40 protein-coding genes (1 of these 40 running past the window's edge) are annotated in these 43,824 nt (G+C 59.8%); 16 read left to right on the forward strand and 24 right to left on the reverse strand.

Features of this window, described 5'->3' with window-relative positions:
- The 3 genes in view from creC to J7E41_RS27315 are tightly spaced (at most 59 nt apart) and all read right to left on the reverse strand, a layout consistent with a single transcriptional unit that may run on beyond the window.
- Positions 1 to 260, reverse strand: the 5' portion of a protein-coding gene (creC, locus tag J7E41_RS27305; protein ID WP_214997345.1) for a two-component system sensor histidine kinase CreC. 1,180 nt of this gene lie to the left of the window's left edge; the window shows 260 of its 1,440 coding nt (coding positions 1-260); it begins with the start codon at positions 258 to 260; the stop codon falls past the left edge of the window.
- Complete coding sequence (gene creB / locus J7E41_RS27310; protein WP_214997346.1) at positions 260 to 928, reverse strand: two-component system response regulator CreB; 669 nt, start codon at positions 926 to 928, stop codon at positions 260 to 262. The genes creC and creB overlap by 1 nt, the downstream gene beginning before the upstream one ends.
- Positions 929 to 987: 59 nt before the next feature.
- A complete protein-coding gene (locus J7E41_RS27315) occupies positions 988 to 1,488 on the reverse strand; it encodes an ATP-dependent zinc protease family protein (RefSeq protein ID WP_214997347.1) in 501 nt (166 codons plus the stop codon).
- Between the two features lie 171 nt (positions 1,489 to 1,659).
- Between J7E41_RS27315 and J7E41_RS27320 the strand changes: the two genes are divergently transcribed.
- A complete protein-coding gene (locus tag J7E41_RS27320; protein WP_214997348.1) occupies positions 1,660 to 2,559 on the forward strand; it encodes an acyltransferase in 900 nt (299 codons plus the stop codon).
- Here J7E41_RS27320 and J7E41_RS27325 read toward each other — a convergent pair.
- The gene (locus J7E41_RS27325) at positions 2,556 to 3,125 is read right to left on the reverse strand and encodes a DUF2780 domain-containing protein (RefSeq protein ID WP_214997382.1); all 570 of its coding nucleotides are present in this window, start codon (positions 3,123 to 3,125) and stop codon (positions 2,556 to 2,558) included. The genes J7E41_RS27320 and J7E41_RS27325 overlap by 4 nt on opposite strands.
- Before the next feature lie 313 nt (positions 3,126 to 3,438).
- On the opposite strand from J7E41_RS27325, the gene J7E41_RS27330 reads away from it, so the two are divergent.
- Positions 3,439 to 3,897 (forward strand): anti-sigma factor domain-containing protein, encoded by a 459-nt coding sequence (locus J7E41_RS27330; protein WP_214997349.1) that lies wholly within the window; start codon positions 3,439 to 3,441, stop codon positions 3,895 to 3,897.
- Between the two features lie 61 nt (positions 3,898 to 3,958).
- On the opposite strand, the gene fdhA is transcribed toward J7E41_RS27330, so the two are convergent.
- From fdhA to J7E41_RS27370, 8 genes are all read right to left on the reverse strand, one after another.
- A complete protein-coding gene (gene fdhA, locus J7E41_RS27335; protein WP_214997350.1) occupies positions 3,959 to 5,158 on the reverse strand; it encodes a formaldehyde dehydrogenase, glutathione-independent in 1,200 nt (399 codons plus the stop codon).
- A gap of 110 nt (positions 5,159 to 5,268) precedes the next feature.
- The gene (purU, locus tag J7E41_RS27340) at positions 5,269 to 6,126 is read right to left on the reverse strand and encodes a formyltetrahydrofolate deformylase (protein WP_214997351.1); all 858 of its coding nucleotides are present in this window, start codon (positions 6,124 to 6,126) and stop codon (positions 5,269 to 5,271) included.
- A gap of 139 nt (positions 6,127 to 6,265) precedes the next feature.
- Positions 6,266 to 6,898, reverse strand: a complete 633-nt coding sequence (locus J7E41_RS27345) for a sarcosine oxidase subunit gamma (RefSeq protein WP_214997352.1) — start codon at positions 6,896 to 6,898, stop codon at positions 6,266 to 6,268.
- 131 nt (positions 6,899 to 7,029) lie between these two features.
- The gene (locus tag J7E41_RS27350; protein WP_214997353.1) at positions 7,030 to 10,047 is read right to left on the reverse strand and encodes a sarcosine oxidase subunit alpha; all 3,018 of its coding nucleotides are present in this window, start codon (positions 10,045 to 10,047) and stop codon (positions 7,030 to 7,032) included.
- Positions 10,044 to 10,346: a sarcosine oxidase subunit delta gene (locus J7E41_RS27355; protein ID WP_076017832.1), complete on the reverse strand. Its 303-nt coding sequence runs from the start codon at positions 10,344 to 10,346 to the stop codon at positions 10,044 to 10,046. Before J7E41_RS27355 ends, J7E41_RS27350 begins: the two co-directional genes overlap by 4 nt.
- Positions 10,347 to 10,361: 15 nt before the next feature.
- The gene (locus J7E41_RS27360) at positions 10,362 to 11,612 is read right to left on the reverse strand and encodes a sarcosine oxidase subunit beta family protein (RefSeq protein WP_169356730.1); all 1,251 of its coding nucleotides are present in this window, start codon (positions 11,610 to 11,612) and stop codon (positions 10,362 to 10,364) included.
- 22 nt (positions 11,613 to 11,634) lie between these two features.
- Positions 11,635 to 12,888: a serine hydroxymethyltransferase gene (gene glyA, locus J7E41_RS27365; protein WP_214997354.1), complete on the reverse strand. Its 1,254-nt coding sequence runs from the start codon at positions 12,886 to 12,888 to the stop codon at positions 11,635 to 11,637.
- Between the two features lie 257 nt (positions 12,889 to 13,145).
- Positions 13,146 to 13,874, reverse strand: a complete 729-nt coding sequence (locus J7E41_RS27370; protein WP_214997355.1) for a TraX family protein — start codon at positions 13,872 to 13,874, stop codon at positions 13,146 to 13,148.
- 90 nt (positions 13,875 to 13,964) lie between these two features.
- Here J7E41_RS27370 and J7E41_RS27375 point away from each other — a divergent pair, with 90 nt between their 5' ends.
- On the forward strand, positions 13,965 to 15,005 hold the full coding sequence (locus J7E41_RS27375; RefSeq protein WP_214997356.1) for a low specificity L-threonine aldolase: 1,041 nt from the start codon (positions 13,965 to 13,967) through the stop codon (positions 15,003 to 15,005).
- 55 nt (positions 15,006 to 15,060) lie between these two features.
- Here the strand turns inward: J7E41_RS27375 and J7E41_RS27380 are convergent, their stop codons facing one another.
- On the reverse strand, positions 15,061 to 16,878 hold the full coding sequence (locus J7E41_RS27380; RefSeq protein ID WP_214997357.1) for a flavin monoamine oxidase family protein: 1,818 nt from the start codon (positions 16,876 to 16,878) through the stop codon (positions 15,061 to 15,063).
- 264 nt (positions 16,879 to 17,142) lie between these two features.
- Here J7E41_RS27380 and J7E41_RS27385 point away from each other — a divergent pair, with 264 nt between their 5' ends.
- From J7E41_RS27385 to J7E41_RS27395, 3 genes are all read left to right on the forward strand, one after another.
- Positions 17,143 to 18,588: a purine-cytosine permease family protein gene (locus tag J7E41_RS27385; protein ID WP_214997358.1), complete on the forward strand. Its 1,446-nt coding sequence runs from the start codon at positions 17,143 to 17,145 to the stop codon at positions 18,586 to 18,588.
- Positions 18,585 to 19,400, forward strand: coding sequence for a nitrilase-related carbon-nitrogen hydrolase (locus J7E41_RS27390; RefSeq protein ID WP_214997359.1), 816 nt, complete (start codon positions 18,585 to 18,587; stop codon positions 19,398 to 19,400). The genes J7E41_RS27385 and J7E41_RS27390 overlap by 4 nt, the downstream gene beginning before the upstream one ends.
- A gap of 186 nt (positions 19,401 to 19,586) precedes the next feature.
- Complete coding sequence (locus J7E41_RS27395) at positions 19,587 to 19,787, forward strand: hypothetical protein (protein WP_214997360.1); 201 nt, start codon at positions 19,587 to 19,589, stop codon at positions 19,785 to 19,787.
- 74 nt (positions 19,788 to 19,861) lie between these two features.
- Here the strand turns inward: J7E41_RS27395 and gbcB are convergent, their stop codons facing one another.
- On the reverse strand, positions 19,862 to 20,962 hold the full coding sequence (gbcB, locus tag J7E41_RS27400) for a glycine-betaine demethylase subunit GbcB (RefSeq protein ID WP_214997361.1): 1,101 nt from the start codon (positions 20,960 to 20,962) through the stop codon (positions 19,862 to 19,864).
- 284 nt (positions 20,963 to 21,246) lie between these two features.
- Here gbcB and gbcA point away from each other — a divergent pair, with 284 nt between their 5' ends.
- Positions 21,247 to 22,542, forward strand: a complete 1,296-nt coding sequence (gbcA, locus tag J7E41_RS27405; RefSeq protein WP_214997362.1) for a glycine-betaine demethylase subunit GbcA — start codon at positions 21,247 to 21,249, stop codon at positions 22,540 to 22,542.
- Positions 22,543 to 23,298: 756 nt separating this feature from the next.
- Here the strand turns inward: gbcA and J7E41_RS27410 are convergent.
- The 7 genes from J7E41_RS27410 to J7E41_RS27440 all read right to left on the reverse strand — a co-directional run bounded on the left by J7E41_RS27410 (position 23,299) and on the right by J7E41_RS27440 (position 31,832).
- Positions 23,299 to 23,865 carry a GNAT family N-acetyltransferase gene (locus J7E41_RS27410; RefSeq protein WP_214997363.1) on the reverse strand — a complete coding sequence of 189 codons (567 nt, stop codon included), beginning with the start codon at positions 23,863 to 23,865 and terminating at the stop codon, positions 23,299 to 23,301.
- A gap of 98 nt (positions 23,866 to 23,963) precedes the next feature.
- A complete protein-coding gene (etfB, locus tag J7E41_RS27415) occupies positions 23,964 to 24,734 on the reverse strand; it encodes an electron transfer flavoprotein subunit beta (protein ID WP_214997364.1) in 771 nt (256 codons plus the stop codon).
- 15 nt (positions 24,735 to 24,749) lie between these two features.
- On the reverse strand, positions 24,750 to 25,970 hold the full coding sequence (gene etfA / locus J7E41_RS27420; protein WP_214997365.1) for an electron transfer flavoprotein subunit alpha: 1,221 nt from the start codon (positions 25,968 to 25,970) through the stop codon (positions 24,750 to 24,752).
- A complete protein-coding gene (gene dgcB, locus J7E41_RS27425) occupies positions 25,970 to 27,925 on the reverse strand; it encodes a dimethylglycine demethylation protein DgcB (protein WP_214997366.1) in 1,956 nt (651 codons plus the stop codon). Before dgcB ends, etfA begins: the two co-directional genes overlap by 1 nt.
- A 158-nt stretch (positions 27,926 to 28,083) precedes the next feature.
- Positions 28,084 to 30,144: a dimethylglycine demethylation protein DgcA gene (dgcA, locus tag J7E41_RS27430; protein WP_214997367.1), complete on the reverse strand. Its 2,061-nt coding sequence runs from the start codon at positions 30,142 to 30,144 to the stop codon at positions 28,084 to 28,086.
- A 15-nt stretch (positions 30,145 to 30,159) separates the two neighbouring features.
- Positions 30,160 to 30,690, reverse strand: coding sequence for a DUF5943 domain-containing protein (locus J7E41_RS27435; protein ID WP_214997368.1), 531 nt, complete (start codon positions 30,688 to 30,690; stop codon positions 30,160 to 30,162).
- Between the two features lie 164 nt (positions 30,691 to 30,854).
- The gene (locus J7E41_RS27440) at positions 30,855 to 31,832 is read right to left on the reverse strand and encodes a dipeptidase (RefSeq protein WP_014340593.1); all 978 of its coding nucleotides are present in this window, start codon (positions 31,830 to 31,832) and stop codon (positions 30,855 to 30,857) included.
- A 220-nt stretch (positions 31,833 to 32,052) separates the two neighbouring features.
- Here J7E41_RS27440 and J7E41_RS27445 point away from each other — a divergent pair, with 220 nt between their 5' ends.
- From J7E41_RS27445 to J7E41_RS27455, 3 genes are all read left to right on the forward strand, one after another.
- Positions 32,053 to 32,454: a lysozyme inhibitor LprI family protein gene (locus tag J7E41_RS27445; RefSeq protein WP_214997369.1), complete on the forward strand. Its 402-nt coding sequence runs from the start codon at positions 32,053 to 32,055 to the stop codon at positions 32,452 to 32,454.
- A gap of 106 nt (positions 32,455 to 32,560) precedes the next feature.
- Positions 32,561 to 33,718 carry an MFS transporter gene (locus J7E41_RS27450; RefSeq protein ID WP_214997370.1) on the forward strand — a complete coding sequence of 386 codons (1,158 nt, stop codon included), beginning with the start codon at positions 32,561 to 32,563 and terminating at the stop codon, positions 33,716 to 33,718.
- Positions 33,719 to 33,757: 39 nt separating this feature from the next.
- Positions 33,758 to 34,174: a DUF3010 family protein gene (locus tag J7E41_RS27455; RefSeq protein WP_214997371.1), complete on the forward strand. Its 417-nt coding sequence runs from the start codon at positions 33,758 to 33,760 to the stop codon at positions 34,172 to 34,174.
- 152 nt (positions 34,175 to 34,326) lie between these two features.
- On the opposite strand, the gene J7E41_RS27460 is transcribed toward J7E41_RS27455, so the two are convergent.
- Complete coding sequence (locus tag J7E41_RS27460) at positions 34,327 to 35,505, reverse strand: AAA family ATPase (protein WP_214997372.1); 1,179 nt, start codon at positions 35,503 to 35,505, stop codon at positions 34,327 to 34,329.
- 68 nt (positions 35,506 to 35,573) lie between these two features.
- Entirely contained in the window at positions 35,574 to 36,518 is a 945-nt protein-coding gene (locus tag J7E41_RS27465) for a GlxA family transcriptional regulator (protein WP_214997373.1), read from the reverse strand.
- A gap of 193 nt (positions 36,519 to 36,711) precedes the next feature.
- Here J7E41_RS27465 and J7E41_RS27470 point away from each other — a divergent pair, with 193 nt between their 5' ends.
- From J7E41_RS27470 to J7E41_RS27495, 6 genes are all read left to right on the forward strand, one after another.
- On the forward strand, positions 36,712 to 37,656 hold the full coding sequence (locus J7E41_RS27470) for a choline ABC transporter substrate-binding protein (RefSeq protein ID WP_214997374.1): 945 nt from the start codon (positions 36,712 to 36,714) through the stop codon (positions 37,654 to 37,656).
- Positions 37,657 to 37,734: 78 nt separating this feature from the next.
- Positions 37,735 to 38,622, forward strand: a complete 888-nt coding sequence (locus J7E41_RS27475) for a 3-keto-5-aminohexanoate cleavage protein (RefSeq protein ID WP_214997375.1) — start codon at positions 37,735 to 37,737, stop codon at positions 38,620 to 38,622.
- Between the two features lie 105 nt (positions 38,623 to 38,727).
- Positions 38,728 to 39,693: an L-carnitine dehydrogenase gene (locus J7E41_RS27480; protein WP_214997376.1), complete on the forward strand. Its 966-nt coding sequence runs from the start codon at positions 38,728 to 38,730 to the stop codon at positions 39,691 to 39,693.
- 159 nt (positions 39,694 to 39,852) lie between these two features.
- Positions 39,853 to 40,329: a thioesterase family protein gene (locus J7E41_RS27485; RefSeq protein ID WP_214997377.1), complete on the forward strand. Its 477-nt coding sequence runs from the start codon at positions 39,853 to 39,855 to the stop codon at positions 40,327 to 40,329.
- Between the two features lie 9 nt (positions 40,330 to 40,338).
- Positions 40,339 to 41,499 (forward strand): gamma-butyrobetaine dioxygenase, encoded by a 1,161-nt coding sequence (locus J7E41_RS27490; RefSeq protein WP_214997378.1) that lies wholly within the window; start codon positions 40,339 to 40,341, stop codon positions 41,497 to 41,499.
- A gap of 307 nt (positions 41,500 to 41,806) precedes the next feature.
- Positions 41,807 to 42,070, forward strand: a complete 264-nt coding sequence (locus J7E41_RS27495; RefSeq protein WP_214997379.1) for a hypothetical protein — start codon at positions 41,807 to 41,809, stop codon at positions 42,068 to 42,070.
- Positions 42,071 to 42,180: 110 nt separating this feature from the next.
- Here J7E41_RS27495 and J7E41_RS27500 read toward each other — a convergent pair whose 3' ends face one another.
- Entirely contained in the window at positions 42,181 to 43,284 is a 1,104-nt protein-coding gene (locus J7E41_RS27500; RefSeq protein WP_214997380.1) for a GlxA family transcriptional regulator, read from the reverse strand.
- Between the last annotated feature and the right edge of the window lie 540 nt (positions 43,285 to 43,824).

Raw genomic sequence — 43,824 nt, forward strand, 5'->3', positions numbered from 1 at the left:
GGCAAGCCCCAGATCGTAGCGCCGGGCTGACGACTGCCATAGGCCTTGAGCAGCTCCGGCCAGTGACTCTGGCCGAGGGTGCCATCCTTGACGTCTTTGCGCAGGACTTCAGCCAGCAGGTTGGCGGTGTCCACCAGGGTTTCTTCGGTGGATTGGCGCACGCCGGGACGGATTTCCTTCATCACTGTGTTGAGCACGAAGTAACCGGTCAGGCCGATAAACAGCGCGTAGACCAGGAAAAACCGAATCCCCAGGCGCATCAGCTGTGACCCGGACTGAAGCTGTAGCCCAGGCCGCGATGGGTCTGGATCGGCTCGGCATCAGGCGCCACACTGCGTAACTTGCTGCGCAGGCTTTTGATATGACTGTCGATATTGCGCTCATAACCGGCATCGGCGGCAACGCCCACGGCATCCAGCAGTTGCTCGCGACTAAAGACGCGCTCGGGCTGCTCCAACAGGCAATTCAGCAGACGGAACTCGTGGCGGGTCAGGCTCAATGGCTGCCCCCGGTAGCTGATCTGCACCCGCTCCAGGTCTACCTGGAACACGGCGGGCGCAGCACCCGGCGTAACCCGTTTGAGGATCGCCCGCACTCGCGCTGCGACTTCCCGAGGGCTGAAAGGCTTGACCACGTAGTCGTCGGCGCCAATCTCCAGGCCCACCACCCGATCAATCTCAGCGTCTCGGGCACTGAGGAAGATCACCGGCACCTCGCTGAAACGGCGTAGTTGCTTGCAGGTCTCAAAACCGCTGATGTCCGGCAGGCCGATATCGAGGATGATCAGGTCCGCCGGCGTCTGGCGCTGATACTCAAGCGCAGCCGCACCGAGGCTCAGCCAGGTGGTGGTGAAGCCTTCGCCTTGCAGGGCAAAAATCAACGTATCGGCTATCGCCGCTTCGTCTTCGACAATCAGGATATGAGGCATGGCGTCCGAGCACTGGAGAGCAAAGCTGAGACGGTGCCCCAAGCCTGCACGGGCGTCAATCAGCAGTCAGGTTTGTCGGCGGTGTAACGGCGGGCAGGGTTCACCGCCGCACCGAACTCGCGCAGGGCCTTGGCGCCGATCAGCAGCGGGTAGTTGAAGCTGCTGCGGTCGGTCAGGTTGACCTCGACGGTGCGCTTGACGTTGCCCAGGCACATTTCCAGGTCAATCACCGGGCGCTTGGCGACGGTGGCTTCGTCCTTATCTTCGTCTTCGTCGGCGCGGCTCTTGATCTTGCTGACCCGTGCGACTTTATGTTCGTAGACCTTGTTGCTGGTGTCCTTGCCGCTCACGCGAAAACGCACCCAGTCCTCACCGTCACGGGTGAAGGTCTCGATATCCTGGGCCGACAGCGAGGCGGTCAGTGCGCCGGTGTCCATTTTGGCCTTGAAGGTTTCACCGATTTCCGGCAGTTGGATGTATTCGTAGCGCCCGTACAGGGTCGGCTCGGCGGCCATGACTGGGAGAGCGACGAGGGCTAGCAAGGCAAGGATGGATTTCACGTAGGTGGTTTCCTTGAAATAGGTAGGCAAATTCTAGACCGCAAAAACAGGCCTTAGTTAGATGCCCAGCATACCCAGCACTTTGTGAAACATTCATTCGCTTATTTGCGATTTGGCCTCTAGGCAGAAGCTGCTTATCATGTTGCGCCCAAAGATTACCAAGAGTTATTTATGCGCCGCCTGCTCACCGGCTGTTTCGTCACCTTGCTGTTATTGCTTAACACCCTGGTCCTGTTCGGGCCGCTGATGGTGTTTGCCCTGCTCAAGCTGGTAGCTCCCGGTCGCCTTCGCGACCATGCATCAACGGCAGTGATGTGGATCGCTGAAACCTGGGCCGAGATCGACAAGCTGATCTTCACGTTATGTACCCCCACTCACTGGGATATTCGCGGCGGTGACGACCTGCGGGGCGACACCTCCTATCTGGTGATCAGCAACCACCAGTCGTGGGTCGATATCCCGGCGCTGATCCAGACCCTCAACCGCCGTACGCCGTTCTTCAAGTTTTTCCTGAAAAAGGAGCTGATCTGGGTGCCGTTCCTGGGCCTGGCCTGGTGGGCGCTGGATTACCCGTTCATGAAGCGCTACAGCAAGGCATTCCTGGCCAAGCATCCGGAGCTGGCGGGCCAGGACCTGAAGATCACCAAAGAAGCCTGCGAGCTGTTCAAGCGCCAGCCGGTGACGGTGGTCAATTACCTGGAAGGCACGCGTTTCAGCGAGGCCAAGCGCCAGCAGCAGGCCTCACCCTTCACGCACCTGCTCAAACCCAAGGCCGGTGGCGTAGCGTTTGTGCTGGCCGCCATGGGCGAACAGCTGGACGCGATCCTCGACGTGACCGTGGTTTATCCATCACAAAAGCAGCAGGAGAAAATTCCAGGATTCTGGGATTTGATCAGCGGCGCGGTGCCGAAAGTGATCATTGATATCCGCACCCGCGCGCTGGATCCAGCGTTGTGGCAGGGGGATTACGCGAACGATCCAGCGTTTCGCCAGACCGTCCAGAACTGGGTCAACCAGCTCTGGATGGAGAAGGATGCACGTATCCAGGCGTTACGCGCAGAAGGCCGTTAACCGCCGGCGCCCCAGAGGCTGCCCAGCTTGCCCAATACCGAGCTGTTGGCACCCTGGCCGCCCAGATACTCCAGGATCACCGGAGCAAACTTGCCGACCATGCTGTCGTCCATGCCCAGCGCGCTGAAGGCGGTGTTCAGGTCGCTGGTGTCCTTCACGTTACCCAACACGCCGTCCAGGCCCGACGTCTTGCTGCCACCGCTTTGGCCGAGCATGCCGCTCAAGGCGCCCAGGCTGCCCAGTGAGTTGCTGCCGGACAGTTTGTCCAGGCCCGGCACGCTCTTGGTCAGTTGCGAGTAATCACCACCGCCCAGTTTATTCTTGGCCAGGCCCAGCATCGCGCCGGTCCCGCCGACAGCCTGCTCTGGCGTCACATTCAATTGCGAAGTCAGGGCACCCAGCAAACCCGCCGTTTGTGACGTGGGCGCAGCAGCAGCCGCCTTGTCGCCACCTTGAGCAGCAGAAACGGCCTTGGATACGTCGTCGAGGCTAAAACCTGCCGCAAACACCGGGCTGGCCGCCACGGTCAACAGGCAAGACAGGGCAAAACCGCGTGAAATCTTCATCGAGACAACCTCTTGATTCATGAACCCACCGGTCTACACCGGGTGGGACAAAGCAGCCGTTGGACTGGGGTTTGCCAAGGATTGTTCCCACAGCCAGATTAGTTCAGGAACCAGTATTCACTGCTGACGGCATCGCAGGCGACGGACTGCCCGGTCGAGTCAGGAACCCATTGCCTATCTGAAGGTCAATGGCAGTACTGCAAAACTCGACCAGCTTACGAGCAAAGAGCCACTAACGGCCTTCGGCAGCGGCCTCATCTGCTTTCTTTCCCCCGCCCGCGCGCCGAACTCAACCCCTGTCAGGAATAGCCTAATGACTGCGACCGACTCCCATGTGATTGACCACAAACCTTCATTCTGGAACCGCCCTCGCCTGTTCGTCGGTGCCTGCCTCGTTGTCGCCGCCGGTATTGGTGGCGCGATCTACACCCAAGATAACGTCAAGTCTGCCGCGACCCTGGTCAGCACCACGCAGCAACCGGCCGCCCAGATCATGGCTCACAAGGATTATCTGGAAGTAAAACCGATTGCTTCGACCGCGCCGGAACCTGATCGCAGCCTGGAGCTGTGGGCCATTCCCGCCGACGGTACGCCTGTCTCGCTGGGCCTGCTGCCGGAAGACGGCAAAGGCATCATTGGCCTGAACCCACGCCAGCAGGAAACCATCAGCAAGCCGGTTGAGCTGCTGGTGAGTTCCGAAACCAAGGGTGGATCGGTGAGCAAACAACCAACCGGGCCTACGGTGTATCAAGGCGCGTTGGCGATTCGCTAAGCCTGCGGCCTGTAGACGTAAAAAGGGCGACCCTTGGGTCGCCCTTTTGTTTGCCTGACGTTTACGCCGCGCTGAACAACTTGTGCGGATCAATCACAAACTTCTTCGGCACACCTGCATCGAACTCGCCGTAACCACGCGGTGCATCATCCAGGCTGATGACCTCCACACCCACGATGTCGGCAATCTTGATGCGATCCCACATGATTGCCTGCATCAGTTGGCGGTTGTACTTCATCACCGGCGTTTGCCCGGTGTGGAAACTGTGGGACTTGGCCCAACCCAAGCCAAAGCGAATGCTCAGGCTGCCCATCTTCGCGGCGGCGTCGACAGCACCTGGATCTTCGGTGACGTACAGGCCGGGAATACCGATTTTGCCGGCCACCCGCACCACGCCCATCAGCGAGTTGAGCACCGTAGCCGGAGCTTCGTGCTTGACGCCGTCGTGGCCATGGCCGCGGGCTTCGAAGCCCACCGCGTCCACTGCGCAATCGACTTCCGGCTCGCCCAGCAGTGCGGCGATTTGCTCGTGCAGCGGCGTGTCCTTGGACAGGTCGGCAATTTCGAAACCCTGAGCCTTGGCGTGAGCCAGGCGGATCGGGTTCACGTCGCCGATGATCACCACCGCCGCGCCCAACAAGCGGGCGGAAGCCGCCGCCGCCAGGCCGACAGGACCGGCACCCGCCACATAGACGGTGCTGCCTGGGCCAACACCGGCGGTTACAGCACCGTGGTAGCCAGTCGGCAGGATGTCGGACAGGCACGTCAAGTCACGGATTTTCTCCATGGCGCGGTCGCGGTCCGGCAGTTTCAGCAGGTTGAAATCGGCGTAAGGCACCAGCGCGTATTCGGCTTGGCCGCCGGTCCAGTCGCCCATGTCGACGTAGCCATAAGCACCGCCCGGACGCGCCGGGTTGACGCTCAGGCAGACGCCGGTATGCATTTCCTTGCAGGAGCGGCAACGGCCGCACGCGACGTTGAACGGCACGGAGACCAGATCACCGATTTTCAGGTTCTCGACGTCACTGCCTTTCTCGATCACTTCGCCGGTGATCTCATGACCCAGCACCAGGCCGGTCTGGGCAGTGGTGCGACCGCGCACCATGTGTTGGTCGGAGCCGCAGATGTTGGTGGAGACCACGCGCAGGATGACGCCGTGCTCAATCTTCCTGCCACGGGGGTCCTGCATTTTTGGATAGTCGATTTTCTGTACTTCGACCTGGCCGTTGCCGAGATACACGACACCACGATTACCAGACATGCTTTCACCTCGCTGTTGTTTTTATGGAACCACGCTGCCCAGGCAGGCAGCGCGTTAAATGCTCGGGTACAGATGCTGTTTCTTGTGCGACTTGCTCGCGAAGGCGTCCATCAGAGCACCACAGTGCGATTGGCGTTCAAAAACACCCGCCGCTCAATGTGATACCCAACCGCCCGGGCCAACGTCAGCCCTTCGATATCCCGCCCCTTGGCGATCAAATCTTCCGGGTAGTGACTGTGGTCCACCACCTCCACGCCCTGGGCGATGATCGGGCCTTCGTCCAGGTCGTTATTGATGTAATGCGCGGTAGCGCCTACCAGTTTCACGCCCTTGTTATAGGCCTGGTGATAAGGCTTGGCGCCCTTGAAACCCGGCAGCAAGGAGTGATGGATATTAATGGCCTTACCGTCGAGCTTGCGGCACAGCTCCGGCGAGAGTACTTGCATGTAGCGCGCAAGGATCACCAGTTCGGCGCCGGATTCTTCGATCACCTGCCACACCTGGCGCTCCTGGGACGGTTTGTCATTGGGGTCCAGGGGGAAGTGGTAGTAGGGAATCTGGTGCCAGTCGGCCAGTGACTTGAGGTCGGGGTGATTGGAGACCACGGCGACCACATCCATCGACAGTTGGCCGATGCGTTGGCGGTAGAGCAAATCGTTGAGGCAGTGATCGGCCTTGGAGACCATGATCACTACTTTTGGCCGGTAATTCGGCGCGGTCAGCTCGAAGATCATGCCGAAGGCTTCACCACGAGTGGCCAGGCCATCGCGGAAGGCTTGTTCGTCGAAACCGTCGGGCTGGCGAAACTCCACACGAATGAAGAAGCGGCCCGAGAGCCGGTCATCAAATGAGTGGTGTTCGGTGACGTAGCAGCCCTGCTCGAACAGATAGCGGGTCACCGCGTCCACCGTGCCGAGCACGCTGGGGCAGTCGGCGGTCAAAATCCATGTATCGGGTGCGCGGCTCATACTCGAATCACTCCTGTCATAGGTAACATCTGTAGCCGCTGGCGAAGCCTGCGATAAGGTCCGAAGGACCTTCAGAGAATTCAAGATCCTGACGGCCCCTTCGGGACCGATCGCAGGCTGCGCCAGCGGCTACAGGGTGTTATGCCTGAACGCTCAAGCCATATTCCGCCGCCGCATCCTGCAACCACAGCCACCAGTAATCCGAGAAGCTGCGACGAATCACCAGCTCCCACGTGTCTTCAGCGGTATGGCGAATCACCAACTGCGATTTGGCGAACACCGTGCCAATCGCCTTGCCCACCGGAAAGTTGTCCGGGTGCACGTCGTAGCTGGTGGACTTCATCAGTACATCCCGTACATTCGGGCCGCTGAGTTCGAGAATCTGCTGGCCGCCGCTGACGTTGACGATCTGGATATGCAGATCACCCAAGGCGTCGCGCAGGTTCTTCTCGGCAGCGAACTCCTCACCGCTCGGCACCACCAGCAGCCATTCATCCGGGCCAAGCCATTGCAGGCTGGTTTCACCCTTGACGATCACCGCAAGGGCGCCAGGCAATTCGATACCCAGGGCCTTGTGTACACCTGCGGCGAAGGCCGCGTCATGGCCATCGCCACGAATGGTCAGGTGGCCGAGGAGTTTCTTTTCACGCACGGTCACGCCGGCATTTTTACGACCCTTGCCCACAAGGCTGGCGAGGTCGGCATGGTGCAGCGACGACTCGGCCTTGGCCCCGGTGGTCGGGCGTTGTTGGTAAACATTGGCTGCTGTCATAAAGCACCTGTGTTGAATTCTGTTAGCTCGCGGTGACTGTTCTGGCGCCTTCGCGAGCAAGCCCGCTCCCACATTTGGAATGCATTCCCCTGTGGGAGCGGGCTTGCTCGCGAAGGCCACGACTCGGTCTGTCAGATATTTTGACGATCGCCTTTAGGATCAAAGAACACCGAAGAAACAATCTCCGCCTCGATCACGCTGCCATCCGCCAATGGCGCAAACACCCGTTCGCCGATGCGCTTCAAGCCGCCCTTGACCACGCCCATGGCAAACGAATAGCCGAGGGAGTTGTGGGCATAACTTGAAGTGACGTGACCGACCATCTTCATCGGGATCGTCTGCTTCGGATCGAACACCAGTTGCGCGCCTTCCGGCAGCCATACGTTCGGGTCGATCGGCTTCAAGCCCACCAGTTGCTTGCGGTCTTCACGCACGCAATCTTCGCGATTCATCCCGCGCCAGCCGATCCACGAGAATGGTTTGGTACGGCCTACGCACCAGCCCATGTTCAGGTCGTCCGGGGTCATTGAACCGTCGGTATCTTGCCCAACGATGATGAAGCCCTTCTCTGCCCGCAGTACGTGCATGGTCTCGGTGCCGTACGGGGTCAGGTTGTATTGCTTGCCGGCCTCGGCGATCTGTTCCAGCACGCCCATGGCGTAGTCGGCCTGCACGTTGACTTCGTACGACAGCTCACCGGTAAACGAGATCCGGAACACTCGCGCCGGCACACCGCCAACCAAACCTTCTTTCCAGGTCATGAACGGGAAGCCGTCCTTGTCCAGGTCGATGTCGGTGACCTCACTCAGCAGCTTGCGACTATTGGGGCCAGACAACGTCATGGTCGCCCAGTGGTCGGTGACCGAGGTGAAGTACACCTTGAGGTCCGGCCATTCGGTCTGCTGGTAGATTTCCAGCCACTGCAACACACGCGCTGCGCCGCCGGTGGTAGTGGTCATCAGGAAGTGGTTATCAGCGAGGCAGGCGGTGACGCCGTCGTCGAAGACCATCCCGTCTTCCTTACACATCAGGCCGTAGCGGGCCTTGCCCACGTCGAGCTTGGTCCAGGCGTTGCTGTAGATGCGGTTGAGGAACTCGCGTGCATCCGGGCCTTGAATGTCGATCTTGCCCAGGGTCGACGCATCCAGCAGGCCGACGCTGTCGCGCACGGCCAGGCATTCGCGTTTCACCGCAGCGTGCAGGTCTTCACCATTACGTGGGAAGTACCACGGGCGTTTCCACTGACCGACGTCTTCAAACTCGGCGCCGTTTTTCACGTGCCAGGCGTGCAGTGCGGTGTAGCGCACCGGTTCAAAAATGTGCCCACAGTGCCGACCCGCAACTGCACCGAACGTCACCGGCGTGTAGTTGGGACGGAACATGGTGGTGCCCATTTGCGGGATGGTCACGTTCAGCGAACGGGCGGCAATGGCCAGGCCGTTGACGTTGCCGAGCTTGCCCTGGTCAGTGCCGAAGCCCAGTGCGGTGTAGCGTTTGACGTGCTCTACCGACTCGAAACCTTCGCGAGTAGCCAGTTCAATGGCGGCGGCGGTGACGTCGTTTTGCAGGTCGACAAATTGCTTCGGCGCCCGCGCAGTGGCTTTTTCATGCGGCACCTGGAACAGCGCCAGGGTCGGTTCTTCCAGACGGCTCAGGGCTTTAGGCAACACGCCTTCTACCGGGGCAAAACCGGCTTCGCTGGCCGCACGTACGCCGCCTTCAAAACCATCCGCCAGGGAATCACCGAGGCCATAGACGCCATTGATACCGCCGACACACACGCGCTTCTGCGGTGCTTCGCCCGGCACAAAACCGAGGATATCTTCACGCCAGGTCGGCTTGCCACCCAAGTGCGAGGCCAGGTGAACCACCGGGCTGTAGCCGCCGGAGCTGGCCACCAGGTCGCAGTCCAGCCATTCGCCGGGGCTGGTGACTTTGTGAGCCTTGACGTCAATCGCCGCCACACGGGCGCCGGTCACGTGCTTGCTGCCACGGGCTTCGATCACGGCGCTGCCGGTGAGGATGCGAATACCTTTGGCACGCGCTTCTTCAACCAATGCGCCGCGTGGGTTGTGGCGAGCATCAGCCACAGCCACTACTTGCAGGCCCGCGTCGTACCAGTCCAGCGCCACACGGTAAGCGTGATCGTTGTTGGTCGACAGCACCAGTTTCTTGCCAGGCGCTACGCCGTAACGGCGCACGTAAGTCGAGACTGCACCCGCAAGCATGTTGCCCGGTACATCGTTGTTGCCGTAGACCAGCGGGCGCTCGCAAGCACCGGTCGCCAGTACCACACGTTTGGCGCGGACACGATGGATGCGCTGGCGCACCTGGCCAATCGGCGCACGGTCACCGAGGTGATCGGTGAGGCGCTCGTGAATGGTCAGGAAGTTATGGTCGTGGTAGCCGTTGACCGTGGCGCGGGGCAGCAGCAGCACGTCCGGCAGGGATTTCAGTTCGGAAATCACACTGGCGACCCACTCGGATGCCGGCTTGCCGTCGAGGCTTTCGCGCGAATCGAGCAGTGTGCCGCCGAATTCTTCCTGCTCATCGGCGAGGATCACGCGGGCACCGCTGCGAGCAGCAGCCAAGGCAGCGGACAGACCGGCAGGGCCAGCACCGACAATGAGCACGTCGCAGTGACGGTTCATGTAGTCGTAGGTGTCCGGATCGTTCTCGGTCGGTGAGCGACCCAGGCCTGCGGCCTTGCGGATGTACTTCTCGTAGGTCATCCAGAACGATTGCGGGTACATGAAGGTTTTGTAGTAGAAACCCGGTGGCATCAGCTTGCCGCCGACCTTACCGAGAATGCCCATCATGTCGTTGTTCACGCTCGGCCAACCGTTGGTGCTGGTGGCGACCAAACCCTGGTACAGCGCCTGTTGCGTGGCGCGCACGTTGGGGATTTGCGTGGCTTCGGTGGCGCCGATCTGCAGCACCGCGTTGGGCTCTTCAGCGCCGGCAGCAAAGATGCCGCGTGGACGCGAGTACTTGAAGCTTCGACCGATGACGTCGACGCCGTTGGCCAGCAGGGCTGCGGCCAATGTGTCGCCTTCAAAGCCTTTGTAGCTCTGGCCGTTGAAGGTGAAGCTCAAGACTTTGTTGCGGTCGATCCGGCCACCGTTGGACAGGCGATTGATCTGGCTCATACCTTCTCTCCAGAAGCCTTGGCGGTGAATTGCGGCTTGCTGCCAATCTTGTAGGTTTCAAGAATTTCGTAGGTGACGGTGTCGCGGGTCGCGTTGAAATACTGGCGGCAACCGGCGGCGTGAATCCACAGTTCGTGGTGCAGGCCGCGGGGGTTATCGCGGAAGAACATGTAGTCGCCCCACTGCTCGTCGGTGCAGGTATTCGGGTCCAGCGGGCGCGGAATATGCGCTTGGCCGGACGCGTGAAATTCCTCTTCGGAGCGCAGTTCGCCACAGTGAGGACAGAAGATATGCAGCATAGGGAATTTCTCCTGTTAGTGGGCGACGGCCGCAGCGCCGTGTTCGTCGATCAGCGCACCGTTGTGGAAACGGTCGATGGAGAAAGGTGCTGCCAACGGGTGCATTTCACCCTTGGCGAGGCTAGCGGCAAACACGTTGCCTGAGCCTGGAGTAGCCTTGAAACCACCGGTGCCCCAACCGCAGTTGAAGAACATGTTCGGTACCGGCGTCTTGGAGATGATCGGGCAAGCGTCCGGCGTGGTGTCGACGATGCCGCCCCACTGACGGTTCATGCGCACGCGGGACAACACCGGGAACATCTCGACGATGGCCTGAATGGTGTGTTCGATCACCGGGTACGAGCCGCGCTGGCCGTAGCCGTTGTAGCCGTCAATACCGGCACCGATCACCAGGTCGCCCTTGTCGGACTGGCTGATGTAACCGTGCACGGCGTTGGACATGATCACGCTGTCGATGATCGGCTTGATCGGCTCCGACACCAGCGCTTGCAGCGGGTGGGATTCGATCGGCAGGCGGAAGCCCGCAAGGCCAGCCATATGCCCGGAGTTACCGGCAGTCACCACACCGACGCGCTTGGCGCCGATAAAACCCTTGTTGGTTTCGACACCGATGCACACGCCGTTTTCCTTGCGGAAGCCGATCACTTCGGTCTGCTGGATCAAGTCCACGCCCAGTGCGTCAGCGGCGCGGGCAAAGCCCCAGGCCACGGCATCGTGACGGGCCACGCCGCCACGTCGCTGAACGGTAGCGCCCAGCACCGGGTAACGGGTGTTCTTCGAGCAATCCAGGTACGGGATTTCGTCGGCAACTTGTTTGGCATCGAGCAGTTCGCCGTCCACACCGTTGAGGCGGTTGGCGCTGACACGACGCTCGGAATCACGGATGTCCTGCAGGGTGTGGCACAGGTTGTAGACGCCACGCTGGGAGAACATCACGTTGTAGTTCAGGTCCTGGGACAGGCCTTCCCAGAGTTTCATCGCGTGTTCGTACAGGTGCGCCGACTCGTCCCACAGGTAGTTGGACCGCACGATGGTGGTGTTGCGCGCGGTGTTACCGCCGCCCAGCCAACCTTTCTCGACCACGGCCACGTTGGTGATGCCGTGCTCTTTGGCCAGGTAGTAAGCGGTCGCCAGACCATGCCCGCCGCCACCGACGATGACCACGTCGTAGACCTTTTTCGGGGTCGGCGTGCGCCACATTTTCTGCCAGTTTTCGTGATGGCTGAGTGAGTGCTTGAAGAGGCCGAAGCCCGAGTAGCGTTGCATAGTCATTACTCCAAAACCGCGCTCAGCGATAAACCGGGAAATCAGCGCACAGGGCAGACACGTGCTTGGCTACGTTAGCCTCGACGTCGGCGTCGCCGAGGTTGTCGAGGATGTCGCAGATCCAGCCGGCCAACTCCAGGCATTGGGGCACCTTGAAACCGCGCGTGGTCACCGCCGGGGTGCCGATGCGCAGGCCCGAGGTCACGAACGGCGACTGTGGATCATTGGGCACAGCGTTCTTGTTGACAGTGATGTGGGCACGACCGAGGGCGGCGTCCGCCTCTTTGCCGGTGAGCCCCTGACGGATCAGGCTGACCAGGAACAGGTGGTTGTCGGTACCGCCGGACACTACATCGTAGCCGCGTTTGATAAACACGCCGGCCATGGCCTGGGCGTTGTCGATCACTTGTTGTTGATAGGTCTTGAAGCCCGGCTCCAACGCTTCTTTGAAGCACACGGCCTTGCCGGCGATGACATGCATCAGCGGGCCGCCCTGGCCGCCGGGGAATACGGCCGCGTTGAATTTCTTTTCCAGCGCTTCGTTGGCCTTGGCGAGGATCAGACCGCCACGCGGACCGCGCAGGGTCTTGTGGGTGGTGGTGGTGACCACGTCGGCGTACGGCAGCGGGTTCGGGTACAGGCCGGCAGCGACCAGGCCCGCGACGTGGGCCATGTCGACGAACAGGTAGGCGCCGACTTTGTCAGCGATCTGGCGGAAGCGCGGGAAGTCCAGGGTCTTCGAATAAGCGGAGAACCCGGCGATGATCATTTTCGGCTGGTGCTCAACGGCCAGGCGCTCGACTTCGTCGTAGTTGATCAGCCCGGTGTCGGTGTCGATGCCGTACTGCACGGCGTTGTAGAGCTTGCCGGAGAAGCTGACCTTGGCGCCGTGAGTCAGGTGACCGCCGTGGGCCAGGCTCATGCCCAGCACGGTGTCGCCGGCTTGCAGCAGCGCCAGGAACACCGCGGCGTTGGCCTGGCTGCCGGAGTGCGGCTGCACGTTGGCGTAGTCGGCGCCGAACAACTGCTTGGCGCGTTCGATGGCCAGGGCCTCAACTTTGTCGACGTGCTCGCAGCCACCGTAGTAGCGCTTGCCCGGATAACCTTCGGCGTATTTGTTGGTCAGGCCGCTGCCCTGGGCTTGCATGACACGCTTGCTGGTGTAGTTCTCTGACGCGATCAGCTCGATATGATCTTCCTGACGCTGCTCCTCGGCATTCATGGCCGCCAGCAGTGCATCGTCATAACCCTGGATCTGGTCTTGCTTGCTGAACATCGCGTCTCTCCCAGCGGCGGCGGTGCGCCAATCGTATTGTTGGGGCCGCCGCACGACGGAGGGGCCCTTTGATGCGATGGTAGGGCTGGTGCAGACAGGTCAAATGCCTACGGACGCCACGCAAAGGTGCGTTTACGACATTGCTGGAACAACGCAGAACAAATGTGGGAGCGGGCTTGCTCGCGAAGGCGGTGGATCAGTAAATACATGTGCCGGCAGAACCACCGCTTTCGCGAGCAAGCCCGCTCCCACAGGGGTTAGGCGATGATCTTGCGAACGAGTAACAGCAGTATGAAATGCGCGGGATAGAGGGCGTATGCCCAGCGCCGCATGGCTGGCGGCGACACATGCCTGGCATGTCGCAACAAGACCAATCCCGCCAATGGCGCAATCAGGCATGTCGCCAATCCCGAGAGGGCAACGACGTTGCCGTTATCCAGTAAAACCTGCCATTGATTGGCAGCCAAACACACCAGCCCCGGCAACAGGCTGAAGTACCACGGCCGACGAAACACCCACAACATCGCCAACGGCAGCAATACGCCAAAGAACCCAAACATCAATTGCGTTGAGAATACCGCCGCCAATACCAGGGCAATCAGCGCCAATCCTCGATCAAAAGCCGCCTTCTGCTGCCATCCTCTGGCAATCAGCAACCCCAGCGCCAGCGTCGGCAATACATTCAGCGTGTCCGCATCCTCGATAAACAGCCGATACGGCACTTCACTGATCACACTGAACAGCAATAGCCACCCCAAGTAACGCCATTGAAAGGTCACGGGCGCATCCTTGACCCGATGCAGATTCGCCGCGATTGCCAGGCAAAACCACGGGAAGGCCAGACGCCCCGGCACATACAGGCCGTCCAGGTTCAAACCGACGTAACGCAAGTGATCCAGCACCATACTCAGCAGCGCCAACCATTTGAGCAGGTCCAGGGCGCCATCGCGGACGCGGCTTACAGGAATCGTTTCAGTACCGTGCATAATTCCCCAGTGACTTTGCATTAACAGAGCGTGCGTGCGCCCGACAATCTTGGTTAAAGTGCGCACCAACATCGACCACAGGAGCGGGCCATGACCGACAAGAGCCAACAATTCGCCAGCGACAACTATTCCGGCATCTGCCCGGAGGCCTGGGCCGCCATGGAGCTGGCCAACCAGGGCCATCAACGCGCCTACGGTGACGATGAGTGGACCCACCGCGCCGCCGACGGTTTCCGCAACCTGTTTGAAACCGACTGCGAAGTGTTCTTCGCCTTCAATGGCACGGCGGCCAACTCCCTGGCCCTGTCGTCGTTGTGCCAGAGCTACCATAGCGTGATTTGCTCGGAAACCGCCCACGTCGAAACCGATGAGTGTGGCGCGCCGGAGTTTTTCTCCAACGGCTCCAAGCTGCTCACCGCCCGCACCGAAAACGGCAAACTGACCCCGGAATCGATCCGCGAGATCGCCCTCAAGCGCCAGGACATCCATTACCCCAAGCCTCGCGTGGTAACCCTGACCCAGGCCACGGAAGTGGGCAGCGTCTACACCCCGGAAGAAATCCGCGCCATCAGCGTTACCTGCAAGGAACTGGGCCTGAACCTGCACATGGACGGCGCGCGGTTCTCCAATGCTTGCGCGTTCCTCGGCTGCTCGCCTGCCGACCTGACCTGGAAAGCCGGCGTCGACGTGCTGTGCTTTGGCGGCACCAAGAACGGCATGGCGGTGGGTGAAGCGATCCTGTTCTTCAACCACAAACTGGCCGAAGACTTCGACTACCGCTGCAAACAGGCCGGCCAACTGGCGTCGAAAATGCGCTTCCTCTCGGCCCCGTGGGTTGGCCTGCTGGAAAATGACGCCTGGCTCAAACACGCCCGCCACGCCAACCACTGCGCACAACTGCTCAGCAGTTTGGTGACGGACATTCCTGGTGTGGAATTGATGTTCCCGGTCCAGGCCAATGGTGTGTTCCTGCAACTCTCGGAACCGGCCGTCGCCGCACTGACCGCCAAGGGCTGGCGTTTCTACACCTTCATCGGCAACGGCGGCGCACGCTTCATGTGTTCGTGGGATACCGAAGAAGAGCGGGTAAGGGAGCTGGCGGCGGATATTCGGGAAGTGATGGCGGGCTGAACACCGTTTGAGCAGAATGCCTGCGCCTGGCAGGCATTCTGTTGGATTTACCGTCTCAAAGCGGCATCGGCTTGAGTGTTTCCCATTGATCAATGGGCCCCGGGTTGTGACTGTAGGCCCCACCCGCAAACTTGACCGCCAGCTTGTTCACCGCATTGAGCGCCGTGGTAACAGCACCTTCGGCCCAGCCTCCCGTCCATGACACGTCATCTCCGGCCAGAATAAAACCATCAGGATTACCCTGTTCGACCCCGCTCATGAACTGGGAAAACAACCTGCGCTGATATTCGTATTGCCCTGGCAAGTTCATCTTGAAGGCGCAGAGAAAGAACGGCTGCTCTTCCCAATTGATTTCGACAAATGGATCCCTGGCCCCAAAGTGCGATACCAGGTTCAAGCCTGAACCTCGATAAACCTCGTCCAACAACGTCGTACAGAGTTCGACATGCGTCGGTAGCGGCGCCGAACGGTCACCAAGAAACTTCAGGCTGTCATCGTTCCAGGTATAGGACAGGAAAATGCCGCTACCTCGATAGGCTCCCTTGCTTTGCGAGTAATCCAACAAGTAGGTTCCGCGGGTAATCCGATCAGACAGGGTGACACTCATTTTGTAATGACCATCCGTACCGGTCTCCTTCCAGAAGGGTTCCAGGGTGGCCGCAAATATCTTCGCCGACTGCATATAGTGGGTGTACATCACGGCCTCCCAGGTATCCCTGGGCAACAAGCTGTCCATCGCCGCCAGGCGGTCCTTGCCGCCCATATAGCGAAACTTGTCGAGGATACGCACATGAGGGGTGTAAACCACGCTTTCAAAGGAGTGACGAGTATCCTGCCCTAGCCGAGTATCGTGGACAAAGACTTCAAAGCTGCCATCGGCCTGGCGCTCGATCTGACGCACTTCCTGGTTGAAGGGGTTAGCGATGACCTGCTCAGTAAGCATCTTCACCGTGGTTGTGGCAGGCCAGTGAACCATCACATCGCCCAACGCTTGTGGTGACTGGCTCCACAAACGTGCGGGCAACTGCGAGGAGCCGTCGTACATCAACGTATGGTTGGCATCCAGGCCGGTGTACAGCACCCGCAAGACCTCCAGAAAGCAATTGGGATAGTCGGTGTTCCATCCACCGGTCCCAAACCCTATCTGGCCAAAAAGATCGATGTCCGCACGACTCCAACCGGCCTTCTCGACCATCGCGGAAAAGAAACTCAGATTGTCCCAGCCCGCGTCCAGAATGGCGTTCCAGATCGACTTGATCAACGCCTGATTGATGCTGCCTTCGGACATGGCCAGCTCCATATCAGTGAATTTGATCGGATCGATTTCGAGGAACACCTCGAAAAACAGTCGCTCGATATCCTTGTATTTTTGAGGCAAGTCACTCCCTTCGTAGTAGGTTTGCTCATCGTTGTAATCGACCACCGTGCTGGCCGTCGCCGGCGAACCCGGGTTGGGGAAATCAGCCGAGTTGGCGCTCATGCCCACCTTATCGAAGTAGTGCATCAGGGCCTTGCCCGACTTGGGGAAACGCATGGCCCCCAACTCACAAATCACACTGCTCGCAGGATCGGCTGGATTCCCCACCACGTGCGAATAGAGCCGCCCACCTATACGGTCCGAGGCCTCCACAAGCACCGGGTGCAAACCCATACGCATCGCTTCATAGGCCGCCACCATACCCGCGACACCCGCGCCGACAATCAGGACTTTTTTGCCGCGGGCAGCAGCCGGAATATCGGCCAGGGCGGAAATCGAATCGCGCGCAATCTGCAGGTAATTGGCGTAATGGAAAGGAAAATCAGGAATCAGTGCCGTGACATCGTTACTCAAAAGCCGTTGGGCACCTTGGGAACGGGAAGGAATCGCAGACATGATGACATCCTTGCAGGCAGGGAGATTGTCCACCCTCTACTACAAGGCTAAAGGCGACTGCGACGGGACTAAGGACCAGCGTAGAAGAGTCCTCATCAACGGTTATATCCCTTCGAAATAAGATTGCGGTGGTTCCATCGCCGCTGACTACAATTCATTACTTAAGGAAAGTCTGAAGTAATTATTTACAGATCACGATTCAATTGGCGCTCCACTTACCCGATGCTCCGGCACTCAATCACTATAAAAACAGACCGTGAACCTATGAACGCTCTTTCCGACAAGACGGCACCCCCTGTCGCCACCGGCCTGAAAATCGAAACGCGCTCCATTGACTATGTTCCGCGCAATGAACGCCACGGCAAGGTCTGGCATCAAGGCCCCTTCTGGTTCACGGGCAACTTCGTACTGACCACCATGGTCACCGGGTTCACTGGCGCCGCGTTGGGCCTGGGCCTGGCGTATGCGATCCTGGCGATTGTCATCGGTGTGGGCCTGGGCACGTTCGCCATGGCATTTCACGCCAACCAGGGCCCGCGCATGGGTTTGCCGCAGATGATCCAGTCGCGCGCCCAGTTCGGTTTGCGCGGGGCGATTGTGCCGTTCATCGCGGTGATCTTCGTGTACATCGGCTTCAATGTGTTCAACGTGATTCTGGCCACCGATGCCATCAACACGGTCCTTCCGGGGAGCCGGGCACCTTGGTATGCCTTGATGATCATCCTCGCGGTGGTGATTGCCGTGATCGGCCACGACCTGCTGCACACCGTGCAACGCTGGCTGACCTACGTGATGATCAGCGTGTTCGCGGTGCTGACCGTCGCGGCCCTGATGAGCCTCAAGGCCGATGCCGCAGTGGCCAATGCCCATTTCTCCTGGTCGGCGTTTCTGATTCAGCTCTCTGCCGCAGCCGGCTATCAAATCAGCTACGCCGTTTACGTATCCGACTACTCCCGCTACCTGCCCCATAAAACCCCATCGCGCAGTGTGATTTTCTGGACTTATCTGGGCGCCGCCGGCTCGGCTTTGTGGCTGATGTCCCTGGGCGCGTTCCTCGCCTCCGCCCTGCCCTCACCCGATGCCATCGGCAGCGTGCGCGCGGTGGGCAACCAGGTGATTCCCGGCTTCGGTACCTTTACCGTGCTGATAGAGGTACCGGCGCTGGTCGGCATCATGGCGGTCAATTGCTACGGCGCGATGCTGACCGGCATCAGTGCCATCGACGGCTTCGTGAAGATCCAACCGCGCCTCAAGAGCCGAGTCATCGGTATCGGCCTGGTCGCGGTGATCATCTTCCTGATCACCTTGAGCATTCCCGACAGCTACCTGGCCAGCTTCAACACCTTCGTCTTGATGATGCTGTACTTCCTGGTGCCGTGGACGGCCGTCAACCTTGCAGACTTCTATGGGGTGCGCAAAGGCCAATACGCCATCAGCGACATCTTCAACGCGGGCGGGATCTACGGCCAATGGGGCAAGGCAGGCCTGGTCGCCTATTGCCTGGGCGTGGTGTCGATGATCCCGTTCATGTCGTTGAGTTTCTATGAAGGCCCCATCGCCATGGCGCTGGGTGGGGCGGACATCGCGTTCGTCATCGGCCTTGCAGTTTCCGCGATCATCTATTGCGTGATGAGTCGCAACCTGGACCGAGATGCCGAGCGCCGCGCCATCGTCGCCAGCGAGGCCCTGCTGGAAGGGAAACACCCATGAGTAGCGTGCGCGTCGTGTGTCATCAACTGGCACCGCGCATTGCCGACGCCGAACACAACCGTGCCCTTAGCGCCAAAGCCATCCGGGATGCGGCGGCGCTGGGCGGGCAAGTAGTGGTTTTGCCGGAGCTGATGCAAAGCGGTTATGTGTTCAATGATCGCCAGGAAGCCTTTGAGGTGTCCGAGACGCTCGATGGGCCGACGCTTACCCTGTGGAAAACCCTGGCAAGCGAGCTGAATATCATCGTCGTGGCCGGCTTTTGCGAACAACTGACGGAAGGCAAGGTGGCCAATAGCGCAGCGCTGATCGAACCCGAAGGCCGGGTAACGGTGTACCGCAAGGCGCATTTGTGGAACGGCGAGAAACTAATCTTTACGCCCGGAGATGCTCCGCCACCCGTGGTGGCAACCAGCGTCGGACAGATCGCCGTGATGATCTGCTACGACCTGGAGCTGCCCGAGTGGGTACGCTTGGCCGCTCTGGCCGGTGCCGACCTGCTATGCGCTCCCGTAAACTGGCCGGACGCCCCACGCCCGGCCGGCGAACGACCGGGAGAAATCGTACGGGTTCAGGCCAACGCGGCGATCAATCGGATGTTCATCGCCGCTTGCGACCGTCATGGCGAAGAACGAGGGGTTAACTGGGTCGGCGGCTCAGTCATCGTCGACGCCGATGGTTATCCGCTGGCCGGCGCTGTCTCCCACCAAACGGAACAACGGCTGGTGGCCGACCTGCCGCTGGCGCTGGCCAGGGATAAGCACATCAGCGAACACAACCACGTCCTCCAGGACCGTCGACCGGGGTTGTACTGAGCCCGGCAACAGATACTGGCCCAATGCCGAGACTGTTTTTTGATATTTCCGACAGCCCCCAACCCCGCGTTCATTGACTAGCCTCTTGGAACCCGAAAGGAAAAGGCCGATGCATAGGCCACCTTTCGGGACTACCTGCCTGCCGAACATTCGGCCGGAAACGGAAATCCAGCAGAGAGCTGAATCATGGAATATCAAAGCAACGGCAACACCTTGCGAAGCGACGGCACTATCAGCACCACGGTCATTGACTGGGATGAGTTCAGGAAACTCGCCAAAGTCGGCGACACCATCCAGGAGCCATCAAGGACGTTGAAGATCTACGACAAAGTCTATGAATTGACAGCATCAGGCCAGCACTTCGTGGTCCATATCTATGCCCAGTAACCATTAACGCCTAAGGCCCGCGTCGAAGATTCATGGCCTTCGACGCGGAACTGAGGCGATGCAGGTTTAAAGGGTTAAAACTCGATACGCACATCACCCTTCGGCACGCTGCAGCACGACAGGATGTAGCCTTCAGCTTCATCTTCCTCGGTGATACCGCCGTTGTGCTCCATCTCGACTTCCCCACCCAGTTTCATCACCTTGCAGGTCCCGCAAATCCCCATGCCACACGCCTTGGGGATCAACAGGCCAAGCTTGGCCGCCGCCGCATGCACGGTTTCGCCTGGTGCCACGCGGATGCTTTTGCCCGACGAGATGAATTCCACCTGATGCAAATCCGCCTGGTCGATTTCCGGTGCATCCGCCGCTTGCTCGGCTTGCTCCACGGCATCGGCACGGGCTTCCGGCGGCGTCGCGCCGAAGGATTCCTCGTGGTAGCGGCTCATGTCGAAGCCGTTGACTTCCAGCAGGCGCTTGACCGCGTTCATGTACGGGGTCGGCCCGCAACAGAAGACTTCGCGCTCCAGGAAGTCGGGCACCATCAGTTCGAGCATTTTCTGGTTGAGGTAACCGCGATAACCGGCCCACGGCTCACCAAGACCGTGCTTCTCACAGATCAGGTGCAGGCTGAAGTTATCGATCCGCGACGCCATGTGTTCCAGTTCGCGGTGGTAGATGATGTCTTTCGGTGAGCGGGCGCTGTGGACGAAGACCATGTCGACATTGGCGTTGGTGTCGTAAAACCAGCGCGCCATGGACATCACCGGGGTGATACCGACACCGCCGCTCAGGTACAGCACTTTCGGATTGGTGTAGTCGATGGCGTTGAACAGCCCGACCGGCCCGTGCACCGCCAGTTCCTGGCCTTCGTGCAGGGTATCGTGCAGCCAATTGGAGACCTTGCCGCCCGGTACGCGTTTGATGGTGACGGAGAAGCTGTAAGGCACCGATGGCGAGCTGGAAATGGTGTAGGAGCGCATGATCGGCTGGCCGTCGATTTCCAGCTCCAGGGTGACGAACTGCCCCGGCTTGAAAAAGAACAAAATCGGCTGGTCGGCCATGAAGCAAAAGGTGCGCACGTCCCAGGTTTCCTGGATGACTTTGACGCAACGGACGATGTGTCGACCATTGGCCCAGGTCTGGGTGGTTACCGGGTTCAGGAAGCTGTTGGACATGCTGTTCTCCGCAGCCGTAAGTCGGCCTTCATGGTGGCGATTCTGCGTAACGCGTGAATCACCCATTTACCTATCTGCGACATTCACATACTTATCGCGACCAGCCCCCATACCATGGGGGTTACGCGTCGGGAACAGAGTGGGCCATGTCGCTCATGGATAAGGTTCTGGGCAGCGCCGGCCCCACACTCGCTCCACATGAAGACGCTTTCTTTACGCCTTGCAACGCACCAACCGTAGCCACTATTCGCCGGCCACACAGAATGGCCATGAGGACACACACGATGGACGTCACCGCAACCTTAAGCTTGGGCGATCCGCTGGAACCCGCACGCAAGGCCACCGCGCAAATGCTGCAAGAGCGCGAGCGTACCTATTCGCTGCCGCAGCCGTTTTACTCTGATGAGCGGCTGTTTGATATCGACATGCAGGAGATCTTCCAGAAAGAGTGGTTGATCGCCGGCATGACCTGCGAAATCCCTACCAAGGGCAACTACATCACCCTGCAAGTGGGCAAGAACCCGATCATCGTGATTCGTGGTGCCGACGGTGTGGTTCACGCGTTCCACAACGTCTGCCGCCATCGCGGTTCGCGCTTGTGCACCAGCGACAAGGGCAAGGTGGCCAAGCTGGTCTGCCACTACCACCAATGGACCTACGAGTTGGACGGGCGCCTGCTGTTCGCCGGCACCGAGATGGGCGCCGACTTCGACATGAAGCAGTACGGCCTCAAGCCGGTGAACGTGAAGACCGCGGGTGGCTATATCTTTATCAGCCTGTCGCAGAATCCGCCGGCCATTGACGACTTCCTGTCGACCCTGAGCCACTACATGGAACCCTACGACATGGAGAACACCAAGGTGGCGATTCAGACCACCTTGTTCGAAAAGGCCAACTGGAAGCTGGTGCTGGAAAACAACCGCGAGTGCTACCACTGCAACGCGTCGCACCCGGAGCTGTTGAAAACCCTGCTGGAATGGGACGACGTCACCGACCCACGGGCCGACCAGGCCTTCAAGGACCACGTCGCCGCCTCGGCAGCGGCCTGGGACGCGGAGAAAATCCCCTACGCCCATGCCAGCTTCGGCCTGCGTAACCGCATCGTGCGCATGCCGCTGCTCAAGGGCACCGTGTCCATGACGCTGGACGGCAAGCAAGGCTGCAAGAAACTGATGGGCCGCATCCAGAACCCCGACCTGGGCTCGATGCGCATCCTGCATCTGCCACACTCGTGGAACCACTGCATGGGCGATCACATCATCGTCTTCACCGTGTGGCCGATCAGCGCCCAAGAAACCATGGTCACCACCAAATGGATCGTCCACAAGGACGCTGTGGAAGGCGTGGACTATGACATCGATCGCATGCGCCAAGTATGGGATGCCACCAACGACCAGGACCGTCGCCTGGCGGAAGAGAACCAGCGCGGGATCAACTCCACGGCCTATCAGCCGGGGCCTTATTCCAAGACCTATGAGTTTGGCGTGGTGAACTTTGTGGATTGGTACAGCGAGCGGATGCTGAGCAACCTGGGAGCGGCGCCAGCGCCGTACCTCAAAGGCGTTGCCGCACACGAATAACTGACACACCAAGGATCAAAAATGTGTGCGGGCTTGCTCGCGAATGCGGAGTGTCAGTCAAACATGCATCAACTGGCACACCGTATTCGCGAGCAAACCCCCACAATGTTTTGTAGCTGTACAAAAATCATCCATCACCCAGACAGACCTTTACCGCCCTGCCCTCCAGCCATTGCCCAACAACTTATCCACAAAGCCACCCACAGCAATTGTGGGCAACTGCCCTTCCTTCTCGAAATAAAATCAAGAAAATCCGTGACTTATTCAAAGCACGGGGTTTTACCCGTCATTGATCAATTTTTAACCTGAAGCCTGTAAGCCACGGTTTGTATAGCCTACAGAGGAACGCAAACACCTTATCCACAGAAGCACCAACAGACTTTGGGGGCAACTTCAGTCTTTCTGTGGAAAACCGCCTGACACCTAGGAAAATCGAGGCCTTGAGAGGTATTTCAAGCTGAAACACCGACATTGGTCATATTTTGATCAGGCGAGTGAAAGCCTTTGTTTATATGGCCTGTAGCGGGTAGCAAACATCTTATCCACAGAAGCGCCAACAGACTTTGGGGGCAACTCTGAGACGGGCATTTTCCTTATCCACAAAAAAACCCAAGGAAAAACCGTCAGTTAGGTTGGTTGTTTTTCGTACAGAGGACTGCAAGGCTTGATTTACATAGCGTGTGGGAAGCCGCGAACAGGTTATCCACAGGTGGACCAACAGGGATTGTGGGTAACCGCCGCTTTCGCCGTCCGGGGTTAGGGATATTGCATCAAGTAGGCTTCGCCGGTAACACGCAGCATCGGGTGCGGGGTTATCTGGCAACTGCCGACAATACGGAAACCATGGCGCTCATAAAATCGTCGGGCGCCTGTGTTGGCGGCGTAGTCGATCAGGCTCAAGCCAATCAGTCCAAGCTCTTCGGTCCGCTCGTGCGCACGGGCGAGAAACTTCGAACCCAACCCTTGGTTACGCCAAGCTTCGTGCAGCGCCAGACTGGAGATATAGAGGGTGTCGGGAATTTCCAGGTCTGCATAAGGTGCCAGCACCGGGTCGGTGACCGGCGCGGCGTCCGGATCATGGCGCATCGCATAGCTGTGCATCATGCCTACCACTTGGCCCTCGGCCTCGGCGATCAGGCAGTTTTCATAGGAAAAGTCCACGCCGCTACGCGCATACCGACGGGTACCGACATCCAGAAGCTCTTCACCTGGCTGCGCAAGCTGGCTCCAGATGTAGGCGGCAGCACCCTCGGAGGAGATAAGGAACAACTTCGAAATTTCCCGGGAGTCACTCGACCGTGCTGGGCGAAACGTGACGGACATTGTGCTGAATCCTTTGGTTGGAAGTATTCCATTTAGCCTCGCGTGTGCACACTGACAAGTAATCCGGCCTCGTCATATATGACTGCTTGTTTCGAGGCTTAACGGACAACGCCTTCCTCAATCAACAACTTGAGAATGGCTTCAGCGCCCGCTTCCGGGCTAACACCCTTAAGCACCTGCCCGCCACCACCGCTGGCCTTGGCCGTGGCCGCTTTCATCCGGTCGGCACCGCTCTTGGCCTTGATCACCTTGAGGCGCTTGGGTCGAGACTTGGCAGGTTGCAGAACCGCGCCTGTGAATAACTCATCTTCCAGCACCTGCACGTCATGGGCCGTCAGTTCCCCACGTTGCGCCGGGCCATAAGCGCTTTGCCGAGGCTTGGGCGCGGCATTATCCACAGTGGCGAGAAACGGCAGACGTACTTTCAGGCGCCTCCGCTGGCCACGGGGCAAGGCTTGCAGCACATGGGCCACGCCGCTCTCGATGGACTCCACCTGGGCCAGGCCGACAATCAGCGGCCAGCCCAGTTGTTCAGCCAACAGGAACGGCAACATGCCCGAACCTTCGCCGGTTTCCGCCTGGGTGCCGGTAAGTACCACCTGGGCGCCAGCATCCCGAAGATAGTCACCCAACACCGGCAAGGCATCAGCGCCAGCAGGTTGTTCCAGCACGTGCAGTTGTTCCAGCCCCATGCCCAGATAGGCACGCAGGGTCGGCTCAGCAATATTACCGGCATGCAGCACTTGCAGATTATCCCCAGCCAGTTGCAAACCCAGCTCCACGGCGCGGGCATCCTGTTCGGCGCGGCGTGGCCTACCGGAGGTCGGGTGGGCGCCGATGGACACCAGGCTGATTACATTCGTCGTCATGGCCATATCCTTTGCTTAAGCCGCATCGCGCTTGGCGCCATTGCGGTAAGCCTCGACCGCGGCGATCAAGGCTCGAAGTATTTCGGCGCTTTCGCCGATCACCGACAGGTCGGCGCGCTTGATCATGTCGCAACCTGGATCAAGGTTGATCGCCACCACCTTGTCGCAAGCACCAATGCCTTGCAGGTGCTGGATCGCCCCGGAGATCCCGACGGCCACGTACACCCGGGCGGTGACCCAAGTGCCGCTGGCGCCGACCTGCCGATCACGGGCCATGAAACCATCATCCACCGCCACCCGCGAGGCGCCTTCGGTGGCGCCCAGTGCAACGGCGGTCTGGTGGAACAGCGCCCAGTCCTTGACCCCGTTGCCGCCAGAGAAAATAAACTCGGCTTCGGCCATGGGAATCGCGGCCGGGTCCACCGCTACTGCGCCGAGGTCCTCGATGCGCGGCAGGCTGCGCGCCAGGCTTGTGGATAACTCCACAGGCAAGGCTTCATGACGGGTATCACTGACCGGCTCGGCACACTCTACCGCCGCCAGAATCATCCGCGACAATGGCCGAACAAGGTCCTCCTGACCAGCGCCTGCGCGGCCAATACACTCCTGCCCCTTGATCTGCCAGACCCGTGTGGCCGGGCGCTCCTTGAGGCTTGCGGCAAAACGCCGGCCCAGTTCTCCACCGCCGCTGCGGCTGTCGGGCAGCAGCCAATGCCGGGGGTTGAACTGGTTATCCACAGCCCGCAGACCCTGGACCCGCTGCTCCGGTGAATAACCGTCGAATTCGCGTCCTTCAAGCACCAGCAATCGATCCACACCGGCTGTGGCGAAAGCATTTTCCTTGTGTTCGCCAAACACCACCGCCAACACCGCACCGTCGGCACCTGCCAACTGCCGAGCAAGGCCCAGCAAGTCGCGGTCGTGGCTGCTCAGGCGGCCGCCGACCATGTCCGGCACCACGTTGATGTAGAACGCAGGCGTCGCAATCTGATGCAGCGGCAATTGCACTTCCACCACCGCCGACCGCTTGGCTGCGCCGCCCTGCTGGGCACCACTGCGGTCGATACGTTTGATACCGTTGGGGCCGATAAAACCGACACCATGAACATTCTTGCGGATGACGCCATTGGGGCCCATCCAGCTGTGTTGTACCGGCTGCATGGCTGCGTGCAGCGGGTGCAGGCGGTTACGGGCGATCCATTCGGCCCGTGGGTCACGGCGGATAATGTCGCTCATCAATGCACCTCCGCTGATTCATGCTGGATAGGGCGCTTGATCGGAGTCTTCGCCGGTGCCGCGTCTTCCAGCAAGGCGTCGGCCACCAGTTCGGCAATGTCTTTAATCAGTGGACGCGGTTCGACCACGCCTTCGAGCATCGCCGTGCACTGTGGGCAACCCACAGCCACCAGTTCGGCACCGGTTTCGCGGATGTCTTCCATGCGCATGTCGGGAATCCGCTGCTTGCCGGGAATATCGGTGATTGGCGCACCGCCGCCGCCACCGCAGCAGCGCGAGCGGAAGCCGGAACGTTGCATTTCCTTGACCTCGATTCCCAGCGCCCGCAGCACTTGGCGCGGGGCCTCGTATTCACCGTTGTAGCGGCCCAGGTAGCACGGGTCGTGATAGGTCACGCTGTTGCCTTTGTGCTGGCCCAGGTTCAACGCACCTTCATCGATCAGCTCCGCCATGTAAGTGCTGTGATGCTGCACGAGGTAGTGGCCGTCGAAGGCGCCGTATTCATTTTTCAGCACGTGGAAGCTGTGGGGGTCACAAGTGACGATGCGCTTGAAGCTGTACTTGGCCAGGGTCTGGATATTGCGCGAAGCCAACAGTTGGAAGGTCGCTTCGTCGCCCAGGCGTCGAGCGACGTCGCCGCTGTCACGCTCTTCAAGACCGAGCACGGCAAAGTCGACCTGGGCCGCCTTCAGCACTTTGACGAAGGCGCGCAAGGTGCGCTGGTTGCGCATGTCGAAGGCACCGTCGCCGACCCAGAACAGCACGTCTGTGGTTTTCTTGTCGCTGAGCAATGGCAGGTTCAAGTCCGCCGCCCAATTCATCCGTCCGCCCGGCGCGAAGCCGCCCGGGTTATCGGTAGCAATCAGGTTCTCCAGGACCTCCGCGCCCTTGTTCGGCGTTGCACCTTTTTCCAAAGTGAGATGGCGGCGCATGTCGACGATGGCGTCCACGTGCTCGATCATCATCGGGCACTCTTCCACGCAGGCACGGCAGGTGGTGCAGGACCATAGGGTTTGCGCATCCACCAGGCCGTTGACGATCGGCTGATGCGGGTTGCCGCCGTGTTCGCCAATGGCTTTGCCCGGATACGGGCTGCCGGCGAACTTGGCATCGGTGCCGCCGGCCAGGCCGACGACCATGTCCTGGATGAGTTTTTTCGGGTTCAGCGGTTGGCCGGCGGCGAACGCTGGGCATGCCGCTTCGCACTTACCGCACTGCACGCAGGCGTCGAAACCCAGCAGTTGGTTCCAGGTGAAATCCTTGGGTTTTTCCACACCCAATGGCGCGGTCTTGTCGGTCAGGTCCAGCGGCTTAAGACCGGTTGAACGGCCACCACCAAAGCGCTCGGCGCGGCGGTGCCAAGCCAGGTGCAACGCACCGGCAAAGGCGTGTTTCATCGGCCCGCCCCAGGTCATGCCGAAGAACATTTCCGACACACCCCACAGCACGCCCACACTCAGCAGCGCTGCCAGCAACCAGCCGCCGAAGTCCGCCGGCAGAATCCCGGCCACCGGCAAGGTCACCAGGAAGAAACTGACGGAGAACGCCATCAGGCTTTTCGGCAGGCGCATCCACGGGCCTTTCGACAGGCGCGACGGTGGGTTGCGGCGACGCAGGTAAACAAAGGTAGCGCCGACAAACATCAGCACCGAGGCCAGCAGCAAGGCGTAGCCCAGGAGTCGGTTATGCAGGCCGAAACCATGCACCAGAATCGCCAGCAGCGCCGACAGCACAAAGCCCAGGGCGGTAGCGACGTGGGTATTGGCGATGTATTTATCGCGGGCGACCACATGGTGCAGGTCGACCATGTAGCGCTTGGGCATGGCCAGTAGGCCGCCGATCAAGTCGACTTTGGAAGCCCGGCCACGGCGCCACATGTTCACCCGGCGCAAAGCGCCAAGGACCGCAAGGCCCAGGGCTGCGAAGAGCAGGATGGGAAGAAGGGTGTTCAACATGGTGAAGCTCCCAAAGACCACACAGGTCTACTGTGAAACTGGCCCGAAATGTGGGAGCGGGCTTGCTCGCGAAGGCGGAGTTTCAGTCGGTGCATCCAGTGCCTGATACACCGCTTTCGCGAGCAAGCCCGCTCCCACATTTGACCGAGTTCACCTCGTCAGAAATCCTTGCACAAGCGCAGGGCGTCATAGATCGCAGCGTGGGTATTACGCTGGGCCACACAGTCACCAATGCGGAACAGCAAGTACCCCTCACCCGTCTCGCTCAAGCACGGCTGCGGCTTGATCGCGAACAAGGCTTCGACGTCTATCTGGCCTTTGTTGCGCGAACCTTCCTTGAGCCCGTAGTAGATTTCTTCATCCGGACGCACGCCGTTCTCGACCACCACCTGGTCCACCACCCGCTCTTCCTTGGCGCCGGTGTATTCGTTCTCCAGCACCGCCACCAGCTTGTCACCCTCGCGGTAGACCTTTTCCAGCATCATGTCGCCGGTCATGATCACTTCTTTGGGGTACATGCTGCGGTAGTACGTCGGGAACGATGTGCCGCCAATGGCTACGCCCGGCTTGATGTCGTCGGTAACGATTTCCACCTGGCAGCCCTTGTCCGCAAGGAAGTCCGCCACCGACATGCCGGTGAATTCGCAGATGGTGTCGTAAACCAGTACGTTCTTGCCCGGCGCAACCTTGCCGTCGAGCACGTCCCAACTGCTGACCACCAGACCTTCAGCGGCGCCCCAGTGTTCGTTCTGCTCCAGGAACGGATGGCCACCCACCGCCAGCACGACCACATCCGGACGCAGGTCCAGAATGGTCGCAGCATCCGCTGCCACGCCCAGGCGCAGGTCGACATTCAGCCGTGCCAGCTCCAGCTGGAACCAGCGGGTGATCCCGGCAATCTGGTCCCGTTGCGGGGCTTTGGAGGCGGTAGTGATTTGCCCGCCAATAAATTCTTTCTTCTCGAACAGGGTCACGTCGTGACCACGCTCAGCAGCGACGCGTGCCGCTTCCATCCCGGCAGGACCGGCACCCACCACGACCACCTTGCGTTTGGGCCCGGTGGATTTCTCGATGATGTGCGGCACGCCCATGTATTCACGGGAAGTCGCGGCGTTCTGGATGCACAGCACATCCAGCCCTTGGTACTGACGGTCGATGCAGTAGTTGGCGCCGACACATTGTTTGATCTGGTCGATCTGGCCCATCTTGATCTTGGCGATCAGGTGCGGGTCGGCGATGTGGGCACGGGTCATGCCGACCATGTCTACATAGCCGCCTTCCAGAATACGTGTGGCCTGGTTCGGGTCCTTGATGTTCTGCGCGTGCAGCACCGGGACCTTGACCACTTCCTTGATCCCGGCCGCCAAATGCAGAAATGGCTCCGGTGGATAACTCATGTTCGGGATAACGTTGGCCAGGGTATTGTGAGTGTCGCAACCCGAGCCGACCACGCCGATAAAGTCGAGCATGCCAGTATCGTCGTAGTACTTGGCGATCTGTTTCATGTCCTCGTGGGACAGGCCATCCGGGTGAAATTCATCACCACACAAACGGATGCCGACGCAGAAATCCGGGCCCACCTCGGCGCGCACGGCCTTCAATACTTCCAGGCCGAATTTCATACGGCCTTCGAAGGTGCCGCCCCATTCGTCGGTGCGCTTGTTGACCCGCGGGCTCCAGAACTGATCGATCATGTGCTGGTGCACGGCGGACAGCTCTACGCCGTCCAGGCCACCGGCCTTGGCGCGTTTGGCGGCACTGGCATAGTTGCCGATCACGCGCCAGATTTCTTCCGGCTCGATGGTCTTGCAGGTCGCGCGGTGTACCGGCTCACGCACGCCGGACGGCGACATCAGGGTCGGCCAGTTGAAACCATCCCAACGCGAACGGCGGCCCATGTGGGTAATCTGGATCATGATCTTGGCGCCATGCTTGTGCATGGCGTCAGCCAGGTTCTGGAAGTGCGGGATGATGCGGTCGGTGGACAGGTTCACCGAGCTCCACCACTCCTGTGGGCTGTCGATAGCCACCACGGAAGAACCGCCGCAAATCGCCAGGCCGATCCCGCCCTTGGCCTTCTCTTCGTAATACTTCACATAACGGTCGGTGGTCATGCCGCCGTCGGTGGCATACACCTCGGCGTGGGCGGTACTGAGCACGCGGTTACGGATGGTCAGTTTGCCGATCTGGATCGGCGCGAACATTGCTTCGAAAGCCATGGCAGGGTCCTCGTCTTACAACGGCTTGACAGTGAACAGGCCGTCGTCGTGGCCCTCTTCGGAGCCGCCGTAGACTTGCTCGGCCACGGTGCGGATCTTGCTGCCACGCGCTTGCAGAATCTGGTCCATGGCACCGGCAAACCAGCCGGTGAACATGTAGTCGACCTTGCGCCCGACCTTGCCGTACACGTAGACAAACGCCGAGTGTTCCAACTTGACGCTGGCGGTGCCTTTATCGAGATCGATATCCTGGATCTTGAACAGGCCCCAGCCGCGTTGCGACAGGCGCTTCATGTAGTGTTCGAACACCGCGACGCCTTCCAGGCCGTGGCATTCAGCTTCTTTTTCACACCAGTGCCAGGCGGACTTGTAGCCGGCTTTGTAGAGGATTTCGGCATAGGCGCCAGCGCCAAGGACTTCTTCGATGCCCATGTGGTTGTTGACGAAAAAGTGGCGTGGCACGTAGAGCATCGGCAGGGCGTCGGAGGTCCAGACACCGGTTTCGCTGTCGACTTCGATAGGCAGTTGAGGGGCGATCTTGGCCATGGAAACTTAACTCCAAAAAATTCGTTATGTTGTTCGTTCCGTAGCAGCTGTCGAGCTCCAGCGAGGCTGCGTCGGGCGCGCCACTGATCCAGAACTGGTTCGCGCCTTACGCAGCCTCGCTGGAGCTCGACAGCTGCTACGGGGATCGTTGTTTAGAGGTTGGCTTATTCGCCCCAGACGTCTTTCAAGACGTTGACCCAGTTCTCGCCCATGATCTTGCGCACCACACGCTCAGGATGGCCGCGCTTGAGCAGGGTCTCGGTGAGGTTGGGGAACTCGCCCACGGTGCGGATGCCCAGCGGGTTGATGATCTTGCCGAAGCTGGTCAGGCGGCGGGCATAGCCCTTGTCATGAGTCAGCATTTCAAAGAAATCCTGGCCATGCCCCTGGGTGAAGTCGGTGCCAATGCCAATGGCGTCTTCGCCGACGATGTTCATGGTGTATTCGATGGCTTCGGCGTAGTCGTCGATGGTCGAATCGATGCCCTTGGCCAGGAACGGCGCAAACATGGTCACGCCGACAAAGCCGCCGTGGTCGGCAATGAACTTGAGCTCTTCATCGGATTTATTGCGTGGGTGCTCTTTAAGACCCGACGGCAGGCAGTGGGAGTAGCACACCGGTTTTTTCGATTCGAGGATGACTTCTTCGGAGGTCTTGGAACCGACGTGAGACAGGTCGCACATGATGCCGACGCGGTTCATCTCGGCGACGATCTCGCGACCAAAGCCCGACAGGCCGCCGTCGCGCTCGTAGCAGCCGGTACCGACCAGGTTCTGGGTGTTGTAGCACATCTGCACCACGCCAACGCCCAACTGCTTGAAGATCTCGACATAGCCGAGCTGGTCTTCAAAGGCATGGGCGTTCTGGAAGCCGAAGATGATCCCGGTCTTGCCCTGCTCCTTGGCACGACGGATGTCGGCGGTGGTTTTCACCGGGATCACCAGGTCGCTGTTCTCGCGGATCAGTTTCTGGCTGGCGGCAATGTTGTTAATGGTGGCCTGGAAACCTTCCCACACCGACACGGTGCAGTTGGCAGCGGTCAGGCCACCTTTGCGCATGTCTTCGAACAGGTCGCGGTTCCACTTGGCAATGATCAGCCCATCGATAACGATGCTGTCGGCGTGTAATTCGGCTGGGCTCATCAGGCGTCCCCTTATTGGCGATTCATGCGCCGAATCGTCTGCCGGCGCTTTGGGGCCAGCATATGCCCAGGGGCTGACGGAGCCGGGTGCAAAAACGACAGGGGAATTGCCGAAAGCGTCAATCCGCGACAAAGGCCAACATGACATCTCTGACTAGTGTCTGTTCTTTGTCCTACGCTTGAGCCAGAATTTGGTCCATCACCTGATATGAGACGGCGCAATGAAATCGATTTTCCTGGCTTTGGCACTCATCGCAACCGGCGTACACGCGGCAGAAGACACCGACAGCACACCGTGCGACGGCATCGAAAACGACAAGCAAACCCTGGAATGCGCCAGCTACAACAAAACCACCGCCGAGCAATTGCTCAAGGATAACTACCAGGGCCTGCTGGAACGCATGGGGTCAACCTACGCCAGCAACAAGGCGCAGTTGGCAGACATTACCGCTCGTCTGAAGGATGCCCAGCAAAAATGGGAAAAACTGCGTGACGCCGATTGCGCCGTGGATACCTTCCCGGCCGTGGCAGGGAGCAAGGCATATGCGATTACGCAGAATGATTGCCTGGCACGCATGAGTGATGAACGGTCGGAGTTTCTGGAGTCGATCGGGCAGGAGTGATACGCGGGCGTTGATGCGTGACTCACCGACATCACCTGTTTGTTGACTTGCCAGTCAACCCATTCTTTCGCCATGATCGCCGTCCATTTCTCCTGTGCGGCGCCTCATGAACCCACGCATCTACCTGCTCGCCCTCGCCGCCTTCGTGGCCGGCATCGATGAAAACCTGGTAGGCGGGATTTTGCCGTTATTGTCCCGGGAACTGGGCGTCACCCTGAGCGCAGCCGGACAACTGACAGCGGTGTTTTCCCTGACGTTTGCGGTGTGCGCTGCACCGCTGCTGTCGCTGACGTCGCGGATTGAACGACGCACGCTGCTGATCGCAGCCCTGCTGACCTTTGCGCTGGGCAACCTGGGTTCCGGGCTGGCAGTGAATTACTGGATGCTGCTGGTTTGCCGGGTCATCAGTGCCGGTAGTTGTGCATTGGTGGTGGTACTGGCCTCGACCTTGTCGGCGTCGCTGGTGGAAACGCATTTACGCGGGCGAGCGATTGGCATTGTGTTCATGGGCATCAGCGGTTCACTGGTGCTGGGGATTCCTGTCGGTATCACCTTGGGTGACTCACTGAGCTGGCGAGCGCCGTTTCTGCTGTTGGCACTGTTGGCCGTGGTAATTGCAGGGCTGCTGCGCCTGAGCTTGCCGACCTTCGCCAGCCGCCCACCTACATCGTTGCGCGATTACTGCCGCCAGTTGGTGATTCCCAAGCTGCTATTGGCGCAACTGGTCTCCGTGTTGCTGCTGACCGGACATTTCGTGCTGTTCGCCTACCTGGCGCCCTACGTGCAGCAGACCATGGGCATCCACGGTGTCTCGCTGAGCTATCTCTATGTATTTTTCGGCATTGCCGCAATCAGCGGTGGCTACTGCGGCGGCTGGCTGTCGGATCGACTGGGATTCAAGCGGGCGCTGGTGCTGATTCCCACGCTGTTCACCCTGGTCATGGTGCTGCTGCCGTGGGCGACCGGTTCATGGGTGAGCTTCCTGGTGCTGTATGCACTGTGGATGGCCTTGAGCTGGACCATCTCGCCGGTAGTACAGAACTACTTGCTGCACACCGCGCCCGAGTCCGGTGAAGCCAATGTGGGGATTAATACCTCGGCGATGCACCTGGGGGTGGCCTTGGGTGCTGCGCTGGGCGGCGTGGTGATCGCCAAGGGTAGCCTGGAAATAACGCCGTTGGTCGGCGCGCTGGTGACGGCACTGGCACTGACCGCTGCATGCTTGAGCCTGATGTCTGGCACGCGCCGAGCGCTTCGAGCCTGATACCATTCGCGGCTTCTCCACCTCTTCCAAGGCGACCCCATGAGCATCTGCGGCATCGAAATCAAAGGCAGCGAGGCGATCATCGCCGTCGTCTCCCTGGACAACCAGGCGCTGAGCCACGTCGCCCTGGCCACCAAGAAAATCGCCCTCGAAGACGACGATGAAGCAGCCAACGTCAAAGCGTTCGCCCACCAGGTGGCCGCGTTTGTGCGCGATAACGGCATTACCCGCATCGCCATCAAGAAACGCAGCAAGAAAGGCGAATTCGCCGGTGGCCCCACCACGTTCAAGATTGAAGGCGTGTTTCAGTTGCTGGAAGGTTGCGAGGTGACGTTGCTGTCGCCGCAGACCATCAATGCGCAGAACAAGAAACACGATTTCGCCCTGCCGACGACGCTGAACAAGTATCAGCATGAGGCTTTTAAAGCGGCGTGCTCGGCACTGATGAAGAAGTAAGCCACACAAATATCCATTGTGGGTGGGCTTGTGTGGGAGTGGGCTTGCTCGCGAATACGGTGGGTCAGTTGATACATTCGGCGACTGACACACCGCATTCGCGAGCAAGCCCGCTCCCACACTGGATCTCCCACACTGGATCTATGTTGTATTTAGCGGCGTGCAAATCCTTTGTGCTTGAGCCAATCACCAAAGGACTTGTCTTCCAGGGCATACGCTCCCCGGCTCGACTTCCACACCAGCTCCTTGTCCCGCAACGCATCAATGCAGGCCTGAATCGTCTGGGTGCCCGGCACCACGTCGCTGCCCATCGCCTCCAACGCCTTGCCCACCGCTGTGAGCGTGCTGTCGGTAAATGGCGCAAACGGCTCGTTGTTCTGGGAGCGCTCGACCATCACCTCCAGTACCGCTCGTTGCGGCACGGTCAGGGCATTCCAAGCACTTTCAAACTCAGTCCACACGCCCGCGCGCAGGAATTCGGCACGGTTGTGCAGCAATTGGCTGAGGTTGCTCGCATCGCCGAGGTCCAGTGCGACTTCGCTGATGATGGTGCGCAACATCTCCGGGCGACGGCCGACCAGTTCGAAGGCTTCATCAATATCGGCAGCGCTGAACTGATTGGTCTCGGCCAACTGGGCATTGAGGTGCGCGGTGTAGGCCTGGGTGAACTCTTTGCCAAGCAAGGGAAACGGGGTAATGCTTGAGCCGAAAAACGGTTGGCTTTTACCGAGCACCAAATGGGCAAGTTTGTCGCGGTTGGAGCCGGTGAACACCAGGCGCAAGCCGCTGCCCTCGCCTTCACGGCCTTGGTTGAGTTGATCCCGCGCCGCCTTGAGGGCGAACATCGCGTTGATACCGGCCTCGGTGGTCAGAGCGTGTTGTGCCTCGTCAATCACCAGCACTACGGTTTTCTGCGCCGCGCTATGGAGCAACTCTAACGCTTGAGTCAGCGTGGCCCCGGGCGGCAGTTGAGGCGTGGTGAAGTCCCAGGACAAGGTGCGCAGGAAGCTGAGTTTTTCGACGCCGATGGATTTGGCCAGCTTGCGAATGCCATTTTCATAGGGCACCAGGGCGGCAGCGATGGCTCCGGCGATCAGGTCTGCCGGGTCTTGTTCCTTGTTGGCCCAAAGGTCGACATACACCGCCAGCCAGCCCCGAGCCTGGCACTCCGGGATCAAGTCTTCACGTAAAAAGGTACTTTTGCCCGTGCGACGCGGCGCCGCCAGGAACAGGCCGGAGGTGAAATCCTGGATCCCGGTACCCACCAGGCCATCGGCAATGCTGACGGCCAGCGCGGGCCGGCGAAACACGAAACCACTGTTCTTCGACATGGCTTTATACCCAATTATGAAAACAACTATAAATTATAGTCACGAGTATAATTAACTATAATCGGTTGTCAAACCACCTCCCGTCGCCGGTCTTCCCTCGGACACTTGGCAAACCGCGCACGGTAACTGCGGGTGAAATACGACGGTGACTCAAACCCGCAGGCAATGCTCACTTCCAGCACGCTCATGTCGGTCTGGCGCAGCAATTGCCGAGCCTTTTCCAGGCGCAGGCCAAGGTAGAAGTTGCTTGGCGTATCGTTCAGGTGCAGACGAAACAAGCGCTCTAACTGCCGCCGCGTGACCTTGATCGACTCCGCCAATGCCAGCGTGCTCAACGGCGGTTCGGTGTGCTGCTCCATCTCGCCGATCACGTGCACCAGCTTCTTGTTGTTGATGCCGTAGCGCGTGGCGATTTGCATACGCTGGTGGTCTTTGCGGGGGCGAATGCGGCCAAGCACAAACTGTTCGGAGACCTGGATCGCCAATTCCGGCCCGTGGGCCTGGCTGATCAGGTCGAGCATCAAGTCGATAGAGGCCGTGCCTCCGGCGCAGGTGATGCGCCGACGGTCGATTTCAAACAGTTCCTGGGTCACCGTCAGTTGTGGATAAGACTCCTTGAAGGCGTCGATGGCTTCCCAATGCAGGGTCAGGCGGTGGTCGTCCAGCAAGCCACCCTCGGCGAGGACAAAGCTGCCGGTGTCGATAGCGCCGAGGGTCACACCTTCGTTGTCGAGACGGCGCAGCCAGTGCTCAAGTGCAGGCGTGACGAACTTCAGCGGCTCGAAACCGGCCACCACCAACAGGGTCGCGCCCTTTTTCAGCGGCTCCAACGCAGCGTCGGCGTTGACCGACATGCCATTGCTCGCCAATACCGCGCCGCCATCGGCGCTCAACACATGCCAGCGGTACAACTCGCCACGAAAGCGATTGGCCACGCGCAACGGTTCGATGGCGGAAATAAAACCGATGGCAGAGAAACCCGGCATCAGCAGAAAGTAGAAATCCTGGGACATGGAGCGCACTCGTGGGACGGGCAGCGTGGTCACTGTGATACGCCAGTTCAATCGGTCATTCAAGAGCACAGGTCGCTGCAGTGCAAGAGCTGGTCGCCGCCGTGCGTTTTGTCGGGCATCAAGCTGAGTAACTTGGCTGCACGGCGCACAAAGACGCCGGAACCCACAATAACGACCTGCCGAGGGATCCACCATGAACCGACTGATCAGCCGCTGCGTGCTTGCACTCAGCGCCAGCGCCATTTTGAGCACCAACGTAATGGCCGCCGACGCCGCGTCCTGCCAGAACGTGCGCATGGGCGTGGTGAACTGGACCGACGTGATCGCCACCAGCGCCATGACCCAAGTGCTGCTCGACGGCCTCGGCTACAAGACCAAACAAACCAGCGCGTCCCAGCAAATTATCTTCGCCGGGATCCGCGACCAGCGCCTGGACCTGTTCCTCGGCTACTGGAACCCGCTGATGACTCAGACCATCACGCCTTTTGTCGACGCCAAGCAGGTCAAGGTCCTCGACGCGCCCAGCCTCAAGGACGCCCGCGCCACCCTCGCGGTCCCGACTTACCTCGCGGACAAGGGCCTGAAAACCTTCGCCGATATCGCCAAGTTCGAAAAAGAGCTGGGCGGCAAGATCTACGGTATCGAACCCGGCTCAGGCGCCAACACCCAGATCAAGGCAATGATCACCAAAAACCAGTTTGGCCTGGGCAAATTCCAACTGGTGGAATCCAGCGAGGCCGGCATGCTCGCCGCCGTGGACCGCGCCGTGCGGCGTAAGGAAGCCGTGGTGTTCTTCGGTTGGGCACCGCACCCGATGAACGTCAACGTGGCGATGACCTACCTCACCGGTAGCGACGACGCCCTGGGCCCGAATGAAGGCATGGCCACGGTCTGGACCGTCACTTCGCCAACCTACGCCGAGCAATGCCCGAATGTGCAAAAGCTGCTGACCAACCTGACCTTCACCGCCGCCGACGAGAGCCGGATGATGCAACCGCTGCTGGATCACAAGGACGCTTTCGAGTCCGCCCGGCAATGGCTCAAGGATCACCCGCAAGACCAGCAGCGCTGGCTGGAAGGTGTGACCACCTTCGACGGCAAGCCGGCAGCGGCCAACCTGCAATTGACCAGCCAATAACCTTATTCGAATCACCGTTTCGCAGCTGATGTTGGCTGCGAACGGCATCACTACGCCCGCCTTTAAGGAACCTGCCCCATGAACCACGACGTCATCATCACCTGCGCACTCACCGGTGCTGGCGACACGACCGCCAGAAGCCCACATGTGCCGGTCACCCCAAAACAAATCGCAGCCGCTGCGGTGGAAGCCGCCAAGGCTGGCGCCACGGTCGTGCATTGCCACGTACGTGACCCCGAAACAGGAAAGTTCAGCCGCGACGTGGCGCTGTACCGCGAAGTAATGGAACGCATCCGCGAGGCGGACATCGACATCATCGTCAACCTCACCGCTGGCATGGGTGGCGACCTGGAAATCGGTGGTGGCGAGAACCCGATGGAGTTCGGTCCCAACACCGACCTGGTGGGCCCACTGACCCGCCTGGCGCATGTTGAAGCATTGTTGCCGGAAATCTGCACCCTGGACTGCGGCACCCTGAACTTCGGCGATGGCGACACCATTTACGTCTCCACTCCAGCCCAACTACGCGCTGGCGCCAAGCGCATTCAAGAGCTGGGCGTGAAAGCCGAACTGGAAATTTTCGACACCGGTCACCTGTGGTTCGCCAAGCAGATGATCAAGGAAGGCTTGCTCGACAACCCACTGTTCCAGCTGTGTCTGGGCATCCCCTGGGGCGCGCCGGCCGACACCACCACCATGAAAGCCATGGTCGACAACCTGCCGGCGGACGCCGTGTGGGCCGGCTTCGGCATTGGTCGCATGCAAATGCCGATGGCGGCACAAGCAGTGCTGCTGGGCGGCAACGTGCGGGTCGGCCTGGAAGACAACTTGTGGCTGGACAAAGGTGTGCTGGCAACCAATGGGCAACTGGTGGAACGCGCCGGCGAGATTCTCAGCCGCCTCGGTGCACGGGTCATGACCCCCGCTGAAGGCCGCATCAAGATGGGTTTGACCAAGCGCGGCTGACCACACTTCTCCTGTCGGAACCGGATCAAAGGTGGGAGCGGGCTTGCTCGCTCCCACACTGATCCGGCTCCTATACATAATCACCGAACCTGTCAGGAATCAGCCATGAGTTTTATCACTGAAATCAAAACATTCGCCGCGCTGGGCAGCGGTGTTATCGGCAGCGGCTGGGTTTCCCGCGCACTCGCCCACGGCCTCGATGTAGTGGCCTGGGACCCAGCGCCGGGCGCTGAAGCCGCCTTGCGCAAACGTGTCGCCAACGCGTGGGGCGCACTGGAAAAGCAAGGCCTGGCGCCGGGCGCCTCCCAGGGTCGCCTGCGCTTTGTCGCCACCATTGAAGAGTGCGTGAAAGACGCCGACTTCATCCAGGAAAGCGCCCCGGAACGCCTGGAACTGAAACTGGAACTGCACAGCAAGATCAGCGCGGCGGCCAAGCCCAATGCGTTGATCGGCTCGAGCACTTCGGGGCTGTTGCCCAGTGAGTTTTATGAAGGTTCCACTCACCCGGAACGTTGCGTGGTGGGTCACCCGTTCAACCCGGTGTACCTGCTGCCGCTGGTAGAAGTGGTGGGCGGGAAGAACACCGCACCGCAAGCGATTCAGGCAGCCATCAAGGTCTATGAATCCCTCGGCATGCGCCCACTGCATGTGCGCAAAGAGGTGCCTGGTTTTATCGCTGACCGTCTGCTGGAGGCGCTGTGGCGTGAGGCACTGCATCTGGTCAACGATGGTGTGGCGACCACCGGCGAGATCGATGATGCGATCCGTTTTGGTGCCGGTTTGCGTTGGTCATTCATGGGCACATTCCTGACGTACACACTGGCCGGTGGCGATGCGGGGATGCGGCATTTCATGGCGCAGTTTGGGCCGGCGTTGCAACTGCCGTGGACTTACCTGCCGGCGCCGGAATTGACTGACAAGTTGATTGACGATGTGGTGGAGGGCACCCGTGAGCAGTTGGGAACGCACAGCATTTCGGCGCTGGAGCGCTATCGTGATGATTGCCTGCTGGCGGTGCTGGAAGCGGTGAGGGCGACCAAGGAAAAACACGGTATGACCTTCGCCGAATAACCCTGTGTAGCCGCTGCCGAGGCACGAGACTGCGATGGGCTTGCGTAGCGGCCCCAAAGGCGGTCCTGCGGACACGCATCGCAGCCTCGTGCCTCGGCAGCGGCTACAACCTATCGCGAAAAGCCCCACAGCTACTGCGTACACTTTGGAAGCCAAGCCATGCCCGCACTCACCACCTACACCACCAAAATCCTCCCCGACTGGGTCGACTACAACGGCCACCTGCGCGACGCGTTCTATCTGCTGATCTTCAGTTACGCCACCGACGCGTTGATGGACACCCTGGGCCTTACCAGCGAAAACCGCGAAGCCAGCGGCAATTCGCTCTTCACCCTGGAACTGCACCTCAACTACCTGCACGAAGTGAAGCTGGGCGCTGAAGTAGAGATCCACACCCAACTCATCGCCCACGACCGCAAGCGCCTGCACCTCTATCACAGCCTGCACCTGATGGGCGAAGCACAAGAGCTGGCGGGCAACGAACAGATGCTGCTGCACGTTGATCTCGCCGGGCCGCATTCGGCGCCATTCAGTGAAACAGTACTGAGCAAGCTGACCGCCATCAGCGCCGAGCAGATCGACCTGCCGAAACCGGCCCTCCTCGGCCGAGTGATTGGACTGCCACCCCAAAAATAAGGAATCGCCATGCAAACTGCCGCCGCTGTTGCCGACTTCCGTACTTACCCATTGATCAGCGACCTGGCCGACGTGCAGGTGCACAGCGATCACGTCCGCGTGCAATGGGCCGATGGCCGGGTCAGCCCGTTCCATCACCAATGGTTGCGGGATAACTGCCCCTGCCCTTCGTGTGTCTACAGCGTGACCCGTGAACAGGTGTTGGAAATCGTCGATGTCGACGAAGACCTCACGGCTACCAGTGCCCGTATCGACCAGGGGTTTCTGAGTGTGCAGTGGAGCGGCGGTCATCACAGCCAGTACGATCCCGGTTGGCTGCGGGCCCATGCCTATGACGATGAGTCCCGCGCCGAGCGCCGGTCTGCCAAACCGAAATCCAAGCTCTGGGACCGCTCATTCGAGCTGCCTGTTTTTGAATACGCAGCGTTGATGGAGGACCCCAACGCATTGCTGCAATGGCTGCTGGCATTACGCGACAGCGGCCTCACCCAGGTACGCGGCGTGCCCACCGAACCTGGTTCGCTGGCACTGATCGCCAAACGCATTTCGTTCATCCGCGAGAGCAACTTCGGCGTGCTGTTCAACGTGCAATCCAAGGCCGACGCCGACAGCAACGCCTACACCGCGTTCAACCTGCCACTGCACAGCGATTTGCCAACGCGAGAGCTGCAACCGGGGCTGCAATTTTTGCATTGCCTGGTGAATGATGCCGACGGTGGGGAGAGTATTTTTGTCGACGGCTTCGCCATCGCCCGAGCTCTGCGTGATGAGGATCCCGAAGCGTTTCGTGCGTTGTGTGAAATCCCCGTAGAGTTCCGCAATAAGGACCGTCACAGCGACTATCGCCGTCTGGCGCCGATCATCGCGCTGGATGCCTTGGGAGACGTCGCCGAGATTCGCATGGCCAACTTTCTACGCGGGCCGTTTGAGGCAAGCGTGGAACACATGCCGTTGTTGTACCGCGCCTATCGCCGGTTGATTGCGATGACCCGGGAAGACCGCTTTCGCCTGGTCAAGCGCTTGAATCCCGGTGAACTGTGGTGCTTCGATAACCGCCGCACCTTGCATGCGCGCAACGCGTTTGATCCGGCGTCCGGCGCGCGGCATTTCCAGGGCTGCTATATCGATCGGGATGAGTTGTTGTCCAGGATATTGGTATTGCAACGGTAGACCGCAGCGCGCCCTTCGCGAGCAAGTCGAAGAGGCCCTCCACAACACAGCAACCCCCAAAAAAAGCCCCGGTCCAGCCGTGACTGGATCGGGGCAGAGGTGCTTTGTGTGAGCCGCGTATCCCGAGGGTGACCAAACCTTCAAGCTGCTTGCTGAAGTTCAGTGTGCCCACTCCCGTCCTACGTGAGTTAGCCGAAAACGACCTGTTCATAGGTGTCCCGGACATTCGTGCATTCAGGTCTTGCCGACACGCTGATGGCCTACCAGAATCGACCTCATCACCGCTCCCCTAACAAGGATAAACGTCATGATGCACGCGGATTTGATTGACCAGGATGACCTGCTTGGCCAACTGCGGTCGTTGGGCTTCGAAGTGTCCAGCGGCGCCACCGCCGAGCAGGCGTGTGAGTGTGCGGTGCGCGGCTTGAGTGAATCGCGGGCCAAGGCACTTAAAGGCATGGTCGAGCAGATGTACACCAGCAGCGCGACGATTCTGCCGGCGGTCAGACAGGCCATTGATAAGCAGTTGCTGCCGGCACTTGTGCAGTTTCGGCAGAACTCTGGGGCCTGATAAACCGCTTTCGCGAGCAAGTCGAATCGTCGCACCGCCGCTCCCACATTTGAATGTATTCACAAATCAAAATGTGGGAGCGGGCTTGCTCGCGAAGTAGGCGACTCGGTCTAGAGCCTTACGCTAGCAAAAGTCGACTCATTGCGCGCCTGGCTCAACGCCGACAGCGGCCCGGACAACGGCGATAACACCAGCGCCTGCGGGATCGGCATCATCGCCACTTGCTGGGCGGTGTTGGAGCCTACCCGCTCATCCCGTGGCGGAATGCCGAAGTATTCGCGGTAGCACTTGGAGAAGTGCGGCGTAGAAACAAACCCGCACACCGACGCCACTTCGATGATCGACATCGGCGTTTGCTTGAGCAATTGCCGCGCGCGGATCAGGCGCAACTTGAGGTAGTAGCGCGACGGCGAACAGTGCAGGTATTTCTGGAACAGCCGTTCCAGCTGACGCCGGGAAACCGCGACGTACACCGCCAGTTCATCAAGGTCGATGGGCTCTTCCAGATTGGCTTCCATCAACGCGACGATTTCCTGCAACTTCGGCTGGTTGGTGCCGAGCATGTGCTTGAGCGGTACGCGCTGGTGGTCCTGCTCATTGCGGATGCGTTCGTAGACAAACATCTCGGAGATGGCAGCCGACAGTTCGCGGCCGTGGTCGCGGCTGATCAGGTGCAGCATCATGTCCAGCGGCGCAGTGCCGCCGGAACTGGTGAAGCGGTTGCGGTCGAGGGTGAACAGGCGTGTGCTCATGGCCACGCGCGGGAAGGCTTCCTGCATCGACGCCAGGCATTCCCAGTGCACGCTGCAATCAAAACCGTCGAGCAAACCGGCACAGGCCAAGGCCCAACTGCCGGTGCACACCGCGCCAAGACGCCGGGACTGGCGTGCCTGGCTTTGCAACCAGGACACATGCTCGCGGGTGACGGTGCGCTGAATACCCACGCCGCCGCAGACAATCACGGTGTCCAGGGCCGGGGCTTTGTGCATGGAGCAATCGGGGGTGATTTGCAGACCGTCGCTGGCCCATACCTGATTTCCGTCGACACTCAAGGTCGTCCAGCGATACAGCTCGCGACCGGACAACTGGTTGGCCATGCGCAGTGGTTCGACTGCGGAGGCCAGGGAAATCAGCGTGAAATTGTCCAGCAGCAAAAAGCCGATGGATTGAGGCGCACGGTTCTGGGGTTGACCCCCGGAGTTGAACGACGTCATCGCGGTATCTCCTCACACAAAGCGGGTGATGGCCTCAGGCGAGGCTCTTGTTATTGCGCTCATCTTCTAAAGAGAGAGGCTTTTGATTGATAGAGCAAATGCCATGCCTAAAGTTGAATGCGCATTCAATAACTCCTGAAAACGACCTCATGACGCGTCTATATAAGCCCGCGCCTGGAGTGAGGATATAACCCGAAAAAGGCACAAGGGAAAGCAGCCGTAAGGTGTGTGAGCAGTTCGGTAGCACTTGTGGGAAGACGGAGAAACAACGTGGGAAAAGTCTGTCACCCCAAGCACAGGTGACGGGTGGTAGAGAGACAAACCGTTCGCAAGCTACTTATCTATTTGCGACGCGCTAAAAGGTGGCGTGATGGGGTCTGGATGTTCACTTTATGAGCAGTTACTTGTGGCGAGGGGGCTCGTCCCCCGTTGGGCTGCGAAGCAGCCCCAGTAAAATCACTGCATTCTTTCAGTTAAAACTCAGTGCCTGTTTTTGGGGCTGCTTCGCAGCCCAACGGGGGGTGTAGAACCGTAGACATC

Origin of the sequence: Pseudomonas fluorescens (assembly GCF_018614655.1) — a bacterium.
Classification (GTDB): domain Bacteria; phylum Pseudomonadota; class Gammaproteobacteria; order Pseudomonadales; family Pseudomonadaceae; genus Aquipseudomonas; species Aquipseudomonas fluorescens_BX.

Bases quoted from the DNA above. Each gene is read 5' to 3' on its own strand.
- purU (WP_214997351.1), bottom strand. From the start codon at position 6,126: ATGAGCCGCGCACCCGATACATGGATTTTGACCGCCGACTGCCCCAGC.
- J7E41_RS27370 (WP_214997355.1), bottom strand. From the start codon at position 13,874: ATGCACGGTACTGAAACGATTCCTGTAAGCCGCGTCCGCGATGGCGCC.
- J7E41_RS27410 (WP_214997363.1), bottom strand. From the start codon at position 23,865: ATGTCCGTCACGTTTCGCCCAGCACGGTCGAGTGACTCCCGGGAAATT.
- J7E41_RS27495 (WP_214997379.1), top strand. From the start codon at position 41,807: ATGATGCACGCGGATTTGATTGACCAGGATGACCTGCTTGGCCAACTG.
- J7E41_RS27480 (WP_214997376.1), top strand. From the start codon at position 38,728: ATGAGTTTTATCACTGAAATCAAAACATTCGCCGCGCTGGGCAGCGGT.
- gbcB (WP_214997361.1), bottom strand. From the start codon at position 20,962: ATGTCCAACAGCTTCCTGAACCCGGTAACCACCCAGACCTGGGCCAAT.
- J7E41_RS27500 (WP_214997380.1), bottom strand. From the start codon at position 43,284: ATGACGTCGTTCAACTCCGGGGGTCAACCCCAGAACCGTGCGCCTCAA.
- glyA (WP_214997354.1), bottom strand. From the start codon at position 12,888: ATGTTCAGCAAGCAAGACCAGATCCAGGGTTATGACGATGCACTGCTG.
- J7E41_RS27465 (WP_214997373.1), bottom strand. From the start codon at position 36,518: ATGTCCCAGGATTTCTACTTTCTGCTGATGCCGGGTTTCTCTGCCATC.
- creB (WP_214997346.1), bottom strand. From the start codon at position 928: ATGCCTCATATCCTGATTGTCGAAGACGAAGCGGCGATAGCCGATACG.
- J7E41_RS27345 (WP_214997352.1), bottom strand. From the start codon at position 6,898: ATGACAGCAGCCAATGTTTACCAACAACGCCCGACCACCGGGGCCAAG.
- J7E41_RS27490 (WP_214997378.1), top strand. From the start codon at position 40,339: ATGCAAACTGCCGCCGCTGTTGCCGACTTCCGTACTTACCCATTGATC.
- J7E41_RS27320 (WP_214997348.1), top strand. From the start codon at position 1,660: ATGCGCCGCCTGCTCACCGGCTGTTTCGTCACCTTGCTGTTATTGCTT.
- dgcA (WP_214997367.1), bottom strand. From the start codon at position 30,144: ATGGCTTTCGAAGCAATGTTCGCGCCGATCCAGATCGGCAAACTGACC.
- J7E41_RS27455 (WP_214997371.1), top strand. From the start codon at position 33,758: ATGAGCATCTGCGGCATCGAAATCAAAGGCAGCGAGGCGATCATCGCC.
- J7E41_RS27325 (WP_214997382.1), bottom strand. From the start codon at position 3,125: ATGAAGATTTCACGCGGTTTTGCCCTGTCTTGCCTGTTGACCGTGGCG.
- etfA (WP_214997365.1), bottom strand. From the start codon at position 25,970: ATGAGCGACATTATCCGCCGTGACCCACGGGCCGAATGGATCGCCCGT.
- J7E41_RS27445 (WP_214997369.1), top strand. From the start codon at position 32,053: ATGAAATCGATTTTCCTGGCTTTGGCACTCATCGCAACCGGCGTACAC.
- J7E41_RS27475 (WP_214997375.1), top strand. From the start codon at position 37,735: ATGAACCACGACGTCATCATCACCTGCGCACTCACCGGTGCTGGCGAC.
- J7E41_RS27450 (WP_214997370.1), top strand. From the start codon at position 32,561: ATGAACCCACGCATCTACCTGCTCGCCCTCGCCGCCTTCGTGGCCGGC.
- J7E41_RS27355 (WP_076017832.1), bottom strand. From the start codon at position 10,346: ATGCTGCATATCTTCTGTCCTCACTGTGGCGAACTGCGCTCCGAAGAG.
- dgcB (WP_214997366.1), bottom strand. From the start codon at position 27,925: ATGTTGAACACCCTTCTTCCCATCCTGCTCTTCGCAGCCCTGGGCCTT.
- J7E41_RS27485 (WP_214997377.1), top strand. From the start codon at position 39,853: ATGCCCGCACTCACCACCTACACCACCAAAATCCTCCCCGACTGGGTC.
- J7E41_RS27470 (WP_214997374.1), top strand. From the start codon at position 36,712: ATGAACCGACTGATCAGCCGCTGCGTGCTTGCACTCAGCGCCAGCGCC.
- J7E41_RS27435 (WP_214997368.1), bottom strand. From the start codon at position 30,690: ATGGCCAAGATCGCCCCTCAACTGCCTATCGAAGTCGACAGCGAAACC.
- J7E41_RS27395 (WP_214997360.1), top strand. From the start codon at position 19,587: ATGGAATATCAAAGCAACGGCAACACCTTGCGAAGCGACGGCACTATC.
- gbcA (WP_214997362.1), top strand. From the start codon at position 21,247: ATGGACGTCACCGCAACCTTAAGCTTGGGCGATCCGCTGGAACCCGCA.
- J7E41_RS27360 (WP_169356730.1), bottom strand. From the start codon at position 11,612: ATGCAACGCTACTCGGGCTTCGGCCTCTTCAAGCACTCACTCAGCCAT.
- etfB (WP_214997364.1), bottom strand. From the start codon at position 24,734: ATGACGACGAATGTAATCAGCCTGGTGTCCATCGGCGCCCACCCGACC.
- fdhA (WP_214997350.1), bottom strand. From the start codon at position 5,158: ATGTCTGGTAATCGTGGTGTCGTGTATCTCGGCAACGGCCAGGTCGAA.
- J7E41_RS27350 (WP_214997353.1), bottom strand. From the start codon at position 10,047: ATGAGCCAGATCAATCGCCTGTCCAACGGTGGCCGGATCGACCGCAAC.
- J7E41_RS27460 (WP_214997372.1), bottom strand. From the start codon at position 35,505: ATGTCGAAGAACAGTGGTTTCGTGTTTCGCCGGCCCGCGCTGGCCGTC.
- J7E41_RS27390 (WP_214997359.1), top strand. From the start codon at position 18,585: ATGAGTAGCGTGCGCGTCGTGTGTCATCAACTGGCACCGCGCATTGCC.
- J7E41_RS27440 (WP_014340593.1), bottom strand. From the start codon at position 31,832: ATGAGCCCAGCCGAATTACACGCCGACAGCATCGTTATCGATGGGCTG.
- J7E41_RS27330 (WP_214997349.1), top strand. From the start codon at position 3,439: ATGACTGCGACCGACTCCCATGTGATTGACCACAAACCTTCATTCTGG.
- J7E41_RS27380 (WP_214997357.1), bottom strand. From the start codon at position 16,878: ATGTCTGCGATTCCTTCCCGTTCCCAAGGTGCCCAACGGCTTTTGAGT.
- J7E41_RS27375 (WP_214997356.1), top strand. From the start codon at position 13,965: ATGACCGACAAGAGCCAACAATTCGCCAGCGACAACTATTCCGGCATC.
- J7E41_RS27385 (WP_214997358.1), top strand. From the start codon at position 17,143: ATGAACGCTCTTTCCGACAAGACGGCACCCCCTGTCGCCACCGGCCTG.